The sequence below is a fragment of the Extensimonas soli genome (assembly GCF_029211265.1).
Classification (GTDB): Bacteria; Pseudomonadota; Gammaproteobacteria; order Burkholderiales; family Burkholderiaceae_C; genus Extensimonas; species Extensimonas soli.
This window is the reverse complement of sequence record NZ_JARGEL010000010.1, coordinates 57,290-108,175: the sequence shown is the minus strand read 5'-3', so window position 1 is coordinate 108,175 and position 50,886 is coordinate 57,290. Positions and strand designations below refer to the sequence as shown.

General features: G+C 68.0%; 46 protein-coding genes, 1 other RNA gene, 1 pseudogene and 1 riboswitch (1 of these 49 running past the window's edge). Of the genes and pseudogenes, 7 read left to right on the top strand and 41 right to left on the bottom strand.

Features of this window, described 5'->3' with window-relative positions; all coding sequences use genetic code 11:
- Nucleotides 1-197 (top strand): annotated as a pseudogene (locus tag PYV55_RS03085) (hypothetical protein); the annotation flags it as partial.
- Between the two features lie 83 nt (nt 198-280).
- Here PYV55_RS03085 and dinG read toward each other — a convergent pair.
- The 4 genes from dinG to PYV55_RS03065 form a co-directional block, all read right to left on the bottom strand.
- Nucleotides 281-2,629: an ATP-dependent DNA helicase DinG gene (gene dinG / locus PYV55_RS03080; protein ID WP_275849153.1), complete on the bottom strand. Its 2,349-nt coding sequence runs from the start codon at nt 2,627-2,629 to the stop codon at nt 281-283.
- A gap of 126 nt (nt 2,630-2,755) precedes the next feature.
- Nucleotides 2,756-3,040, bottom strand: a complete 285-nt coding sequence (locus tag PYV55_RS03075; protein WP_275849151.1) for a hypothetical protein — start codon at nt 3,038-3,040, stop codon at nt 2,756-2,758.
- Between the two features lie 3 nt (nt 3,041-3,043).
- Nucleotides 3,044-4,969 carry a ferrous iron transport protein B gene (gene feoB / locus PYV55_RS03070; protein WP_275849149.1) on the bottom strand — a complete coding sequence of 642 codons (1,926 nt, stop codon included), beginning with the start codon at nt 4,967-4,969 and terminating at the stop codon, nt 3,044-3,046.
- Nucleotides 4,966-5,292 (bottom strand): FeoA family protein, encoded by a 327-nt coding sequence (locus PYV55_RS03065; protein ID WP_275849147.1) that lies wholly within the window; start codon nt 5,290-5,292, stop codon nt 4,966-4,968. Before PYV55_RS03065 ends, feoB begins: the two co-directional genes overlap by 4 nt.
- A 164-nt stretch (nt 5,293-5,456) precedes the next feature.
- Here PYV55_RS03065 and PYV55_RS03060 point away from each other — a divergent pair, with 164 nt between their 5' ends.
- A complete protein-coding gene (locus tag PYV55_RS03060) occupies nt 5,457-5,765 on the top strand; it encodes a YkgJ family cysteine cluster protein (protein WP_275849145.1) in 309 nt (102 codons plus the stop codon).
- 136 nt (nt 5,766-5,901) lie between these two features.
- The gene (locus tag PYV55_RS03055; protein WP_275849144.1) at nt 5,902-7,548 is read left to right on the top strand and encodes a methyl-accepting chemotaxis protein; all 1,647 of its coding nucleotides are present in this window, start codon (nt 5,902-5,904) and stop codon (nt 7,546-7,548) included.
- 151 nt (nt 7,549-7,699) lie between these two features.
- On the opposite strand, the gene PYV55_RS03050 is transcribed toward PYV55_RS03055, so the two are convergent.
- From PYV55_RS03050 to dapF, 35 genes are all read right to left on the bottom strand, one after another.
- Nucleotides 7,700-7,906 carry a hypothetical protein gene (locus PYV55_RS03050; RefSeq protein WP_275849142.1) on the bottom strand — a complete coding sequence of 69 codons (207 nt, stop codon included), beginning with the start codon at nt 7,904-7,906 and terminating at the stop codon, nt 7,700-7,702.
- Nucleotides 7,907-7,920: 14 nt separating this feature from the next.
- Nucleotides 7,921-9,780, bottom strand: coding sequence for a phosphomethylpyrimidine synthase ThiC (thiC, locus tag PYV55_RS03045; protein WP_275849140.1), 1,860 nt, complete (start codon nt 9,778-9,780; stop codon nt 7,921-7,923).
- 78 nt (nt 9,781-9,858) lie between these two features.
- Nucleotides 9,859-9,979: riboswitch (TPP riboswitch) on the bottom strand.
- A gap of 64 nt (nt 9,980-10,043) precedes the next feature.
- The gene (locus PYV55_RS03040; protein WP_275849138.1) at nt 10,044-10,568 is read right to left on the bottom strand and encodes a phosphoribosyltransferase; all 525 of its coding nucleotides are present in this window, start codon (nt 10,566-10,568) and stop codon (nt 10,044-10,046) included.
- Nucleotides 10,569-10,607: 39 nt separating this feature from the next.
- Entirely contained in the window at nt 10,608-11,984 is a 1,377-nt protein-coding gene (locus tag PYV55_RS03035) for an adenylosuccinate synthase (protein ID WP_275849136.1), read from the bottom strand.
- A gap of 12 nt (nt 11,985-11,996) precedes the next feature.
- A complete protein-coding gene (locus PYV55_RS03030) occupies nt 11,997-13,184 on the bottom strand; it encodes an ATP phosphoribosyltransferase regulatory subunit (RefSeq protein WP_275849133.1) in 1,188 nt (395 codons plus the stop codon).
- A 117-nt stretch (nt 13,185-13,301) separates the two neighbouring features.
- Nucleotides 13,302-13,481 carry a DUF2065 domain-containing protein gene (locus PYV55_RS03025; protein ID WP_275849131.1) on the bottom strand — a complete coding sequence of 60 codons (180 nt, stop codon included), beginning with the start codon at nt 13,479-13,481 and terminating at the stop codon, nt 13,302-13,304.
- A 33-nt stretch (nt 13,482-13,514) separates the two neighbouring features.
- Nucleotides 13,515-14,420, bottom strand: a complete 906-nt coding sequence (gene hflC, locus PYV55_RS03020) for a protease modulator HflC (protein ID WP_275849129.1) — start codon at nt 14,418-14,420, stop codon at nt 13,515-13,517.
- Between the two features lie 11 nt (nt 14,421-14,431).
- Nucleotides 14,432-15,793: an FtsH protease activity modulator HflK gene (hflK, locus tag PYV55_RS03015; RefSeq protein ID WP_275849127.1), complete on the bottom strand. Its 1,362-nt coding sequence runs from the start codon at nt 15,791-15,793 to the stop codon at nt 14,432-14,434.
- A gap of 48 nt (nt 15,794-15,841) precedes the next feature.
- Entirely contained in the window at nt 15,842-17,023 is a 1,182-nt protein-coding gene (gene hflX, locus PYV55_RS03010; protein WP_407066758.1) for a GTPase HflX, read from the bottom strand.
- A 33-nt stretch (nt 17,024-17,056) separates the two neighbouring features.
- Nucleotides 17,057-17,311 carry an RNA chaperone Hfq gene (hfq, locus tag PYV55_RS03005; protein WP_275849125.1) on the bottom strand — a complete coding sequence of 85 codons (255 nt, stop codon included), beginning with the start codon at nt 17,309-17,311 and terminating at the stop codon, nt 17,057-17,059.
- A gap of 172 nt (nt 17,312-17,483) precedes the next feature.
- Nucleotides 17,484-18,407: a UDP-3-O-acyl-N-acetylglucosamine deacetylase gene (gene lpxC, locus PYV55_RS03000; RefSeq protein ID WP_275849122.1), complete on the bottom strand. Its 924-nt coding sequence runs from the start codon at nt 18,405-18,407 to the stop codon at nt 17,484-17,486.
- A 74-nt stretch (nt 18,408-18,481) separates the two neighbouring features.
- Complete coding sequence (gene ftsZ, locus PYV55_RS02995; protein WP_275849121.1) at nt 18,482-19,705, bottom strand: cell division protein FtsZ; 1,224 nt, start codon at nt 19,703-19,705, stop codon at nt 18,482-18,484.
- 184 nt (nt 19,706-19,889) lie between these two features.
- Nucleotides 19,890-21,119: a cell division protein FtsA gene (gene ftsA, locus PYV55_RS02990; protein ID WP_275849119.1), complete on the bottom strand. Its 1,230-nt coding sequence runs from the start codon at nt 21,117-21,119 to the stop codon at nt 19,890-19,892.
- 1 nt (nt 21,120) lies between these two features.
- Nucleotides 21,121-21,951, bottom strand: a complete 831-nt coding sequence (locus tag PYV55_RS02985; protein WP_275849117.1) for a cell division protein FtsQ/DivIB — start codon at nt 21,949-21,951, stop codon at nt 21,121-21,123.
- Complete coding sequence (locus PYV55_RS02980; protein WP_275849115.1) at nt 21,948-22,946, bottom strand: D-alanine--D-alanine ligase; 999 nt, start codon at nt 22,944-22,946, stop codon at nt 21,948-21,950. Before PYV55_RS02980 ends, PYV55_RS02985 begins: the two co-directional genes overlap by 4 nt.
- Complete coding sequence (gene murC / locus PYV55_RS02975; RefSeq protein ID WP_275849113.1) at nt 22,943-24,376, bottom strand: UDP-N-acetylmuramate--L-alanine ligase; 1,434 nt, start codon at nt 24,374-24,376, stop codon at nt 22,943-22,945. The genes PYV55_RS02980 and murC overlap by 4 nt, the downstream gene beginning before the upstream one ends.
- The gene (gene murG, locus PYV55_RS02970; RefSeq protein WP_275849111.1) at nt 24,373-25,437 is read right to left on the bottom strand and encodes an undecaprenyldiphospho-muramoylpentapeptide beta-N-acetylglucosaminyltransferase; all 1,065 of its coding nucleotides are present in this window, start codon (nt 25,435-25,437) and stop codon (nt 24,373-24,375) included. Before murG ends, murC begins: the two co-directional genes overlap by 4 nt.
- Nucleotides 25,434-26,720: a putative lipid II flippase FtsW gene (gene ftsW / locus PYV55_RS02965; RefSeq protein ID WP_275849110.1), complete on the bottom strand. Its 1,287-nt coding sequence runs from the start codon at nt 26,718-26,720 to the stop codon at nt 25,434-25,436. Before ftsW ends, murG begins: the two co-directional genes overlap by 4 nt.
- Nucleotides 26,717-28,351: a Mur ligase family protein gene (locus PYV55_RS02960; RefSeq protein ID WP_275849108.1), complete on the bottom strand. Its 1,635-nt coding sequence runs from the start codon at nt 28,349-28,351 to the stop codon at nt 26,717-26,719. Before PYV55_RS02960 ends, ftsW begins: the two co-directional genes overlap by 4 nt.
- A complete protein-coding gene (mraY, locus tag PYV55_RS02955) occupies nt 28,348-29,526 on the bottom strand; it encodes a phospho-N-acetylmuramoyl-pentapeptide-transferase (RefSeq protein ID WP_275849106.1) in 1,179 nt (392 codons plus the stop codon). Before mraY ends, PYV55_RS02960 begins: the two co-directional genes overlap by 4 nt.
- Entirely contained in the window at nt 29,520-31,046 is a 1,527-nt protein-coding gene (locus PYV55_RS02950) for a UDP-N-acetylmuramoyl-tripeptide--D-alanyl-D-alanine ligase (RefSeq protein ID WP_275849104.1), read from the bottom strand. The genes mraY and PYV55_RS02950 overlap by 7 nt, the downstream gene beginning before the upstream one ends.
- Entirely contained in the window at nt 31,043-32,587 is a 1,545-nt protein-coding gene (locus PYV55_RS02945) for a UDP-N-acetylmuramoyl-L-alanyl-D-glutamate--2,6-diaminopimelate ligase (protein WP_275849102.1), read from the bottom strand. Before PYV55_RS02945 ends, PYV55_RS02950 begins: the two co-directional genes overlap by 4 nt.
- Nucleotides 32,587-34,329 carry a peptidoglycan D,D-transpeptidase FtsI family protein gene (locus PYV55_RS02940; protein WP_275849100.1) on the bottom strand — a complete coding sequence of 581 codons (1,743 nt, stop codon included), beginning with the start codon at nt 34,327-34,329 and terminating at the stop codon, nt 32,587-32,589. The genes PYV55_RS02945 and PYV55_RS02940 overlap by 1 nt, the downstream gene beginning before the upstream one ends.
- Nucleotides 34,326-34,661 carry a cell division protein FtsL gene (gene ftsL, locus PYV55_RS02935; protein WP_275849098.1) on the bottom strand — a complete coding sequence of 112 codons (336 nt, stop codon included), beginning with the start codon at nt 34,659-34,661 and terminating at the stop codon, nt 34,326-34,328. The genes PYV55_RS02940 and ftsL overlap by 4 nt, the downstream gene beginning before the upstream one ends.
- Nucleotides 34,658-35,587 (bottom strand): 16S rRNA (cytosine(1402)-N(4))-methyltransferase RsmH, encoded by a 930-nt coding sequence (rsmH, locus tag PYV55_RS02930; protein ID WP_275849096.1) that lies wholly within the window; start codon nt 35,585-35,587, stop codon nt 34,658-34,660. The genes ftsL and rsmH overlap by 4 nt, the downstream gene beginning before the upstream one ends.
- An 8-nt stretch (nt 35,588-35,595) precedes the next feature.
- Complete coding sequence (gene mraZ, locus PYV55_RS02925) at nt 35,596-36,024, bottom strand: division/cell wall cluster transcriptional repressor MraZ (protein ID WP_114482362.1); 429 nt, start codon at nt 36,022-36,024, stop codon at nt 35,596-35,598.
- Nucleotides 36,025-36,544: 520 nt separating this feature from the next.
- Complete coding sequence (hslU, locus tag PYV55_RS02920) at nt 36,545-37,861, bottom strand: ATP-dependent protease ATPase subunit HslU (RefSeq protein WP_275849092.1); 1,317 nt, start codon at nt 37,859-37,861, stop codon at nt 36,545-36,547.
- Between the two features lie 85 nt (nt 37,862-37,946).
- Nucleotides 37,947-38,510: an ATP-dependent protease subunit HslV gene (hslV, locus tag PYV55_RS02915; RefSeq protein ID WP_275849090.1), complete on the bottom strand. Its 564-nt coding sequence runs from the start codon at nt 38,508-38,510 to the stop codon at nt 37,947-37,949.
- 78 nt (nt 38,511-38,588) lie between these two features.
- A complete protein-coding gene (locus tag PYV55_RS16305) occupies nt 38,589-38,954 on the bottom strand; it encodes an STAS domain-containing protein (protein ID WP_407066757.1) in 366 nt (121 codons plus the stop codon).
- Between the two features lie 1,442 nt (nt 38,955-40,396).
- Nucleotides 40,397-40,999: an RNA polymerase-binding protein DksA gene (dksA, locus tag PYV55_RS02905; protein WP_407066756.1), complete on the bottom strand. Its 603-nt coding sequence runs from the start codon at nt 40,997-40,999 to the stop codon at nt 40,397-40,399.
- 203 nt (nt 41,000-41,202) lie between these two features.
- Nucleotides 41,203-42,273 carry a CobW family GTP-binding protein gene (locus tag PYV55_RS02900; RefSeq protein ID WP_275849084.1) on the bottom strand — a complete coding sequence of 357 codons (1,071 nt, stop codon included), beginning with the start codon at nt 42,271-42,273 and terminating at the stop codon, nt 41,203-41,205.
- A gap of 93 nt (nt 42,274-42,366) precedes the next feature.
- Nucleotides 42,367-43,593, bottom strand: a complete 1,227-nt coding sequence (locus tag PYV55_RS02895) for a class I SAM-dependent rRNA methyltransferase (RefSeq protein ID WP_275849082.1) — start codon at nt 43,591-43,593, stop codon at nt 42,367-42,369.
- 33 nt (nt 43,594-43,626) lie between these two features.
- Nucleotides 43,627-44,571 (bottom strand): tyrosine recombinase XerC, encoded by a 945-nt coding sequence (locus tag PYV55_RS02890; protein ID WP_275849163.1) that lies wholly within the window; start codon nt 44,569-44,571, stop codon nt 43,627-43,629.
- 145 nt (nt 44,572-44,716) lie between these two features.
- Complete coding sequence (locus tag PYV55_RS02885) at nt 44,717-45,433, bottom strand: DUF484 family protein (RefSeq protein WP_275849080.1); 717 nt, start codon at nt 45,431-45,433, stop codon at nt 44,717-44,719.
- Complete coding sequence (gene dapF / locus PYV55_RS02880) at nt 45,430-46,473, bottom strand: diaminopimelate epimerase (RefSeq protein ID WP_275849077.1); 1,044 nt, start codon at nt 46,471-46,473, stop codon at nt 45,430-45,432. Before dapF ends, PYV55_RS02885 begins: the two co-directional genes overlap by 4 nt.
- Before the next feature lie 126 nt (nt 46,474-46,599).
- On the opposite strand from dapF, the gene PYV55_RS02875 reads away from it, so the two are divergent.
- The gene (locus tag PYV55_RS02875; protein WP_275849075.1) at nt 46,600-48,276 is read left to right on the top strand and encodes an MBL fold metallo-hydrolase; all 1,677 of its coding nucleotides are present in this window, start codon (nt 46,600-46,602) and stop codon (nt 48,274-48,276) included.
- A gap of 104 nt (nt 48,277-48,380) precedes the next feature.
- Here the strand turns inward: PYV55_RS02875 and rnpB are convergent.
- Nucleotides 48,381-48,727, bottom strand: an RNA gene (gene rnpB, locus PYV55_RS02870) — RNase P RNA component class A.
- Nucleotides 48,728-48,747: 20 nt separating this feature from the next.
- The gene (locus PYV55_RS02865; protein WP_275849074.1) at nt 48,748-48,918 is read right to left on the bottom strand and encodes a hypothetical protein; all 171 of its coding nucleotides are present in this window, start codon (nt 48,916-48,918) and stop codon (nt 48,748-48,750) included.
- Between the two features lie 191 nt (nt 48,919-49,109).
- Between PYV55_RS02865 and cysK the strand changes: the two genes are divergently transcribed.
- The 3 genes from cysK to PYV55_RS02850 form a co-directional block, all read left to right on the top strand.
- Entirely contained in the window at nt 49,110-50,027 is a 918-nt protein-coding gene (cysK, locus tag PYV55_RS02860; protein WP_275849072.1) for a cysteine synthase A, read from the top strand.
- Nucleotides 50,028-50,188: 161 nt separating this feature from the next.
- Nucleotides 50,189-50,464, top strand: a complete 276-nt coding sequence (locus PYV55_RS02855; RefSeq protein WP_275849069.1) for a type II toxin-antitoxin system TacA family antitoxin — start codon at nt 50,189-50,191, stop codon at nt 50,462-50,464.
- Nucleotides 50,465-50,886, top strand: the 5' portion of a protein-coding gene (locus tag PYV55_RS02850) for a GNAT family N-acetyltransferase (protein ID WP_275849068.1). Its footprint extends 79 nt past the window's final position; the window shows 422 of its 501 coding nt (coding positions 1-422); it begins with the start codon at nt 50,465-50,467; the stop codon falls past the right edge of the window.

Here is a 50,886-nt window from a genome sequence, read left to right as displayed (position 1 = left end):
GCCGTGTGCTGCCCAAGGGCTCGGATCTGAGCGTCTACACCCAGGAGCAGCTTGACGCCATCGCCTTTCACCACAACGCCAAACCTCGCAAGTCCCTGGGATGGATGTCCCCTGCGGAGTTGTTCCTGCCACAGGGAACTTTCGACTTCCAAGCCTACTGGACCAATATCATCAACCCTGTTGCACTTGGGGCTTGAATGCGCCTGGTGAAATACGCCTTTCAGGCAGATTTATCAAGCGCACGCAGCTATCAGAAAAAGAGCAATTACCCAACGCCCCCTCATCCCGCCGCGCGCTGCTGCAGCGCAAAGGGCGGGAGGCCCTGGAGCAGGCGTTGGCCATAGGCGGTGCGAGTGAGGCGGCGGTCGTAGCAATAGACGTGCGCCTGGTCCTGCTCGGTGCGGATCGCGCGCCCGACCCACTGAGCGAGGCGGATGGCCGTGGCGGGTACCACGAGTTCGCTGAACGGGTCGCGCCCCACGGCGCGCAGCCACTCGGCGCGCGCTTCGCCCACGGGGTCGTCGGGCGGGGCGAAGGGCAGCTTGGCGATGAACACCGACTCGCACAGCCGCCCGGGCAAGTCCAGCCCTTCACCGAAGGACTGCATGCCGAAGATGATGGACGGCTCGCCCGCGGCCACGCGCGTGCGGTGGCGCGCGAGCAGCTGCGCGCGCGGCAGCGTGTTTTGCACCAGCACCACGCCGCGCAAGGCGGTGGGCAGCGTCTCGACGGCCAGGCGCATCTGCTCGCGCGAGGTGAACAGCACGAGCGCGCCGGCCTGCACCTGCGCGAGGTCGTGCAGCAACGCATCGACCATCTCGGCGCCGTAGGCATGCGCGTCGCGTGGATCGGCGCGCGTTTCGGCGGCGATCAGCGTGCCCTGCGTGCTGTAGTCGAACGGGCTGGGCACTTCGAGCGTGAGCACCGCCGCGTCGCCGTACAGCCCCGCTTCGCGCAGAAAGAAGTCGAACTGCCCACAGCTCGTGAGCGTGGCCGAGGTCAGCACCGCGGCGCGCACCTCGCTCCACAGCCGCGCCTTGAGCGTGGGCCCCGGCAGGATGGGGCTGGCGTGCGCGCGCAGCACGGCAAAATCGCCCGCGCCTTCGAGCGTGAACCACTTGGCGTAGGGGGCCGCTGCGGATTCGCCGCCCGCTGCGACGTCGGGCCCGGCATTTCCTCGCGCGCCCTCCGCCCCGTCCTTGCCTTGCGTCCGCTGTGCCCGCTGCGCCGGCGCTTCGATCAGCAGCGCCTGCGCGCAGGCGTGCAGGCCTTCGAGCCGCGGCGCCAGCGTGCCGACTTGCGCGTACAGCAGCGAGAGCGTGCGCGCCTCTTGCGGGCGCTCGCGCATGGCTTCGCGCAGCGCCTGCGCGACGGCGCTCAGGCACGAAAGATACTCCGCAGCGCTCGCGGCCAGGCTGTTCAAGGGCTCGATGAGCGCCTCGGGCAGCACGCCGCGCGGCACGCGCACGCGCGCCGTGCTCCAGCCCTCGCCCCGGGCCCTGCCCGGCTTGGCGGATTCGCCCTGCGCGGTGGGGCGCAGCGCCGCACTGTAGTGGTCGAGCACGCAGCGCCCGAATTCCTGCGCCCCCTGGCGCAGCTGCGCCGCGTGGCGCGGCAGGTCGGCCAGCTGCGGCACCTCGACGAGCGTGGCCACGCGCAGCGCGCGGCTCGTGAGCCGGTCTATCCAGCCCAGCCGGCTCAAGTCCATGCTGCTCGCGAACTGGCTCAGCGCCGTGGCGGGCAGGTGGTGCGCCTCGTCGAGCACCAGCAGGCAGTTGTGCAGCTCGGGCAGCGTGCGCGAGCCCAGCGACGACAGCAGCAGGTCGTGGTTCACCACGATCACCTGCGCGCCCACGAGCTCCTTGCGCTTTTCGAAATAACTGCAGTGCGCGAACGCCGGGCAGTATTTGCCCATGCACGAGGCCGCCTCGGCCGCCACGGGCGCCCAGAGTTCGGCCTCGGGCGGCGGATCGAGCGCGTCGCGGTCGCCGTCCCAGCTGCCGCGTGCGAGCGACTGCGCCAGCGTGGCGTAGAACTGCTGGCGCGCCTCGGCTTCGTGGTGCGGCTGCGCGGCGCGTGCGGTGGCCTCCTCGTCGGGGAAGAAGTCATCCTCCGCCATGCCGGCCTCACCGCTTGGCGCCGCGAGCCGGTCGAGCTTGAGCTGGCACACGTAGCGCCCGCGCCCCTTGGCGAGCGCAAATTTGAAGGGCTGCGGCAGGCGCGCGGCCAGCGCGGGCAAGTCCTTGTGCACGAGCTGCTCCTGCAGCGCCACCGTGGCCGTGGAGATCAGCACGCGCGTGTTGCGCGCGAGCGCCAGTGCCACCGCGGGCGCGCCATACGCGAGCGACTTGCCCACGCCCGTGCCCGCCTGGATCACGGCGATCGCACGACCTGGGTTGGCACCGCTCTCGGCCGCAGATTCCGCGGCGGCAGAATCATTGGCTGCCACCTGATCGGGCGCAGCGGCGGATTCGGCGCCCGGGCCCTTGCCCAGCGTGGCCACACTGAACACGCGCGCCACCTCCTCGGCCATGCGCCGCTGCCCCGCGCGGCTGCCAAAACCCTCGGTGGCCTGCACCACCGCATCGAACGACTGCAGGGCCGCAGCGGCCCATTCACTGGAAGACATGGGCGAGAGTGTGGCACGGATGCCGGCGTGGCCCTGCGTCGCACCTTGCAACGCACCTTGCAACGCACCTTGCAACGCACCTTGCAACGCACCTTGCAACCAAGCGACGCGCGGGAGCGCCGCTGCTCATGCGTGCGTCGACGGCCCAGCCTGCGCCCGGCGCGAGCGCGGCATCTGCACCACGGCTTCCTGCGCTGCGCCAGCGGGCGGCTGGGCGGCCTCGTTGCGCGTGCTCGCGCAGCCCGGCGCGCAACTGCTGCACCCGCCGCAGCCGGACGGCGCCGGCAGCGCACGCGCCAGGCGCGGGTGCAGGCGCGCCAGACGCGCACGCCAGCCGGCAGGCAGCCAGCGCCACAGCACAAAGGCCAGCGCCAGCGCGACGAGCGCGACGCTCAAGACTTGTTGCCACATACCCTACCCTCCCAAGACCAGCGCCACGCGGTACGTGATGAAGCTCGCGACGTAGGCGAGCGCGAACAGGTAACCCGCCAGGATCAAGGGATAGCGCCAGCCATTCGTCTCACGCCGCACCGCCGCGAGCGTGGAGATGCACTGTGGCGCGAACACGTACCACACGAGCAGTGCGAGCGCCGTCGCCAGCGACCAATCCTGCGCAAGCACCGGGCCGAGCTGCGCGGCCACGTCATCGCCCGTGGCCGAAAGCGCATACACCGTGCCGAGCGCGCTCACGGCCACTTCGCGCGCAGCCATGCCCGGCACCAGCGCCACGGCGATCTGCCAGTGAAAGCCGATAGGCGCCACGAGCGGCTCAAGCAGCCGGCCCAGGCGCCCGGCAATGCTGTATTCGATCGCAGCGCCCGCAGCCCCCGCGGGCGGCGCCGGGTATGAGGAAAGGAACCACAGCAGGATGGACACGGCCAAAATGATGCCGCCCACGCGGCGCAGAAAGATCAGCGCGCGCTCGTACAGCCCGAACGCCAGGCTGCGCAGGCTGGGCCAGCGGTAGGCCGGCAGCTCCATGAGCAAAGGCGTGGGCCGCGGGTTGCGGCGCGCCCACTGCGCGAGCGCCGCCACGGCCATGGCGCTCACGATGCCGCCCACGTAGAGCGCAAACAGCACCAGCCCCTGCAGGTTGAAGACGCCGCCCACGCTGCGCGCGGGGATGAAGGCGCCGATCAGCAGCGCGTACACCGGCAGCCGGGCCGAGCAGGTCATGAGCGGCGCGATCATGATGGTCACGAGCCGGTCGCGCCAGTGCGTGATCGAGCGCGTCGCCATCACGCCGGGCACGGCGCAGGCAAAGCTCGACAGCAGCGGGATGAACGAGCGCCCCGACAGCCCCACCTTGCCCATCAGGCGGTCGAGCAAAAAGGCCGCGCGCGGCAGGTAGCCCGAATCCTCGAGCGCGAGGATGAACAGGAACAAGATCAATATCTGCGGCAAAAACACCAGCACGCTGCCCGCCCCGCTGAGCACGCCGTCGGCGAGCAGGCTGCGCAAAGGGCCGGGCGCCATGTGCGCGCGCACGGTGTCGGCAAGCCAGGCCACGCCGCCCTCGATCGCGTCCATGGGCCACTGCGCCCAGCTGAACACCGCCTGGAACATCAAAAACAGCGTCACCGCGAGCAGCAGCATGCCCCACAACGGGTGCAGCACCACGGCGTCGATGCGGTCGTCCAGCTGCAAGGTCTGCGCGGGCGCGCGCACCGCCAGCGCAAGGATGCGCCGCACCTCCTGGTGCATGGCGAGCACGCGCTGCGCCGGGTCTGCGGGCAAGGCCGCGAGCGCCGGCGGCACGGGCTGCGGCGCCATGGCCTGGGGCGCAGCGGCGACGGTGTCCAGCCACTGCAGCAGCTCGCGCGCCCCGTCCTGGCGCACGCCCACCGCCGCGAGCACGGGCATGCCGAGCTCGCGCGCGAGCGCGTCGCGGTCGATCGCTATGCCCTGGCGCTGCGCCACGTCGCTCATGTTGAGCACCAGCACCGCGGGCAAACCGAGCGCGCGCACTTCGAGCACCAAGTGCAGGTTCAAGCGCAGGTGCGTGGCGTCGGTCACGCACACGAGCACATCGGGGCGCGGCGCGTCGGCACGGCGCCCGAGGATGATGTCGCAGGTCACGGCCTCGTCGAGGCTGTGCGCGTCCAGGCTGTAGGTGCCCGGCAGGTCGAGCACCTGCACGCGCCGCCCGCCCGGCGTGCGCAGCAGCCCCTCCTTGCGCTCCACCGTCACGCCCGCGTAATTCGCCACCTTCTGGCGCGCGCCGGTCAGCAGATTGAAGAGCGCCGTCTTGCCGCAATTGGGGTTGCCCAGCAGCGCGATGCGCAAGTCGCGCGCCTCCTTGCTCAGATCGGTATGCGCAGCAGTGGCGGCACTGGTCATGGCGTTGGCTCCGGCCGCACGCGCACCAACGCGGCCTCGGGGCGGCGCAGCGCGAAGGTCGCCTGCCCCACGCGCACGGCCAGCGGATCGCCTGCCGGAAAGCCCCGCGCCAACACCCGCACGGGCTCGCCGGGCAGAAAGCCGAGTTCCATCAGGCGCAGCAGCACATCGCGCTCCTCGTCGTCGCGCGCCGGCTGCAGCGCCACGACTTCGGCACACATCCCTTTGGCGAGCACGTCCAGGCCCACCGCTTCGGTCAAGGCGACACCGTCACGCGCAGCAACGCAGAGGGGGGCAGCAAGGCTTTGTTTCGTCGAGGTCATGACACGGTCATCCGACAAATGATATTTATTCTCATTCTAGCACCGCAGACACGGGTCTGTGCCGGTCTACTTCGTCCTGCTTCGTCCTGCTTCGTCCTGCTTCGCCCTGTTTCGCCCAGGCCATCACTCGTTGCACAATCTCGCCCCCCATCCATCGCTGCCCCATGAACCCCTGCCTGCACTGTGGCGCCTGCTGCGCCTGCTTCCGCGTAGATTTTGCCGTGCACGAACTGCTATCCAAAGGCGGCACGGTACCCGATGGCCTGGCGGTGGAAGTCAACGCCAGCACCTACCGCATGCGCGGCACCGACCACGTCCCCACACGCTGCGCTGCGCTTTGCGGCAGCGTCGGCGTGCAAACGACCTGCGGCATCTACGAATGGCGCCCTGCCCCTTGTCAGGAGTTCACAGCCGGCAGCGCCGCCTGCGCCCGCGCACGCCTACGTCATGGGCTCGCACCGCTCGATGACTGAAAAACCAATCCGCCACAAACATTTCGTCACAAACAACCAGTAAGATGCGCCCCCCAAGCCAGGATCGACAATCCTGACCGACAGCGCCCTGCGCGCCCATTCCCGCCGCGGCGGCATCCTTTTTTCGTTCCCTACCATGCAAAATGATTCTTCCCGCATCCCCGCAAAACCACAGGGCGGCCTGGGTCGACGACTGCTGTGGGCCTTTGCGGCAGTGCTGTTGCTGGCGCTGATGGGCACTGCCATAGGCATCTGGTCGCTGCTGCAGATCCGCAGCGCCACCGAGCACATGGTGCGCTACCACATAGGCAACGAGCGCCTGGTGGCCGATGCCTTCCGCTTGCAAGCCATCAACGCCGAGCGCTACAAAGCCATTTCCCTGAGCTCCGAGCCCGAGGTCAGCGACGTGCTGGGCGCGGACATCGCCGGCACGCAGCAGCAGTACGAAACGCTCCTGAAGCAGTTGGGCCAGCGCCTGCAAAGCACCGACGAGCGCGCCCTGCTCGCGCGCATCGAAGCCGCGGGCAAAGACTTTGCCCAGGCACGCGCCGAACTCGTGGCCGCGCGCGACTCGAACTTCACCGAGCGCATACGCAAGGTGTATGGCGAGCGCTTTCTGCCCACGTCCCAAGCCCTGCTGAGCGCGCTCGAAACGCTGAGCAAGGCGCAGCGCAAGGCCATCGACATCGCCGCCGCACAGGTCGATCGCCTGAGCGCGCTGGCGCGTGGGGCATTGTTCGCCTTCAGTGCGCTTGCGCTGCTACTCGGCGGCCTGCTCGCGCTGTGGCTGGTGCGCCGCATCACCCACCCCATTGCGCTCGCGGGCGCCACGGCCGAGCGCGTGGCGCGGCTCGATTTGGGCCAAGAAATCAGCGGCCACGAGCACGACGAGGCCGGGCGCATGCTGGGCGCGCTCGCCGTGATGCAGGACGCGCTGCGCGCGCTGGTCACGCAGGTGCGCCAGTCAGCGCAGAACATACGCACGGCGTCCTCGGAAATCGCGAGCGGCAACGCGGATCTCTCCAGCCGCACCGAAGCCACCGCAGCGAACCTGCAGCAGACGGCGGCAGCGCTCGAACAACTGACGGCACGCGTCACGCAGGCGGCTGCCGCCGCCGAACGCGCGCAGGAAATGGCAAGCCACGCCGCGCACCAGGCACAGCAAGGCGGCAGCGTGGTCACGCAAATGGTGACCACGATGCAAGGCATCCACCAGGCCTCCAGCAAGATCGCAGACATCACCGGCGTGATCGACGGCATTGCCTTCCAGACCAACATCCTCGCACTCAACGCGGCCGTGGAAGCCGCGCGCGCCGGCGAACATGGCCGCGGTTTTGCCGTCGTGGCGACCGAAGTGCGCCAACTGGCCACGCGCTCGGCCGAGGCCGCGCGTGAGATCAAGGCCCTGATCGGCAGCTCGACCGAGCGCGTACAAGCGGGCTCAGAGCTCGCCGCCGCCGCGGGCAGCGCCATGCAGCGCATCGTCGGCGCGATCGAGCAGGCCGCGACGATGATGGCCGAAATCAACGCCGGCACGCAGGCCCAGCACCACGACATCGGCCAGATCCACAGCGCCGTGGCGCAGCTCGACCGCATGACGCAGCAGAACTCGGCCCTGGTCGAAGAATCCGCCGCCGCCGCGGCCAGCCTGCACGGCCAGGCGCAGGAACTAGCGGGCCTGATCAGCCGCTTCGTGCTGCCAGGGGTCTCTGAGCTGCCGGGCGACGACGTACCCTCTGCCCGGCTCGCCCAGCGCCAGCCGCTGCGGCTCGCCGGGGTCTGAGGCCGAGAGCCCGCTACGCAAGTGCAGTGTTTGACGCTTGATGCGACAAATAAAACCGATGAATTTTTGGTCTGGGAAAGGCGCAAACCGCAGCGATACCGGGTGGTATCGCGAGGATTTGCAACGCGGCCCGGGCCGAAAAGACGCGGTTTTATGTCGCAGATAGCGTCGAACACTGCACTAGCCGCGCGGCGCAAAGGCTCAGCTCTAGGAGCCTGTCGGACTCTGGAATCGTCGGCTGCGAATGCGCCGCAGCGGCCCATTTTTTACCGTCTTCTTGCCCCATAGCACCACTATGGGGCGGCGAATCCGGCAAAAACTGGCCTCGCTGGGGCACCTTCTCGCTTTCTACGCCCAAAGTCCGACAGGCCCCTAGGCCGGCGTGCGCGGCACGTAAAGCTCGCCGCCGGCGCTGCGAAATTCCACGGCTTTTTCCTGCAGGCCCTTGGCGGCAAAGTCGCGCACTTCCTGCGTGATCTTCATCGAGCAGAACTTGGGGCCGCACATGGAGCAAAAGTGCGCGACCTTGGACGCGTCCTTGGGCAGGGTTTCGTCGTGGAATTCGCGTGCGGTTTCGGGGTCCAGCCCTAAATTGAACTGGTCTTCCCAGCGGAATTCGAAGCGCGCCTGGCTCAGAGCGTCGTCGCGCGCGCGTGCGCCCGGGTGGCCCTTGGCGACGTCGGCCGCGTGCGCGGCGATCTTGTAGGCGATGATGCCCTGCTTGACGTCGTCGCGGTCGGGCAGGCCCAGGTGCTCCTTGGGCGTGACGTAGCACAGCATGGCCGTGCCCATCCAGCCGATCATGGCCGCACCGATGGCACTGGCGATATGGTCGTAGCCGGGCGCGATGTCTATGGTCAACGGGCCCAGGGTATAAAACGGCGCCTCGTGGCAGTGCTTGAGCTGCTCGGCCATGTTCGCCTGGATCATGTGCATGGGCACGTGGCCCGGGCCTTCGATCATGGTCTGCACGTCATGCTTCCAGGCGATTTGCGTAAGCTCGCCCAGCGTGTGCAGCTCGGCAAACTGGGCCTCGTCGTTCGCATCCGAGGCGCAACCGGGGCGCAGCCCATCGCCCAGGCTGAAGGCCACGTCGTACTGCTTCATGATGTCGCAGATGTCCTCGAAATGCTCGTACAGAAAGCTCTCGCGGTGGTGCGTGAGGCACCATTTGGCCATGATGGAGCCGCCGCGCGAGACGATGCCGGTGCGCCGCCCCGCTGTGAGCGGGATGTAGGCCAGGCGCACGCCCGCGTGGATGGTGAAGTAATCGACCCCTTGCTCGGCCTGCTCGATGAGCGTGTCGCGGAAGATCTCCCAGGTCAGGTCTTCGGCCACGCCACCGACTTTTTCGAGCGCCTGGTAAATCGGCACGGTGCCGATCGGCACGGGGCTGTTGCGGATGATCCAGTCGCGCGTGGTGTGGATGTTTTTGCCCGTGGACAGGTCCATCACCGTATCGGCGCCCCAGCGGATGGACCAGACAAGCTTTTCGACCTCTTCCTCTATGCCCGAGGTCACGGCCGAATTGCCGATGTTGGCATTGATCTTGACGAGAAAGTTGCGCCCTATCGCCATGGGCTCGATTTCGGGGTGGTTGATGTTGGCCGGGATGATGGCGCGGCCGCGCGCCACCTCGTCGCGCACGAATTCGGGCGTGATGCGCTCGGGGATGCTCGCGCCCAGCGGGTTGCCGCGCAGGCGCTGCTCGCGCGCAGCGTCCTGCAGGTACTGCTGCATCCAGGCGCGGCGGCCGTTTTCGCGGATGGCCACGTATTCCATTTCGGGCGTGACGATGCCGCGGCGCGCGTAGTGCATCTGCGTGACGTTGTGCCCGCTGCGTGCGCGCAGCGGCTGGCGCTGCAGACCGGCCGATTCGGCGCGCAGCTGCGCGAGGCGCTCGGCGTCTTCGCTCTTTTGCCCGTCGTCGAGCGCTACGGGCGGGCGGCCTGCGTAGGGCTCGGTGTCGCCGCGCGCGGCGATCCAGCCGCTGCGCACGCCGGGCAGGCCCCGGCGCACGTCAATCACGGCGTCGGGGTCGGTGTAGGGGCCGGAGGTGTCATAGACGCTGACCTGCTCGCCATTGGTGAGCGTGATGTCGCGCACGGGCACGCGCAGGTCGGGGTGCATCTGGCCGGGTACATAGGCTTTGCACGAGGCCGGGAAAGGGGCGCGCGTGAGGGCGAGCAGCTCGGTGAATTTTTCGCGCGCGAGGGCGTCGGGGGCGTTCATGGGCAGGTCTCCTGGTTCCGGTGGGACGGGCTGCTCCGAAATGAACCTGCTGCCATCCAGCACGCGCAGACGCGGTGGGGCGGCACATCGGGCTCTTCTTCCGCCGGTATGAACCGGATCAAGTTCGTCGGGTTCGCAGGCTGGTTTGCCATGCAAACCACCCGCATCTCAGCGCCTTGGCACACCCCGGAGCAAAGGTGAGTATAGGCGGCTGCAGGTTTTTGCGTGCAAACGCGCGCAGGATAGGCTCATACCTGCTGGGCTCAAACCTGCCATTTTTCGAGCAGTTTTTCGGGCCCCATGCTGTCGTAGGCCTCGAACGGCTGGTGAATCCAGGGGTTGGTGGGCAGGAATTCGACCGAATAATCGGGCGTGAATTTGGACACGCCCTTGGTCCAGATCACGGCGCTGCGCAGTTCGGTGATGGGCTGGTAGTTCACTTTGAGCCGCGCCATCACGGCCGCGAGCGTCTGGCCGGAATCGGCCAGATCATCGACGAGCAACACGCGCCCGGCGATTTCGCCCTGCGGCGTGGTGATGTAGCGCGCAATGTCGAGATGCCCCTGCACCGTGCCTGCCTCGGCGCGGTAGGAGCTCGTGGACATGATGGCCAGCGGTCTGTCGAAGATGCGGCTCAGGATGTCGCCGGGGCGCAGCCCGCCGCGTGCAAGGCACAGGATGGTGTCGAACTCCCAGCCCGACTGGTAAATCTTGAGCGCGAGCTTTTCGATGAGGCCGTGGTACTCGTCGTAGCTCACATACAGGTGCTTGCCGTCTTCGGTCAGCATGTCAAAACTCCTGGGCCGAAAGTTTTCATCCGATGGGGCTCAGGGCGCCGCGAACGGGTGTTTCATGAGGATGGTGTGGTCGCGGTCGGGACTGGTGGAGATCATCGCGATCGGCACGCCCGTGACTTCGACGATGCGCTCCAGGTAGCGCTGCGCCGCTGCGGGCAGCTGGGCGTATTCGGTCACGCCCACGGTGGATTCGCTCCAGCCTGGCATGCGCTCGTAGCGCGGAATGCAGCGCGCAATCTCGTCTGCGCCCAGCGGCAGCATGTCGATCTGGCGGCCGTCGAGCTCGTAGCCGGTGCACAGCATGAGCTCGGGCAGGCCGTCGAGCACGTCGAGCTTGGTGATGCACAGGCCCGAGAGGCCGTTGACCTGCGCGCTGCGCTTGAGCAGCGCCGCGTCGAACCAGCCGCAGCGCCGGCTGCGCCCCGTGGTGACGCCTTTTTCGGCGCCCACGGTGCTCATGTGGTAGCCCGGCGTGCCGGGGGTCTGCCAGTCGAGCTCGGTCGGGAAGGGGCCGCCGCCCACGCGCGTGCAGTACGCCTTGGTGATGCCCAGCACGTAGTGCAGCAGCCCCGGCCCCACGCCCGAGCCCGCCGCGGCGTTGCCCGCGACGCAGTTGCTCGAAGTGACATAAGGGTAGGTGCCGTGATCGACGTCGAGCAGCGTGCCCTGCGCACCCTCAAACAGCAAATTGGCGCCGGCCGCGTGCGCCTCGTTGAGCTCGCGCGAAACGTCGGCCACCATGGGTGCGAGCTGCTCGGCGTGCCGCATGCCTTCCTCATAGACGGCGTCGAACTGCACCACGCCGTCCCGCAGGTACGGCTGCAGGCCGGGGCCAAAATCGAAGTTGCGGGAGCCAAGAAAGCTCGTCAGCACATGGTTGTGCAGCGCGAGCAATTCGCGCAGCCTGGCGGCAAAGCGCTCGGGGTGGCGCAGGTCTTGCACGCGCAGCGCGCGGCGCGCGATCTTGTCTTCGTATGCGGGGCCTATGCCGCGGCCCGTAGTGCCGATTTTTTCGCTGCCGCCCTGCTCGCGCGCGGCTTCGCGGGCCATGTCGAGCGCGACGTGGAAAGGCAGAATCAGGGGGCAGGCCTCGCTCACACGCAGGCGCGAGCGCACTTCGACGCCGGCGCGCTCCAGCCCCGCGATCTCTTCGAGCAGCTTGCCCACCGAAAGCACCACACCGTTGCCGATGTAGCACTTGACCCCTGGGCGCATGATGCCGCTGGGGATCAGGTGCAGCGCCGTCTTCACGCCGCCTATCACCAGCGTGTGCCCGGCGTTGTGCCCGCCCTGAAAGCGCACCACGCCGTGCGCGCTCTCGGTGAGCCAATCGACCAGCTTGCCCTTGCCCTCGTCACCCCACTGGGTGCCGACCACGACCACGTTGCGGCCTTTGCTTGCTTTCATTTCCAACCCGATTCAGTTCTTGAGGGAGCCCCCGTCAGCCGACGCTGCCGGACCCAGGGTTTGCACGCGCCATGCGCCGGCCACGTGCACCAGTTCGCGGTCGCAGTGGAATTCATCGACCTCGCTCTCGTGTCCGGGCAGCACGCAGACCACGGTTTCCCCCGCCTGGCGCAGCGCGGCGATGGCGGCGTGCACGTCGTGCGACTCGTCCCAGGGCGCGCGGATGGCCGCCTTGGGCGCGTGCGGCGGCACGACGGCGACGAGCTGCTTCAAGTCCAGGCTGAAGCCCACGGCGGGCCGGTTGCGCCCGAACACCGCGCCCACTTCGTCATAGCGCCCGCCGCGCACGAGCGCATCGCTCGCGCCGGGGGTATAGATGCCGAAGCGCATGCCGCTGTAGTAGGCATAACCGCGCAGGTCGGCCAAGTCGTAGCTCACGCGCACGCCGTGCAGGCGCTCGCCCAGCCAGCGCAATCCTGATAGCAGCCCATGCAGTCCTGGTGCGCCTTGCAGGGCTTTTTCTGCTTCAAGCAAAACGGCGGCATCGCCGTACAACTGGGGCAGCGCGCGCAGCCCCTCGCGCGCGCAGGGCGGAAAGTCGCGCGTGAGCGCGGCCAGTTCAGCCGCATCCTTGGCGGCGAGCGCGGCGTGGATTCTTTGCAGCAGCGCGGCATCATGCGGCACGTCCGCAAGCAGGCTGTGCACGATGCGCACGTCGGCGAGGTCGATCTGCAACTGCTGCACCTGCGCCACGCGCAGGCACGCGAGCGCCAGCTGCAGCACCTCGAGGTCGGCCTCCTGGCCCGCGTGGCCGTAGATTTCGGCGCCGAACTGCAGCGGCTCGCGCGTGGCGTGCGGCTTGTCGGGGCGCGTGTGCAGCACCGAACCGCAGTAGCACAGGCGCGTGACGCCAAGGCGGTTGAGCAAGTGCGCATCGATGCGCGCGACCTGCGGCGTGGTGTCGGCACGCACGCCGAGGCTGCGGCCCGAGAGCTGATCGACGAGCTTGAAGGTCTGCAGGCCGAGCGCCTCGCCCGTGCCCGTGAGCAGGGAGTCGAGGTGCTCCACCAGCGGCGGGATGACGAGCTCGTAGCCGTAGCTGCGCGCGGTGTCGAGCAGGTCGCGGCGCAGCTCCTCGATATGCCGGGCTTCGGACGGCAGGACGTCGGCAATGTGATCCGGCAACAGCCAGGCGGACATGGGAAGGGGTACTTGGTTAAAAAAAGGATTCTACCGGCAGGCCGTGCGTGGAGCGCTCATGTGAACGCCATGTGACTGCCATGTAACTGCTGTATGGACCGCTGGTTTTCACCTGTCTCAGAGTGCCAGCAAGGCCAGGCCCAGCAAAATGCTGAGCAGCCCGAAAAAGCGCAGCTGCCCATCACGCAGGGCCAGCACCTGCTGGAATACACGCCGCCAGGCCGCTGGCGCGGCAAAGGGCAGCAACCCTTCGATCACCAGCACCAGCGCGAACGCCGTCCACAGCGAATCCGACATGCTGCACCCGTCAGGCGAACGCTACGCCCACACTCACTTACGCGCGGGCGCGGCGACCGCACCTGCACCGCCACGCATGACCTTGAAGAAGTCAGACGCGGCCGGGTCGAGCACGAGCACGTCGCTCTTGTTGTGGAAGCTCGCCTTGTACGCCTCGAGGCTGCGGTAGAACTGCGCGAACTGCGGGTCGCGGCCGAACGCCTCGGCGTAGATGCGCGCGGCCTCGGCGTCGCCCTCGCCCTTGATTTTCTGCGCGTCGCGGTAGGCGCCGGCAATGGTGATTTCGCGCTGGCGGTCGGCGTCGGCGCGAATTTTTTCGCCCTCGGCCGCGCCCGTGGAGCGCAATTCATTCGCTACGCGCTTGCGCTCCGCTTCCATGCGCCGGTACACCGATTCGGTGATGGCTTCGACGTAATCGACCCGCGTGATGCGCACATCGACCACGTCTATGCCCCAGGGCTTGGCGCCGCGCACGGCTTCGATCACCTCTTTTTTCACGTCGGCCATCAGCGCCTCGCGCTGCAAGGAGAGCAACTCCTTGACGGTGCGCTTGTTGATCTCTTCCTGGAAGGCGTTGCGCACCACGCGGTTGAGCTGCAGGGCGCCGGCGTTTTCGTCGAGACCCACGTTGCGGATGTAGTCGGTGGGTTCCGAGACGCGCCAGCGCACGTACCAGTCGATCACCACGCGCTGCTTTTCCGCCGTGAGCATGGGCTCGGTGTCCATGCTGTCGAGCGTGAGCAGGCGCTTGTCGAGGTAGGACACATTCTGGAAGGGCGGCGGCAGCTTGACATGGAGGCCGGGCTCGGTGATCACCTCCTTGATCTGGCCGAACGCATACACCATGCCGAACTGGCGCTGGTCCACGACGAAAAACATGGAGCTCAACAAAACGAGCACGATCAGGGCGCTCGCGGCGATAAATCCGACTCTGTTCACGGGGACGGCTCCTAGCGGGATTCGCGCTCGCGCGTGCGGCCGAGGTCACGCGCGCGGCTGTTGTCGTTCGGGAAATTGGCGGTCGGCGCCGACCCCGTGGCGGGCGCACCCGCAGCGGAACTGCCTCCCGACGCCGCGCTTGCGGGCGCCTCGGCGGGCGGGCTTGCCGGCACGGTGTTTTGCAGCAGTTTGTCGAGCGGCAGGTACAACAGGTTCGAGCCCTGGCGCGCATCGACCAGCACCTTGGTCACGTTGCCGTAGATCTGCTGCATGGTCTCGAGATAAAGGCGGTCGCGCGTGACCTGGGGCGCGCGCTGGTACTCGGTGAGCACGGACGCAAAACGCTGCGCGTCGCCCTGTGCCTGAGCGACGATGCGCGCCTTGTATCCCTGCGCCTCTTCCTTGAGGCGCGAGGCCGTGCCGACGGCACGCGGCACCACGTCATTGGCATAGGCCTGGGCCTCGTTCTTGGTGCGCTCGCGCTCCTGGCCGGCCTTGAGCACGTCGTCGAATGCCGCCTGCACCTGCTCGGGCGGGCGCACACCGCCTTGCTGCAGGTTCACCGCCACGACTTCCACACCGATCTTGTAGCGGTCAATAATGGTCTGCATCAGGCTGCGCACGCGCGGCGCGATCTGGTCGCGCTCTTCGGAGAGCGCCGCGTCCATGCGCATCTTGCCCACGACTTCGCGCACGGCCGTCTCGGCGGCCTGCACCACGGCGTCGGCCGGGTTGCGGCTCTCGAACAGCCAGGCGCGCGCATCGTTCAGGCGGTACTGCACGGCGAACTTGATCTCGACGATGTTCTCATCTTCGGTCAGCATGGCCGAGTCGCGCAGGCCCGTGCTCTTGATGACCGAGTCGCGCCCCACGTCGACAGAGCGCATCTGCGTCACAAACACGGATTCGTGGCGCTCGATCGGGTAGGGCAGGCGCCAGTTGAAACCCGCGCCGGCCGTGCTCTGGTATTTGCCGAAGCGCGTGATGACGGCCTGCTGGCCCTCCTGCACGATGAAAAAGCCCGAGCCCAGCCAGATCACGAACACGACGCCCGCGAGCAGCCCCAGGCCCGCACTCTTGCCGTCGGGCGTGAAGCCGCCGCCCGTGCGCCCCGGCCCCTTGCCATTGCCGCCGGCGCCACCGCGCCCGCCGAACAGATTGCCGAGCTTGCGGTTGAGGTCGCGCCAGAGCTCGTCGAGGTCGGGCGGCTGGCCCGGCCCCTGGCCACGCCCCGGCGGCGTCGGTGGGCGCTCGGCGTCGGGGCGGTTGCCGTCGTGCGGCTTGTCATCGCCGCGGCCCCAGCGGGGATCATTCAAATTGAACATACCCCGCAGCCGGAACCACAAAGCCGGGGCTGAGTCTCGGAAGTTCATGCGCACTATTTCTGCTTGTTGGAGGACATCGCCCGGCATTGTGCCCAATCAGGCGCATTCACCTGCGGCATCTGGGGGTTCTGGGCCTTCGCTGCCCGCTGCGCCAGCAGCCAGCACCGTGCGCGCCAGCTGTGCGCGCAGCAGTTCCAGCCCCTCACCCGTGCGTGCACTCACGAAGATGCGCTCAACCGGCTGACCTGCGCGTTCATAGACGTCCTGCAGCGCGGCGGGCCGCTGCTCTGGTGCCAAGGCATCGAGCTTGTTGAAGACCAGCAGCTGCGGCACCTGCGCGGCGCCGATGTCGGCGAGCACGCGCTCGACCTGCGCGATCTGCTCGGGGAAATGCGGGTTCGCGGCATCGACCACGTGCAGCAGCAGGTCGGCATCGACGGCCTCCTGTAGCGTGGCCTCGAAGGCATCGACCAGGCCGTGCGGCAGATCGCGGATGAAGCCCACCGTGTCCGACAGCGATACCGAGCGCCCTGCGTCCGCCAGATAGAGCTGCCGCGTGGTGGTGTCCAGCGTTGCGAACAGCTGGTTGGCCGCGTAGGCCTGCGCCTTCACGAGCGCATTGAACAGCGTGGACTTGCCCGCGTTGGTGTAGCCCACGAGCGAGATGTTGAAGGTGTCGCGCCGCGCGCGCTGGCGCCGCTGCGTGGCGCGCTGGCGCTTGACCTTGGCCAGGCGTTCCTTGGTGCGCAAAATGGCCTGACCGATCATGCGCCGGTCGAGCTCGATCTGCGTCTCGCCCGGGCCGCCGCGCGCGCCTATGCCGCCGCGCTGACGCTCCAGGTGCGACCAGCGTCGCACGAGCCGCGTGCTCAGGTACTGCAGACGTGCCAGTTCGACCTGCAGCTTGCCCTCGTGGCTGCGCGCGCGCTGCGCGAAGATTTCGAGGATCAGCAGCGTGCGGTCGTTCACGGGCAGCCCGAGGTGCTGCTCCAGGTTGCGCTGCTGCGCCGGGCTCAGCGACTGGTCGAACAGCACCTCGCCGGCGCCGTACATGTGCGCGAGCGTGCGGATTTCTTCGGCCTTGCCGCTGCCTACGAAGAGCGCGGCATCGGGCGCCTTGCGTTTGCAGACCAGGCGCGCCACGGGCTGCATGCCCGCGGTTTCGGCGAGCAGGCCCAGTTCTTCGAGCTTGTGATCGAAATGGGGCAGACCGAAGTCCACGCCCACCAGCAGTACCGGCGCAGCGTCTGCTGGCGCCGCCGCAGCAGCGCCGCGCACGGCCGGTTTTTCAGCGAAAGATGCTTCGGTCAATCAGTGACCGCCCCCTTCGGCGTCGGCGGCCTCGGTGAGCGAAAAATTCACCGGGCGGCTGGGAACGATGGTGGAGATGGCGTGCTTGTAGACCATCTGGGTCAGGGTGTTGCGCAGCAGCACCACGTATTGATCGAAGGATTCAATCTGCCCCTGCAGCTTGATGCCGTTGACCAGGTAGATCGATACGGGCACATGCTCGCGGCGCAAGGCGTTGAGGAAGGGGTCTTGAAGAAGCTGACCTTTATTGCTCACGATATTCTCCGTGTTCAATTGTTGTAAAACGGCACCATACCACAGCGCCTAAACCCTTGGAGGCCATGCAACACCTTGGCCGCATGACACAGAAGGTCGCACATGGAGGCGGCCGGCAGTCTTTCAAGACTGCACGCAGCGCGATATTCTCTGCACGCTGTTCGGGCACCACTCACCACGCCGGCGCCGGCTGCGCAAAGCCGCGCGGCGCCTCGCGCTCGTCCTCGAAGCTCGCGGGCTCCCAGGCGCTGCGCTCGGCCAGCAGCGCGCGCAGCAGCTGGTTGTTGAGCGCATGGCCCGAGCGGAATGCGCTGTAGGCCGCGAGCAGCGGCTTGCCCAGCAGGTAAAGGTCGCCCATGGCGTCGAGGATCTTGTGCTTGACGAATTCGTCGTCGTAGCGCAGGCCCTCGCTGTTGAGCACCTTGTAGTCGTCCATGACGATGGCGTTGTCCAGGCCTCCGCCCAGCGCGAGGCCATGGGCGCGCATCATTTCGACGTCGCGCGTGAAGCCGAAGGTACGCGCGCGTGCGATGTCGCGGCTGTAGCGGCCCGAGCCCAGGTCGAACTCTACGCGTTGGCCCGTGGCATCGACGGCGGGGTGGTCGAAGTCGATCTCGAAACTGAGCTTGAAGCCATGATACGGGTCGAGGCGCGCCCATTTGGCCTGCGCGCCCTCGCCTGCGCGCACCTCGACGGGGCGCAGGATGCGAATGAAGCGCCGCGGCGCGTTTTGCAGCACGATGCCGGCGCTTTGCAGCAAAAAGACGAACGATGCGGCCGAGCCGTCGAGAATGGGCACCTCTTCGGCGGTGATGTCCACGTACAGATTGTCCAGTCCCAGGCCCGCGCAGGCCGACATCAGGTGCTCCACGGTGTGCACCTTGGCGTGGCCGCTGCCTATGGTCGAGGCCATGCGCGTGTCGGTGACCGCCTCGGCACTGACCGGAATGTCCACGGGCTCGGGCAGATCGACGCGGCGGAACACGATGCCCGTGTCGGGCGGTGCGGGGCGCAGCGTGAGCTCCACGCGCTGCCCGCTGTGCAGGCCGACGCCCACGGCGCGGGTCAGGGTCTTGAGGGTGCGTTGCTGCAGCATGGCGCGATTTTACGCCGCCATGACAGCACGCACGGACGCTCCGCCACTATCGCCGTGATAGCTTGTCAGGTAGTTCAATCGGCCTGTTTGCGCAGATAGGCGGGGATCTCGACCTCGTCCATGCCGCCCATGGAAAGCGCATCCACGCGCGCTGCCGCCGTGGCGGCGGAGCGGTTGTTGCGCCACACGCTGGGCGTCTTCATGTTGCCGTAGTCGGTGGGCATGCCGGGCATGATCGCTGCGGGGGCAACACCGTTGCCGGCCATGGCGAAGGGCAGGTTGTCCGTGCCGGTGCGCAGGCCGCCCTGCACCACCGAAATCGGCTGGCGGCGCGCGTTCGGGCGCGCCAGGCCCGTGGCCACCACGGTCACGCGGATCGCGTCGCCCAGGCTGTCGTCGTAGGCCGCGCCGAAGATCACGTGCGCGTCGGGCGAGGCGTAGGCGTTGATGGTGTTCATGGCCAGGCGCGATTCGGACAGCTTGAGGCTGCCCTTGCTGGCCGTGACCAGCACCAGCACGCCCTTGGCGCCCGAAAGGTCGATGCCTTCGAGCAGCGGGCAGGCGATGGCCTGTTCGGCGGCGATGCGCGCGCGGTCGGGGCCGGTGGCCGTAGCCGTGCCCATCATGGCCTTGCCGGGCTCGCCCATGACGGTGCGCACATCCTCGAAGTCCACGTTCACCTGGCCGTACTCGTTGATGATCTCGGCAATGCCGCCCACGGCGTTCTTGAGCACGTCGTTGGCATGCGCGAAGGCTTCGTCCTGCGTGATGTCGTCGCCCAGCACGTCGAGCAGTTTTTCGTTGAGCACGACGATGAGCGAATCGACGTTGGCCTCGAGTTCGGCCAGGCCGCTGTCGGCATTGCTCATGCGGCGCCCGCCCTCCCATTCGAAGGGTTTGGTGACCACGCCCACGGTGAGGATGCCCATTTCCTTGGCCACGCGCGCGATCACCGGCGCCGCACCCGTGCCCGTGCCGCCGCCCATGCCCGCGGTGATGAACAGCATGTGCGCGCCGCCGATGGCGCTGCGGATGTCCTCCACGGCGGCTTCGGCGGCATCGCGCCCCTTGTCGGGCTTGCTGCCCGCGCCCAGGCCGCTTTGGCCGAGCTGGATGACGCGGTGCGCCGAGCTGCGCGTGAGCGCCTGCGAATCGGTGTTCGCGGCGATGAATTCCACCCCCTGCACCTGGCGGCCGATCATGTGCTCGACGGCATTGCTGCCGCCGCCGCCCACGCCGATCACCTTGATCTGGGTGCCCTGGTTGAACTCTTCGGCTTCAATCATTTCGATGCTCATGGCCTTGCTCCTTGGGATGTGACGCGCTGGTTTCGCGTATGTGCGGATAAAAGAAAAAAGAAAGGAAAAACAAAAACGGTGGCAACGCGGGGCGGTGCCGTGCACGGCGGGCCGGTGCTGCGCCAGCGGCCGCGCGGGATGCGCCGGCGTGGGCCGCGCGGGTGCCAGGTGGTGGGCTGCATGCTCAGAAGTTCCCCACGATGAAGTCCTTGACACGGCCCAGCATGGTTTTCATGGAGCCGCTTTTTTGCGCCACCTTGAAGCCGCGCAGGCGTGCCAGGCGCGCTTCTTCGAGCAGGCCCATCACGGTGGCGGCGCGCGGCTGCGCGACCATGTCGGCAAGCGCGCTCGCATACTTGGGCACGCCGCGGCGCACGGGTTTGAGGAAGATGTCCTCGCCGAGCTCGACCATGCCGGGCATGACGCTGCTGCCGCCCGTGAGCACGATGCCCGAGGAGAGCACCTCTTCGTAGCCCGACTCGCGCACCACCTGCTGCACGAGGGCAAAAATTTCTTCCACACGCGGCTCGATCACGCCGGCCAGCGCCTGTTTGCCGAGCATGCGCGGGCCGCGGTCGCCCAGGCCCGGCACCTCGACCTGCGCATCGGGGTCGGCGAGCAGCTGTTTGGCGCAGCCGCTTTCGACCTTGATGTCTTCGGCGTCCTTGGTGGGCGTGCGCAGCGCCATCGCGATGTCGCTCGTGATCAGGTCGCCCGCGATCGGGATCACCGCGGTGTGGCGGATCGCGCCGCCCGTGAAGATGGCCACGTCGGTGGTGCCGGCGCCGATGTCCACCACGACCACGCCGAGTTCGCGCTCGTCGTCGGTGAGCACGGCCTGGCTCGAAGCCAGCGGATTGAGCAGCAGCTGCTCGACCTCGAGGCCGCAGCGGCGCACGCACTTGATGATGTTTTCGGCCGCGCTCTGCGCGCCGGTGACGATGTGCACCTTGGCTTCGAGGCGGATGCCGCTCATGCCGATCGGCTCTTTCACGTCCTGGCCGTCGATCACGAACTCCTGCGGCTCAACGAGCAGCAGGCGCTGGTCGGAGGAGATGTTCACGGCCTTGGCCGTCTCGACCACGCGCGCCACGTCAGCGGCCGTGACCTCTTTGTCCTTCACGGCGACCATGCCGCTCGAATTCATGCCACGGATGTGGCTGCCCGTGATGCCGGTATAGACGCGCTGGATCTTGCAGTCGGCCATGAACTCGGCTTCTTTGAGCGCCTGCTGGATGCTTTGCACCGTGGCCTCGATGTTCACCACCACGCCGCGCTTGAGGCCGTTGCTGGGCGCCACGCCCAGGCCCGCGAGCTTGAGCTCGCCCGTGGGCAGCACCTCGGCCACCACGGCCATGATCTTGGCCGTGCCAATGTCCAGCCCCACCACCACGTCTTTGTATTCTCTTGCCATCTCAGTGCCTGCCTTTGTCGCTTTTTTCGCTTTTTCCAGTCTTGGGCTTCGCGCCCGCCGGCGCGCCCTCCGCCACCGTGCTCACGCCGCGCAGGCGCAGCGCGTAGCCGCTCGGGTAGCGCAGGTCGGCCGATTCGAGCGCATCGACGCGCCGGCCGTAGTGCGCGGCCACGGGCGTAACGGTGCGCACGAAGCGCTGCGCGCGCTGCACCAGCTCCTGCGGCGTGCCGCTGCCGAGTTCGACCACGGCGCCGCTGTCGAGCGTGGCGCGCCAGCCGCCGCGCCCGCTTTGCGCCAGCGTCTGCACCTGCAGCCCGAGCGGCGCAAACACCGGCTGCAGCAGCGCATGTGCCTGCAGCATTTCGAGCGCGTGGCCCTCGGGCGCGATGAGGCGCGGCAGGTCTTCGTCGACCGCATCGGTGTTCACCTCGAACACCTCGCCCTCGCGGTTCACCATGGCGGTACCGCCTTCGGGGCCCCAGTAGGCCGCGGGGCGGTATTCCTGCAGGCGCACGCGCAGGCTGGCCGGGAATTCGCGCCGCACCGTGGCCGTGCGCACCCAGGGCACCTGCTCGAAGGCCGCGCGCACGGCGTGCAAGTCCATGGTGAAAAAATTGCCCGCAAGCTGCGGCGCGACGTTGGCGCGCAGCGTGACGGGGTTGTTGTGCTCGAGCTCGCCCTCGACCACGATGCGCGTGAGCGCAAATGCCGGCGCGTGCAGCACGCGCCAGGCCAGCGCCGCCAGCAGCAGCGCGGCGCAGCCCACGAACACGACCGAAGCGGTCAGGTTCATGAGCTTGACGTCGGGCGGCACGGGCAGCGGGGCGTTCATTGCGGTGCGCCTCCCCAGGTGGCGCCGGGCGGCGTGTCCAGCGTGGCCGTGGCGAGCAAGGCCAGGCACAGGTCTTCGTAGCTGAGGCCCGCGGCGCGTGCCGCCATGGGCACGAGCGAGTGGCCCGTCATGCCCGGCGAGGTGTTGATTTCGAGCAGGAAGGGCGCGCGGTCGCCCTGGCGCACCATGATGTCGGCACGTGCCCAGCCGCGGCAGCCCAGGCTGCGGTAGGCCGCGAGCGCAAGCTGCTGCAGCGTGCGCTCCTCGGCCTCTGGCAGGCCGCTGGGGCAGTGGTACTGCGTGTCGTCGGTGAAGTATTTGTGCTGGTAGTCGTAGTTGCCGCCGGGCGCGACGATGCGGATCAGCGGCAGCGCGCGCGCCTGCGCGCCCGTGCCGAGCACGGCGCAGGTGGTTTCGTCGCCTGCGATGAACTGCTCGCACAGCACCTCGGGGTCGTATCGCGCGGCGAGCGCGTAGGCGGCGGCGCACTCGTGCGGCAGGTGCACCTTGGTCAGGCCAATGGTCGATCCCTCGCGCGCGGGCTTGACGATCATGGGCGCGCCCAGCGCCTGCAGCGCCTGCACGGTTTCGTCGGCGCTGGCCACCTCGCGCCAGTCGGGCGTGGGCAAGCCGTCGGCGCGCCACAGGCGCTTGGTCATGGTCTTGTCCATGGCCAGGCTCGAAGCGAGCACGCCCGAGCCGGTGTAGGGAATGCCCAGCAGTTCGAGCGCGCCCTGCACCGTGCCGTCCTCGCCATGGCGGCCGTGCAGCGCGATGAAGCAACGCGCAAAGCCTTGCTGCCGCAGCGCACCGAGCTCCTGCGTGGCCGGGTCGAACGCCTGCGCATCGACGCCGCGCGCGCGCAGCGCCTGCAGCACGCCCTGGCCCGACATCAGCGAGATGTCGCGCTCGGCCGAGGTGCCGCCCAGGAGCACGGCAACCTTGCCCAAGGCGGCAACGTCAATGCTCGGGAGTTTGAGGTCAAAATGGCTCATAGCGCTTGCTCTACCTGCGCAGGCAGCTCCTTGGTTTGTAGCAATTCGACGACTTTCGCGGGCACCGCGCCGATCGAGCCCGCGCCCATGCACAGCAGCACGTCGCCGGCGCGTGCGTTGGCAGCGATGGCCTGCGGCAGTTCGGCCACGTCGGCGATGAACACGGGCTCGACCTTGCCGGCCACGCGCAGCGCGCGCGCCAGCGTGCGCCCGTCGGCCGCGACCACGGGCGCCTCGCCCGCGGCATAGACCTCGGTGAGCAGCACGGCGTCGGCGTTGCCTATGACCTGCACGAAATCCTCGAAGCAGTCGCGCGTGCGGCTGTAGCGGTGCGGCTGAAAGGCCAGCACCAGGCGCCGGCCCGGAAAGGCGCCGCGCGCCGCGGCGAGCGTGGCCGCCATCTCGGCCGGGTGGTGGCCGTAGTCGTCGATCAGCGTGAACGTGCCGCCGCCCTGCGCGGGCAGCTCGCCATAGCGCTGAAAGCGCCGCCCCACGCCCTTGAAGCCCGCGAGCGCGCGCAGCACGGCCTCGTCGGGAATGTTGAGCTCGACCGCGACGGCGATGGCAGCGAGCGCGTTGAGCACGTTGTGCGCGCCCGCGAGGTTGAGCACCACGTCGAGGTCGGGCAGTTGCACGCCGTTGCGCCGCTGCACCGTGAAGTGCATCTGCCCACCTTCGGCGCGCACGTCGACGGCGCGCACCTGCGCGTCCTCGGCAAAGCCGTAGCTCGTGACCGGGCAGGTCACGTCGGGCAGGATCTCGCGCACGGCGGGACTTTCGAGGCACAGAATGGCCGCGCCGTAAAACGGCATGCGGTGCAGAAAATCGACGAAGGCGTTTTTCAGTCGGCCGAAGTCGTGCCCGTAGGTTTCCATGTGGTCGGCGTCGATGTTGGTGACCACGGCCATCACGGGCAGCAGGTTGAGAAAGGACGCGTCCGACTCGTCGGCCTCGACCACGATGTAGTCGCCCTGGCCCAGGCGTGCGTTCGCGCCCGCGCTGTTCAGGCGCCCGCCGATCACGAAGGTCGGGTCCAGCCCGGCCTCGGCGAGCACGCTGGTCACGAGGCTGGTTGTGGTGGTCTTGCCGTGCGTGCCCGCGATCGCGATGCCACGCTTGAGGCGCATGAGCTCGGCCAGCATGAGCGCGCGCGGCACCACGGGAATCTTGCGCGCGCGCGCCGCGACCACCTCGGGGTTGTCAGGCTTGACCGCGGTGGAGGTGACCACGGCGTCGGCGTCGGCGATGTGCGCGGCGTCGTGCCCCACCGCCGTGCGTATGCCCAGGGCTGCGAGGCGACGCAGCGTGGCGCTGTCGGCCAGGTCCGAGCCCGAAATGGCGTAGCCCAGGTTGTGCAGCACTTCGGCAATGCCGCTCATGCCGGCGCCGCCGATGCCGACGAAGTGGATGTGGCGGATGGCGTGCTTCATGCGGCGAACTCCTCGCACGCGGCGACGATGGCCTGTGTGGCTTCTGTTTTTTGCATCATTTTGGCCTTTTGCGCAGTGTTCATCAGCGTGAGGCGATCTAGATTCGATAGCATTGTGGCGAGTTTTTCAGGGGTCAAGTCCTGTTGCGGCACGAGCCAGCCGCCGCCCGCGTCGGTGAGAAAGCGCGCGTTGCGCGTCTGGTGGTCATCGACCGCGAACGGAAAGGGCACGAAGATCGCGGCCGCGCCCACGGCGGCGATCTCGGTCACGGTGCTCGCTCCGGCGCGGCAGACGATCACGTCGGCGGCGGCAAACGCGCTTGCCGTGTCATCGATGAAGGGCGTGAGTTCGGCCTGCACGCCTGCGGCTGCGTAGTGCGCGCGCAGCGCTTCGAGCTGCGCCGCGCCGCTTTGGTGCGTGACCTGCGGGCGCGCGGCGGGCGGAATCAGCGCGAGCGCCTGCGGCACGATCTCGTTGAGCGCACGCGCGCCCAGGCTGCCGCCCACCACGAGCAGCCGCAGCGGGCCGCTGCGACCGGCAAAGCGCGCGGCAGGCAGGGGCTGCTGCAAAAACGCCTCGCGCAGCGGATTGCCCACCCACTGCGCGCCGGGCAGCGCATCGGGGAAGGCCGTGAACACGCGCTGCGCAAGGCGCGCAAGCAGCTTGTTTGCCATGCCGGCAATGGAGTTTTGCTCGTGCAGCACCAGCGGCGTGCGTGCAAGCGCGGCCATGAGCCCGCCCGGAAAGCTGATGTAGCCGCCCAACCCCACGACCACATCAGGCTGCACGCGACGCAGCACCGCGCGCGCTTGCGCGAGCGCGCGCAGCAGACGCCCCGGCAGGCGCGCCAGCGTGCCCAGGCCCTTGCCGCGCACGCCGGAAAAATCCACTGCCTCGAAGGCAAAGCCCTGCGGCACGACGAGGCGCTCTTCCATGCTGCCGGGCGCGCCCAGCCAGTGCACGGCGAAACCGCGCGCACGCAGCGCCTGCGCCACGGCCAAGCCCGGGAAGATATGCCCGCCCGTGCCGCCGGCCATGATGAGGGCGGTTTTGCGCGTCATACGCGGCCCCCTCTCATCAGGAGCTTATTCTCGTAGTCGACGCGCAGCACCACCGCGAGCGCCACGAGGTTCATGAGGATGGCCGAGCCGCCGAAGCTCATGAGCGGCAGCGTCAGGCCCTTGGTGGGCAGGGCGCCGAGGTTCACGCCCATGTTGATGAAGCTCTGAAAGCCAACCCAGATCGCCACGCCCTGCGCGACCAGGCCCGCGAACACGCGGTCCAGCGCGATCGCCTGGCGGCCTATGTGCATGATGCGGCGCGTCAGCCAGAAAAAGAGCACGATCAGCGTCAGCACGCCGACGAGGCCAAACTCCTCGCCGATCACCGAGAGCAGGAAGTCGGTGTGCGCCTCGGGCAGCCAGTTGAGCTTTTCCACGCTGTTGCCCAGGCCCACGCCAAAGATGCGCCCGCGGCCGATGGCGATCAGCGCGTGCGAGAGCTGGTAGCCCTTGCCCAGCGCGTGCTCCATGCTCCACGGGTCGAGGTAGGCAAAAATGCGTTCGCGTCGCCAGGGCGACAGGCCGATCATGAGCCCGAAGGCCACCACGAGGATCAGCGCGATCACGAAGAACATGCGCGCATTCACCCCGCCAAGGAACAAAATGCCCATGGCGATCACGGCGATCACCAAAAACGCGCCCATGTCGGGCTCGGCCAGCAGCAGCATGCCCACCACGGCCACGGCCACGCCCATGGGCAGCACGGCGCGGAAAAAGCGCTCCTTGACCTCCATCTTGCGCACCATGTAGTCGCTCGCGTAGATCACCACGGCGAGCTTGGCGAGCTCGGACGGCTGAAAATTCATGATGCCCAGCGGCAGCCAGCGGCGCGCGCCGTTGACCACCGTGCCCACGTGCGGAATCAGCACGAGGATGAGCAGCATCAGCGAGGCAACGAACATCCAGGGCGCGATGCGCTCCCAGGCGTCCATGGACACCTGAAACGCCAGCAGCGCCGCAAGAAAGCCCAGGCCCAGCGCAATCGCGTGGCGCATGACGAAATGCGTGTGCGCGATCTTGCCGAAGCGCGGGTTGTCGGGCAGCGCGATCGAGGCCGAATACACCATCACCAGCCCCCAGGCGAGCAGCGCAACCACCACCCACAGCAAGGTCTGATCGAAGCCCAGCACGCGCGCGGGCGTGGCGCTGGTCTGGCGGTACTCGGTGCCGCCCACGCGCACGGGCAGACGGTCCGCGGCCTGCGCCGACAGGCCGCCGAAGCGCGTGCCGGCCCAGGCGGCAAAACGCTGCCAGAGGCTCACGGATGCGAGCACGCGGCTCATGCCATGCCCTCCACGTCTTGCCCCATGTTCAAGGCCAGCGCGCGCACGGCCTCGCGGAACACTTCGGCGCGGTGCGCGTAGTCGCGGAACATGTCCAGGCTCGCGCAGGCCGGCGAGAGCAGCACGGCGTCGCCCGCTTGCGCGCACTGCGCGGCCTGCTGCACGGCCTCGGGCAGCGTGGCGGCGTCGAGCAGCGGCACGCCCGTGCCCTGCAGCGCGGCGCGGATGCGCGGCGCATCACGCCCAATCAGCAGCACGGCGCGCGCGTGCCGCGCCACGGGCGGCGCGAGCGGCGTGAAGTCCTGCCCCTTGCCCTCGCCGCCCAGGATCAGCACGATGCGGCGCTCGGCCCCCAGGCCGCTGAGCGCGGCCACGGTCGCGCCCACGTTGGTGCCCTTGCTGTCGTCGAAATACTCGACCCCGGCGACGATGGCCACGGGCTCCACGCGGTGCGGCTCGCCGCGGTATTCGCGCAAGCCGTAGAGCATGGGCGCGAGCGCGCAGCCCGCGGCGCTGGCGAGCGCCAGCGCGGCGAGCGCGTTCACGGCGTTGTGGCGCCCGCGGATGCGCAGCGCTTCGGCGGGCATGAGGCGCTGCAGCTGCAGCGGCACCTGTGCGTCGGCCCCTGATTCAGTACGCGCACGGCGGCGCGGCGCGGCGTTTTCGGCGTTTTCGTGCGGCTGCGCACGCACGAGCCAGGCCATGCCATGCACCACTTCGATGCCGAAGTCGCCAGGGCGGCGCGGCAGGTCGCCGCCGAAGGTCAGGTAGGCGCGCTGCGGCGCTGTTTGCGGCCGCGTTTTGCGCGCGGTAGCGTTCGATGCGACAGTGCTGGATGCAGCCGGCGCCGCGGCGGGCAGCATCTGCATCACGAGCGGGTCTTCGCGGTTGAGCACCATGAGCGCGTGCTGGCCAAAGATGCGCGCCTTGGCCGCCGCGTAGTCCTGCAGGCTGCCGTGCCAGTCGAGGTGGTCTTGCGTGACGTTGAGCACCGCGGCCGCCGTGGGCTCGAAACCCTGCACGCCGTCGAGCTGGAAACTGGAAAGTTCGAGCACCCAGACCTCGGGCAGGCTGCCCGCGACCATGCGCTCGCTCAAGGTGTCGAGCAACGTAGGCCCGATGTTGCCCGCGACGGCCACGCTCTTGCCGGCACGCTCCACGAGCTGGCCGGTCAGCGAAGTCACCGTGGTCTTGCCGTTGGTGCCCGTGATGGCCAGCACGGCGGGCGCGTAGCCAGTCTGCGCACGCAGTGCCTGCAAGCCTTCAGAAAACAAGTCCAATTCGCCCCAAACGCTGATAGATTCTGCACTTGCAGCTTCCATAATGGGAGCATTCGACGCCGGGCTCAGCCCCGGCGAGCGCAGCACCGCGGCATAGCCCTGGCCGCGCAGCAGCGCCGCGTCCAGCGCGCCGCTCACGAATGCGGCCTGCGGCAGCTCGGCGCGCAGCGTGGCGAGCTGCGGCGGTGCAGCGCGCGTGTCGGCCACCGTGACCTGCGCGCCGCAGCGCGCGCACCAGCGCGCCATCGCCAGTCCTGAGGCGCCCAGGCCCAGCACGAGCACGCGCGCGCCCTGCCAACGCGCGAGCGCCGGGGCAAGCTGGGCAATGGAAGTGGTGGCGGGGCTGTTCATCGCAATTTCAGGGTCGAAAGCCCCACCAGACACAGCAGCATGGTGATGATCCAAAAGCGCACCACGACCTGCGTTTCCTTCCAGCCTTTTTTCTCGAAGTGGTGGTGCAGCGGCGCCATCTGGAACAGGCGCCGGCCCGCGCCGTAGCGCTTTTTGGTGAACTTGAACCAGCCCACCTGCAGCATCACCGAGAGCGCCTCGACGACGAAGATGCCGCCCATCACGGCGAGCACGATCTCCTGGCGCACGATCACGGCCACCGTGCCCAGCGCCGCGCCGAGCGAGAGCGCGCCCACGTCGCCCATGAACACCTTGGCCGGATAGGCGTTGAACCACAAGAAGGCCAGCCCCGCGCCCGCGATCGCGGCGCAGAACACCAGCAGCTCGCCCGCGCCCGGAATGTGCGGAAAGAACAGATATTTGGAATACACCGCATTGCCCACGACGTAGGCAAACACCCCGAGCGCCGAGCCGACCAGCACCACCGGCATGATGGCCAGGCCGTCGAGCCCGTCGGTGAGGTTGACGGCGTTGCTCGCGCCGACGATGACCAGGTAGGTCAGCACGACGAAGCCCCACACGCCCAGCGGGTAGCTGACTTCCTTGAAAAACGGCAGCAGCAGCCCGGCCTTGGGCGGCAGGTCGAGCGCAAAGCCCGACTGCACCCAGGTAATGAACAGCTCGAGCACGCGCGCATTGGAATTGCCGGAAATGGCGAACACCAGGTACAGCGCGGCGAGCAGGCCGATCAGCGACTGCCAGAAATACTTCTCGCGCGAGCGCATGCCCTCGGGGTCTTTGCGCACCACTTTGCGCCAGTCGTCCACCCAGCCGATCGCGCCAAAGCCCAGCGTGACCACGAGCACGATCCAGACGAAGCGGTTCGACAGGTCGGCCCACAGCAGCGTGGACGCCGTGAGCGCGAGCAAAATCAGCACCCCGCCCATGGTGGGCGTGCCGCTTTTGACGAGGTGCGACTGCATCGCGTATTCACGCACGGGCTGGCCGATCTTGAGCGCGGTGAGGATGCGGATCACCTTGGGCCCCGCCGCCAGCCCGATGAGCAGCGCCGTGAGCGCGGCCATCACGGCGCGAAAGCTCAGGTACTGGAACACGCGCAGGTGCCCGAAATCGGCCGACCAGCCCTGCAGCCATTGCGCGAGCCAGATCAGCATGCGGCACCTGCAGCCCCGACTGGCGAGGAAGTGGATGAAGTCGAAGCTGCCGCAGCGGCCGCTGCAGTCAGCATGGGCGCGGCGGCCCCAGGGCGGGCCGCAAGGGCCTGCACCACCTGTTCCATTTTCATGAAACGCGATCCTTTCACGAGCACGCTGCCCAGCGCGGGCAAAGCGGCGCACGCGGCCTCCTGCAAGGCGGCCATGTTGTCGAAATGCCGGCCCGCGCCGCGCCCTTCGGGGTCGAAGGCGCGCACCGCGTGTGCGGCCAGTGCGCCCAGTGCATAAAGCTTGGTAATGCCCGCGGCGCGCGCCTGGGCGCCGGCCTCGGCGTGGAACTGCGGGCCTTGCGTGCCCACCTCGCCCATGTCGCCGAGCACGAGCAACTGCGGCGCGGGCAGCTCGGCGAGCACGGCGATGGCCGCGCGCACCGAGTCCGGGTTGGCGTTGTAGCTGTCGTCAACCACCGTGATCTCGCGCCCACCCAGCTGCAGGCCAAACGCGCGCGAGCGTCCCGCCACGGGCCGAAAGGCCGCGAGCCCCTGCGCGATGGCGTCCGGCGGCACCCCCGCGGCGAACGCGCAGGCTGCAGCGGCGAGCGCATTCGTCATGTTGTGGCGCCCGGCGATGTGCAGCCGGCAGGCGAGCGGCCCGGTGGGCGTGCGCATTTGCACGCTCCAGGCGGCTTGCTGCGCGCCCGGCTGCTCCGGCGCCTCTGCCAGCTCCCAAGTGGCGCGCAGGCACTCGAAATCGGCCCCGGCGCCGCCAAACGTAAGACAGCGCCGCCCCGCGGCCAGGCTGCGCCACAGCGGCGTGTAGTCGTCCTGCGCCGGGAACACGGCCACGCCGCTCTGGGGCAGCGCGGCCAGCACGGCGCCGTTTTCGCGCGCCACGGCCTCCACGGTGTGCATGAATTCGAGGTGCTCGCGCTGCGCGTTGTTGACCAGCGCCACCGTGGGGCGCACCAGCTCGGCCAGGTAGGCGATTTCGCCCGGGTGGTTCATGCCCAGCTCGACCACGCCCACGCGGTGCGCGGCCGTGAGGCGTAGCAGGGTCTGCGGCACGCCGATGGCGTTGTTGAGGTTGCCGCGCGTGGCAAAGGCCGCCTCGCCCGCGTTGGCGGCGAGGATGCACGCGATCATCTGCGTCACCGTGGTCTTGCCGTTGCTGCCGGTGACGGCGATCAGCGGCAGCGTGAACTGTGCGCGCCAGCCCGCGGCGAGCGCGCCCAGCGCCGCCGTGCTGTCGGGCACTTCGATGCCGGGCAGGCCCGCGGCCTCGAGCCCGCGCTCGGCCACCACGGCCAGCGCTCCTTGCGCGCGCGCCTGGGGCAGAAAGTCGTGCGCGTCGAAACGCGCGCCGCGCAGCGCCACGAACAGGTCGCCCAGCTGCAGCGTGCGCGTGTCGGTATGCGCGCGCTGCAGTTCGATGGCCGCCGCGCCCGCCGCATCCACGCCCACGAGCCGTGCCGCGGGAAGGCGCGCACGGATGAAGTCGAAAGCCTGCTGCAGCCGCATCATGCCGAACCCCCACGCGCCGCGAGCGCGGCCTGCGCCTGCGCCAGATCGGAAAACGGCACACGCCGGCCTGCGATTTCTTGATAGTCCTCGTGGCCCTTGCCGGCGATCAGCACCACGTCGGCAGCGTCGGCCTCGGCCAGCGCGAGCGCGATCGCGGCAGCGCGGTCGGGCTCGGCGCGCACGGTCTCGCCCGCGATCGTGCCGAGCAGAATCTGGTGGATGATGGCCGCCGGGTCTTCGCCGCGCGGGTTGTCGCTCGTTACCACCACCCAATCGGCGCGGTGCTGCGCCACGGCGCCCATCTGCGGGCGCTTGCCCGCGTCGCGCTCGCCGCCGCAGCCGAACACGCACCACAGCTGCCCGCCGCGCGCCTGCGCCACGGGGCGCAGCGCGAGCAAGACCTGTTCGAGCGCGTCCGGCGTGTGCGCGTAATCGACCACCACGAGCGGCTGCCCGTGCTCGGCCGGCACCTGCTGCATGCGCCCCGGCACGGGCGGCAGCGCCTCGCACGCGCGCAGCGCCTCGGGCAGCGCCACGCCCAGGCTGCGCAGCACCGCGAGCACGCCAAGCAGGTTCTGCAGGTTGTAGCGCCCCACCACGCGTGGCTGCCAGGGGTGGCGCTCGGTGCCTTCGCACACCGTGCAGGCGATGCCTTGCGCGCCGAAGTGCAGGTCTTGGGTCCACAGGCGTGCGCCCGGCACCGGCGGCTGCTGCGCCAAGGGCACGGACACGCCCCAGAGGTCGAGTGCGCAGCCACGCACTTCGCCTTCGAGCTCGGCGTGCAGGCGCGCACCCTGGGCGTCGTCGAGGTGGATCACCGCGGCCTGCAGCCCCGGCCAGTCGAACAGCGCGCGCTTGGCGCACCAGTAGGCGTCCATGTCGCCGTGGTAGTCGAGGTGGTCTTGCGTGAAGTTGGTGAACACCGCGACGCGAATGCGCGTGCCCGCGAGGCGTTGCTCTGCCAGACCGATCGAGGACGCCTCGATGGCACAGGCCGCGAGCCCCTGGTCGGCCATCTGGCGCAGCGCGCGCTGCAGCCGCACGGGGTCGGGCGTGGTCAGGCCCGAGCCTTCGAGCTGGCCCGGCGTTCCCATGCCCAAAGTGCCTATGAGCCCGCATCCAGTGCGCCCATGCAGCTCTTTTTTCGAGAGTGCATGCGCGAGCCACCAGGCGGTGCTGGTCTTGCCGTTGGTGCCCGTGATGGCGATCACGTCGAGTTCTGCCGAGGGGTGGCCGAACCACTGCGCGGCGATCTCGCCGGTCGCGGCCTTGAGCCCGCGCAGCGCCGCGATGGCGGCGTCGGGGTGGCGCGCATCGAGCGCAAACGCCTCCACGCCGTCTTGCTCGACCAGGCAGGCCGCAGCGCCGCGCGCCAGGGCGTCGGCCACGTGCGCACGCCCGTCGGTCGCGGCGCCGGGCCAGGCGATGAAGGCGTCGCCGGGCGCAATCTGCCGGCTGTCGGTCTGCAGCGTGCCGCGGCCGGGCGCAAGCAGCGTGCGCAACCATTGCACGGCCTCGGGGGCGCTTTGGAGTATGCGCATCACAGCGGCTCCTCCACGTCGGCGACGATCTGCGGCTTCACGTCCATGTCGGGCGGCACGCCCATGAGGCGCAGCGTCTGCTGCACCACCACGCTGAACACCGGCGCGGCGACCAGGCCGCCATAGACCTGGCCGTTGCTCGGCTCGTCGATCATCACCGCGACGATGATGCGCGGCTTGTCGATCGGCGCCATGCCGGTGAACCACGAACGGTACTTGCCCGAGGCGTAACCCTTGCCCTGCTGCTTGCGCGCCGTGCCCGACTTGCCGCCCACCGAGTAGCCCACGGTCTGCGCCTTCTGCCCCGTGCCGCCCGGACCGGCGGCCATTTGCAGCATTTTGCGAATCTCGTCGGCCGTGCGCTCGGAAAACACCGGCACGCCGACCGCGGGCGTGCTGCTCTTGAGCATGGTGGCCGGGATCACGCGCCCGCCGTTGGCAAACACGGTGTACGAGCGCGCCATCTGGAACAGGCTGGCCGAGAGCCCGTAGCCATAGGCCATGGTGGCCTGCTCGATCGGGCGCCAGGTCTTGTAGGGGCGCAGGCGCCCGCTGACCACGCCCGGGAACGCGAGCTGCGGCTTTTGCCCGAAACCCGCGGCCGAGAAGGTTTCCCACATCTCGCGCGGCGACATCTGCATCGCGATCTTGGTCGTGCCCACGTTGCTCGACTTCTGGATCACCCCTTGCACCGTGAGCACGCCGTAGTTGTGCGTATCGGAAATCGTCGAGCCCGTGATGGTGATGCGCCCGGGGTTGGTGTCTATGATGGTGTCGGGCCGCACGCGCCCGGTTTCGAGCGCCAGGCCTATGGTGAAGGGCTTCATGGTCGAGCCGGGCTCGAACACGTCGGTGAGCGCGCGGTTGCGCAGCTGCTCGCCCGTGAGGTTGCGGCGCTCGTCGGGCACGTAGCTCGGGTAATTGGCCAGCGCCAGCACCTCGCCCGTGTGCGCGTCCAGCACCACCACGCTGCCGGCCTTGGCCTTGTGCTCCTGCACCTGGTCGCGCAGCTTCTGGTAGGCGAAAAACTGCACCTTGCTGTCTATGGACAGCTGGATGTCGCGCCCATCCACGGGCGGCACGTCCTCGCCCACGCCTTCGACGATGCGCCCCATGCGGTCCTTGATCACGCGGCGCGAGCCGGGCTTGCCCGCGAGGTCTTTGTTGAAGATCAGCTCCATGCCCTCCTGGCCCTGGTCTTCGACGTTGGTGAAGCCCACGATGTGCGCGGCCGCCTCGCCCTCGGGGTACTGGCGCTTGTATTCCTTGCGCAAATAGATGCCCTTGAGGTCGAGCGCGACGATCTGCTGGCCCACGTCCCAGTCGAGCTGGCGCTTGATCCAGACGAAGGTCTTGTCCTCGTCGGCCAGCTTGCGCTGCACATCGACAAGCGACATGCCCAGCAGCTGCGCCAGCCTGGGCAGCTTGGCGCGCACCTCGGGGTCGTCCTGCTCTACGTCCTCGGGAATGGCCCAGATGCTCGCCGCGGGCACGCTCGAAGCCAGCAGCAGGCCGTTGCGGTCCAGGATGCGGCCGCGGTGCGCGGGCAATTCGAGCGTGCGCGCAAAACGCACCTCGCCCTGGCGCAGGAAAAAATCGTTCGCAAGCACCTGCACGTAGGCCGCGCGCGCCGCCAGGCCGACGAAGCCCAGCGCGAGCAGCGCAACGATGAACTTGCTGCGCCACAGCGGCGTGCGGCTGGTCAGCAAGGGGCTGGAGGCGTAGCGCACGCTGCGGCTCATGGCGGGCCTCCCGCAGAGGCCGCAGGCAGCGCAGCAGCGTCGGAACCATGGGCTGCCGATGCGTCTTTCGCCCCGTCGCCCACGTACTGCGTGATCGCCGGCGTCGCGGTGCGCATCTGCAGCTGCGTGCGCGCGATTTTTTCCACGCGCAGCGGCGTGGCCTGCGCGCGCTTTTCGACCTGCAGGCGCTGGCGCTCGGTCTCGAGGCGCCGCGCCTCGGCCTTGGCGCGGTCGAGCTCGGTGAACAGGCGCCGCGATTCGTACTGCAGGTTGACCACGTAAAACGCGCTGGCCAACACCGCGAGCAGCAGCACGAGGTTCAGGCGCGTCATGCGGGCACCTCCGTGCGCTCGGCCACGCGCAGGATGGCGCTGCGCGCGCGCGGGTTCACGGCCAGCTCGGCCGCGCCGGGGCGAATGCGCCCCAATGCCTTGAGGCGCAGCGGCGCAGGCGCGGCAAACGGCGTGCGCCGGTCGAACACCTCCTTGGAGTGGTGCGCGATGAACTGCTTGACGATGCGGTCTTCGAGCGAATGGAAGCTGATCACCACGAGCCGCCCGCCCGGCGCAAGCACCCTGAGGCTTGCTTCTAGCGCCTGCTGCAGTTCCTGCAGTTCGGCGTTGATGAAAATCCGAAAAGCCTGAAAGGTGCGCGTGGCTGGGTGCTGCCCAGGTTCGCGGGTCTTGACCGCGCCAGCCACGAGTTCGGCGAGCTCGCCGGTGCGCGTGAGCGCTCCCTGCTGCGCGCGCCGAGCAACAATCGCCTTTGCAATGGCGCCAGCAAACCGTTCTTCGCCGTAATCACGTACCACCTCCGCAATCTGGCCCTCATCGGCCTCGGCCAGCCACTGCGCCACGCTCTGGCCGCGCGTGGGGTCCATGCGCATGTCCAGCGGCCCATCGAAACGAAAACTGAAGCCGCGCTCGGCCGCGTCGAGCTGCGGCGAGCTCACGCCCAGGTCCATCAGCACGCCGCAGGCGCTGCCCGCGGGCAAGTCGGCCAAGTGCGCAAACCCCTCGTGGCGAATGGCAAAGCGCGCGTCGTCGATCTGCGCCGCGGCGGCGACGGCCTCGGGGTCTTTGTCGAACGCCAAGAGGCGCGCCTGCGGCCCCAGGCGCTGCAAGATGCGCCGCGCGTGCCCGCCGCGGCCGAAGGTCGCATCGACCCACAGGCCCGCAGGCGCGGGGCCCGCGCCGCCCAACAGGGCTTGCACGGCCTCTTCGAGAAGGACCGTGGTGTGCTGCAACTCCCGATTCACCGCGTTCCTCAGAAAGAAAAATCTTTGAAGACGTCGGGCATTTCGCCCTGCATGGCCTGCGCTTCCTGCGCGTCGTAGCTGGCCTTGTCCCAGAGCTCGAAGTAGCTGCCCATGCCCAGCAGGATGGACTCCTTGCTGATGCCGGCCGCCGCACGCAGTTCGGGCGAAATCAGCACGCGGCCCGTGGCGTCCATTTCCACATCCATCGCGTTGCCCAGGAAGATGCGCTTCCACCACTGCGCCGACATGGGCAGCTGGGCGATGCGCTCGCGGAACTTTTCCCATTCGGGCCGCGGGAACACCATCAGGCAGCCATGCGGGTGCTTGGTGATCGTGAGCTGGCCTGCCGCCGTCGCGAGCAGGACGTCGCGGTGCCGGGTCGGCACGGACAGCCGCCCCTTGGCATCGAGGCTCAGCGACGAGGCACCCTGGAACACGACGAAGATTCCCCAGCTTGGTTGAAGCCACCGCACCCCGGAAATCGGAGTTTTATGGCACTTTTCACCACTTCATTGCACTTTTTTGCACTGTAGCAGGAAAAGCCAACCGCGCAAGGGCTCTTGCGGGATTTTTTTGTAATGAAATCAAGGACTTATCCGCCAAACGCAAACGACGGAAAAAGGAAAACCATTGCCGTATAAGCACTTAGCGCAGGCTTTGAACGTGGCACATGCAGAGAAGGGAGCGGCCTCGAGGCCGACCCAGCTAGAAGCCTGTCGGGCTTTGGGCGTCGAAAGCGAGAATGCGCCCCAGCGAGGCCAGTTTTTGTCGGATTCGCCGCCCCATAGTGGTGCTATGGGGCAAGAAGCCGGCAAAAAATGGGCCGCTGCGGCGCATTCGCAGCCGACGATTCCAAAATCCGGCAGGCTCCTAGCAGGCATGGTGGGCAGCGCACCGCGGCGCCGTGCTCGGCGCGCAAGCCCAGGGACATCTGGCCCGCGCACGCGGTTGGCTTGCTCAGAGGATGTAGCGCGACAGGTCTTCGTTCTGGCTCAGGCTTTGCAGCCGGGCATCGACGTAGGCGGCGTCTATGGTGATGGTCTGGCCTGCGAGGCGCGTGGCCTCGAAGCTGACCTCGTCGAGCAGCCGCTCCAGCACCGTGGCCAGGCGGCGCGCACCTATGTTCTCGGTGCGCTCGTTGACCTCGAAGGCGATATGCGCGAGGCGCGTGATGCCTTCGGGCAGAAACTCCAGCCGCACGCCCTCGGTGGCGAGCAGCGCCTGGTATTGCTTGACCAGGCTGGCGTGCGTCTGCGTGAGGATGGCCTCGAAGTCCTGCACCGAGAGCGATTCGAGCTCGACGCGGATCGGAAAGCGCCCCTGCAGCTCGGGGATCAGGTCGCTCGGCTTGGCGAGGTGGAACGCGCCCGAAGCAATGAACAGGATGTGGTCGGTCTTGACCATGCCGTACTTGGTGGACACCGCGGTGCCCTCCACGAGCGGCAGCAGGTCGCGCTGCACGCCCTGGCGCGAGACGTCGGCGCCGCTCGTTTCCTGGCGCGCGGCGACCTTGTCGATCTCGTCGATGAAGACGATGCCGTTTTGCTCGGCATTGGCGAGCGCGCGCGTGCGGATTTCTTCCTCGTTGACGCGCTTGGCCGCCTCCTCCTCGGTCAGCAGCTTGCGCGCCTCGGCGATCTTGAGGCGGCGCGTGCGGCGCTTGTCCTGGCCGATCTGGCTGAACATGCCGCGCAACTGCTCGGCCATTTCCTCCATGCCCGCCGGACCCATGATCTCGAGCGTGGGGCGGCTTTCGGCAAGCTCGATGTCGATGTCCTTGTCGTCGAGCAGGCCCTCGCGCAGCTTCTTGCGAAACACCTGGCGCGCGGTGCTGTCGGCGGGCTCGGCGCCGGTGCGCGCGGGCGGCACCAGCACGTCGAGGATGCGTTCCTCGGCGGCGTCTTCGGCCAGCGTGCGCACCTTGCGCATTTCCGCCTCGCGCATCTGCTTGACGGCGACTTCGGCGAGGTCGCGGACGATGCTGTCCACGTCCTTGCCCACGTAGCCGACCTCGGTGAACTTGGTGGCCTCGACCTTGATGAAAGGCGCGTCGGCCAGGCGCGCAAGGCGCCGCGCGATCTCGGTCTTGCCCACGCCCGTGGGGCCGATCATGAGGATGTTTTTGGGCGTGATCTCCTGGCGCAGGCCCGCGTCGACCTGTTGGCGGCGCCAGCGGTTGCGCAGCGCGATCGCCACGGCACGCTTGGCCGCCGCCTGGCCGACGATGTGGCGGTCGAGCTCGGAGACGATTTCCTGGGGGGTCATGGACGACATGGTATTTGCATCAAAAGTGCCGAATACGCTGATGTATCAAGCGCAAGCAGCTATCAAAACAGAGGCATTCCGCAGACTGCCAGATTCACAGCGTCTCTATGGTGTGGTGCATGTTGGTGTAGATGCACAGCTCGCCGGCGATCTCCAGCGATTTTTTCACGACCTCGTGCGCGGGCAGGTCGGTGTGGTCTAGCAGCGCCTTGGCCGCAGACTGCGCGTAGGCGCCGCCCGAGCCTATGGCGACGATGCCATGCTCGGGCTCGAGCACGTCGCCATTGCCCGTGATGATCAGCGAGGCCTCGCGGTCGGCCACGGCCAGCATGGCTTCGAGGCGGCGCAGCACGCGGTCGGTGCGCCAGTCCTTGGTGAGCTCGATCGCGGCGCGCACCAGGTGGCCCTGGTGCTTGTCGAGCTTGGCCTCAAAGCGCTCGAACAGCGTGAAGGCATCGGCCGTGGCCCCGGCAAAGCCCGCCAGCACCTTGCCGTGGTGGAGCTTGCGCACCTTGCGCGCCGTGCCCTTGACGACGATGTTGCCCAGCGTGACCTGGCCGTCGCCGCCCAGGGCAACCTGCACGCCATCGGCGGTTTGGCGGCGCACGCACAAGATGGTGGTGCCGTGGAAGGTGGGGAATTCGGTCGAGGCTTGCATAAGTGATTCAGATGGGGGCAACGCGCTCCTGTGCAAGCCACGGGGAGGCTATCTCGGCAGGAGAAAGCCCTCAGAGCCTCACTTCTTGCGCACCACCACCCAGGCGTGTTCGTTGATGCCGAGCACGTTGAACAGGATGGCCACCAGCCGGTGCAGCTTGTCGAACTGCAGCTGCTGGCCCTTGGCCTGCTGCTCGGCGGCCCAGTTGAGCAGCGTGCCGGCGGCCGCAAAGTCCGTGCGGATCAGGTGCTCGCAATCGATCACCAGGGGCTCGCCAGGGCGCAGGTGCGCCTCCAGCGACGGCAGCAGCGCACTGCAGTCGCCCTCGATCTGGCCGCTCAAACTGGCCACCGGGCCAGCATCCAGGGGCACCGAAAGCGATGGAGCGCCAAGCCCGTCGGCAAGCGCGCTGGGCGCAAACAGGGAGGCAGGTTGCTGGGCCATCTCATGCGCTGCAGCTGGCTCCTCACCATCGACACAACTGCAACGCGGCGGCTCCCATGCGGGCGGCGAGACTTCATAGGTGACGCAATAGTCGAGCGCCACGAGCTCGAATTCGTCCACGCGCCCCATGAGCCGCAAGCAGGCCATGCGCAGCAGCCACCAGTCCGCCGGCGTGCTGCGCTCACCCGAAGGCGTTTTTTCGACCAGCAATGCCTGCAGCGCCTGCGCGTGCGCAAACACCAGCTGCACCGAGCGGTCTTCGGCCCAGTGGTTGAACAGCGCCGTAAGCTGCGGCACCGCCTCGGGCTCGATCGAAGCCAGGCGCGCCCAATTCAGCGTCCAGGGTGGTTGCGCGCGTTCGAGCGCCGCACGCAGCGCCACCAGCGACGCGGCACTGAGCGAGTGCGGGGCACTCCAGCCAAAGCTGCGGCGCGCAGCGGCACTGGCGGCACCTGCCATATCTGACTGGCCCAGTTGCTCGGGCAAGGAGACCCACAGCGGTGCGGAGCGCCCGAAGCGGGCCGCGAAGTCGATCGCCAGCGCGTCGAAGAGGTCCGCCTGCCCGGTCGCGCGGTACAGGTCGAACAAGGCCAACCAGAACTCCTCCTGTACCGCGGGCTCGGCCTGCTGGCTTTGCGCCAGCGCTTCCTGCAGCGCTTTTTCTGCGCCGGCAAAGTCCGCTTGGGCGAAGCGGATCGCCGCCTCTTCCAATTCAGGGGCATGCACGAATTTCTCCGGTTCCACCACGACAGGCCGTGGCGCTGGCACTGTGGGTGGGTGGGTGATGGTGCCATCCAACGCGGTTTGTGCCGCCGGCAGCGCAGCTGCTGCCTGCGGCAGCGTCGCGCCAGTTTCATCGGGGGACAGTGGCACTACGGCGGGCGGGCCAGCAACCGCGGCTGATTCCACAGGCACCGGGGGCAGACTGATTGCCTCGGTGGGCGCAAAGGCACGCACCGTCGTGTCGCCCGGCGGCTGCGAGGCCCGCCAGCCGGTGGCCTCCATCGCCTGGCTGGATCGCAGCGGACGGGGCGCGCCTTTCCACCACTGCTGCGACATCTGCGCTTCGATCTCATCGATCTTTTGCAGTGTGGCGGCGCGCTCACCAGGCGAGTTCAGCTCGCTCAAATAGGAGGGATCCGCTGCGGGCTCGTCACTGCGCTGTGCCTGCTGCACGCCGCGCTGGCGCAACTGGCGCAGCTGCGCGAACTCGCGGCGCCGCACGAAGTCATTGCGCCGCTTGCGCTCCATCAACTCCTTGAGCGCCTCCTTGCTGAACTGGCTCTCGCGCTCGGTTTCCAGCGTGTCGAGCGCAGACCACTCCACGGTCGGGTTGCGCACGAAGCGCACCACCTTGGAGAGCAGGCCCCCGCGAGAGGATTCTCCCTTGCTCATGATTCTGGCTGCACCGGGGTTGCGCGCTGCATTGTCAGAAGGCGTGCTCAGTCGCCGAACAGCTTTTGCTTGAGCTCGCGGCGCTGCTGCGCCTCGAGCGACAAGGTGGCCGTGGGGCGCGCGAGCAAGCGGGCCACGCCTATGGGTTCGCCGGTTTCATCGCAGTAACCGTAGTCGCCCGAATCGATGCGGGCGAGCGACTGGTCGATCTTCTTGAGCAGCTTGCGCTCGCGGTCGCGCGTGCGCAGCTCGAGCGCGTGCTCTTCCTCGATGGTGGCGCGGTCTGCAGGGTCGGGCACCACCACCGTGTCTTCACGCAGGTGCTCGGTGGTCTGGCCCGCGCTCTGCAGGATTTCCTGCTGCAGCTGCAAAAGCTTGTGGCGGAAGAATGCCCGCTGCTTCTCGTTCATGTATTCGCTGTCGGGCATGGCGAGCACTTCAGCGTCGGTGAGTTCCTCGGCCGGCTTGGTTTTCCAATGGTCGGCAAGCTTGGGGTTTTTCTTCACGGGAACGGGTTTGGGCTGCACGGATGCGGTACTGGGCATGGTCGTAAAACTGGCAAAGACAGCGGTGGATGCGGTTTGGGAGCTCATTGTGACGGGTGGCGCAGGGGCAAAAGGCCGCGGCCAAGAACCCCCCGGACACTGCAGGACTTTTGGAAAGTCAGCGCTGGGAAAATGGACTCCTGTCTCCTTGCTGTCGGTGGGTGGAGCGAGCCGGGCCGACCCATGGGGCTGCCAGACAGTCAGATTGCATGCGGGCTTGCATTCAACGGGGCGCGATTGTATAGAGGCGCGCGCATTGTGGGCATGCCCATGGCAAGAATGAAACACCCCCACGCAACACACGCATTTCACGCCAGGCTTTGCTCCAGCCCCTGGCGCAAGATGTCTTGCGGCAAGTCTATGCCTATGAACACCATCTTGCTGGTGCGCGGCTCGCCCGGCGCCCACTGCGGCCCCAGGTCGCTGCCCATGAGCTGGTGCACGCCCTGAAAGATCACCTTGCGGTCCGTGCCCAGCATGTGCAGCACCCCTTTGTAGCGCAGCATGCGCGGGCCGTAGATGTTGACGACGGCGCCGAGAAAATCCTCCAGCTTGGCCGGGTCGAACGGCCGCTCGGCACGATAGACGAAGCTCTTGACGTCGTCGTCATGGTGGTGGTGGCGCCCGCCATGCCGGTGCGAGGGGTGATCGCAATGCGCGCCGTGCTCGTGCTCGTGCTCGTGCTCGTGGCCATGGTCGTGGTGCCCGTGTGCGTCAGCCTCTTCCTTGAGGAAGTCGGGGTCTATGTCGAGCTTGGCGCTCAGGTTGAAGCCGCGCAGGTCCAGCACCTCGTTGATCGGCACCTGCCCGAAGTGCACTGCCTTGATCGGCGCGCGCGGGTTCATGTGCTTGATCCGGTGGATCAGCGCCTCGGTGTCTTCGGCGCTCACGAGGTCGGTCTTGGAAAGAAAGATTTGATCGGCAAAGCCCACCTGGCGCCGCGCCTCCTGGCGATCGTCGAGCTGCTGCTGCGCGTGCTTGGCATCGACGAGCGTGATGATCGAGTCGAGCAGGTAGCTCTGGGCGATCTCGTCGTCCATGAAAAAGGTTTGCGCCACGGGGCCGGGGTCGGCCAGGCCCGTGGTCTCGATCACGATGCGGTCGAAGTCGAGCAGGCCCTTGCGCTTCTTGGCGGCCAGCAGCTGCAGCGAGGCGCGCAGGTCTTCCCGGATGGTGCAGCAGATGCAGCCGTTGCTCATCTGCACGATCTGCTCTTCGGACTGGGTCACGAGGATGTCGTTGTCGATGTTTTCCTCGCCGAACTCGTTTTCGATCACGGCGATTTTCTGGCCATGGGCCTCGGTGAGCAGGCGCTTGAGCAAGGTGGTTTTGCCCGACCCCAGAAAGCCGGTCAGGATGGTCGCGGGAATGAGGGACATGGGCTTGCTTTCTCCAAAAAACCAGGGGCGCGACACGCGCCACCGTGCCTGCGTCCGAAAGCGGCAAGTGTAGTGGCGGAATCCGGCACGTGCTCAAGCCTTGCGCATCACCACCAGCCCCTTGAGGTACTCGCCCTCGGGGAAGGCCAGCGTCATCGGGTGGTCGGGCGCACCACCCAGGCGTTCGAGGATGTAGGCATCGACACCCGCGTCGGCACCGGCCGAGGCGACGATCTTGTGGAACAGGTCGGCGCTGATGCCGCCCGAGCACGAAAAGGTGAACAGCACCCCGCCCGGCGCAAGCAATTGCAGTGCAAGGCGGTTGATGTCCTTGTAGGCGCGGGCGGCACGCTCGGCGTGGGCGATGGTGGGCGCGAGCTTGGGCGGGTCGAGCACGATGGCGTCGAAGCGCTCGCCCTGCTGCAAGAACTGGCGCAGCGCGGCGTTCACGTCGGCGTCGAGGAAGTGCCCCTGGCTCGCGTCCAAGCCGTTGAGCTCTACGTGCGCGCGTGCCCGCGCCAGCGCCGGGGCCGACGAATCGATGGACCAGACCTGCGCGCCCTGCACGCCCGCAGCGCGCAGGCCCGCGAGCGCGGCCACGGTGAAGCCGCCGGTGTAGCAATAGCAGTTGAGCACGCGCGCAAAACGCAGGCGCTCGGCGTAGTCGGCAAAGCGCCGGCGGTTGTCGCGCTGGTCGAGGTAAAACCCCGTCTTGTGCCCTTCGGCGATGTGCACCGCGAACTGCCAGGCGTGCTCGTGGATGCGCAGCTCAAGCGGCGGCGCAGGCGCCTCGGCGCTGGCCGGGCCGCCGCGCAGCCAGCCCGTTGCGGGCAGCAGACCTTCGAGCTTGCGCGCGCTCGCGTCGGAGCGCTCGTAGAGCTTGTGCAGACCCGTGGCGCACAGCAGCGCGTCGGCCAGCGTCTGCTTGTGGCGCTCGGCGCCGGCGCTCGTGAACTGCGCGACCAGCGTGTCCGCGTAACGATCCACGACCAGGCCGGGCAGCCCGTCGGACTCGCCATGCACCAGGCGCAGTCCGTCACTTTCAATGCCAAATCGGGCTCTTGCCCTGACGGAACGATCACATGCAGCTTCGAAAAACGAAGCATCTATGCGCTGCGCCTCGTCGAAGCTCCACACGCGGGCGCGGATGCGCGAGTGCGGGCTGAACGCCGCCCAGGCGAGAAACTGCCCCTCGTGCGAGACCACGCGCACCGTCTCGTCGCTGTCGCCACCGCCGCGCGCGATGGCCGACTCGAAGATCCAGGGGTGGCGGCGCAGCAGCGAGCGCTCTTTGCCGGGGTGCAGGCGGATGGTTTTCATGGTGAGGATGGCGCGTGGGGCGCCGAAGCGGAACTATGGCTTGCGCCGCGCGCGCGGGTGCGCGGCGTCGTAGACCTTGGCGAGGTGCTGAAAGTCGAGCCGCGTATAGACCTGCGTGCTCGCGATGCTCGCGTGGCCCAGCAGCTCCTGCACGGCGCGCAGGTCGCCGCTGGACTGCAGCACGTGACTGGCAAACGAGTGGCGCAGCATGTGCGGGTGCACGGGACTGCGCAGGCCCGCCTGCTGGCTGCGCTGGCGCACGCGCGCCCAGATCGATTGCGTCGTGAGGCGTTTGCCGCGCCGCCCGAGGAACAGTGCGGCATCCACTGCGCCACGCGCAAATGGCAAGGCGCGCAGCGCAAGCCAGGCTTGCAGCGCCTGCTGCGCCGCAGCGCCCATGGGCACGCTGCGGCGCTTGCCGCCCTTGCCCAGCACGTGCACTTCGCCGGCTTGCAGGTCGATCCAGCCGCGGCCCTGCCGCTCGGCCGCGGGGCTGGGCGCCACGTCGAGCCCCGCGAGCTCGCCCACGCGCAGGCCGCTGCCGTAGAGCAGCTCGACCATCGCGGCGTCGCGCGCTTCGAGCCAGGGGTCGGCCGCGGGCGGTGCGAAATCGGCCAGCAGCACGGCCTCATCGACGCCCAGCGCCTTGGGCAAGGGCCGCGGCACGCGCGGCGCACGCACGCCCTGCACGGGGTTGTGCGGCACCAGGCCCTGGCGCGCGGCCCAGCGGAAAAAGCTGCGCCAGCCCGACAGGATCAGCGCGATGCCGCGCCCGCTGCGCCCCGCGGCGTGCATCTGCGCGACGCTGCGGCGGATGTGCGCGCTTTGCAGTTCCAGCAGCGGCACACCCGCGTCGGCCGCACAGCGCGCGAGCTTGTCGAGGTCCAGCGCATACAGCGTGCAGGTGCGCGCGGCCAGGCGTTTTTCGTAGCGCACATAGTCGAGGTAGCGCTGCACTGCGGGCTCCGCAGGCTCTATGCACGCGCCGGGTGCGCCAGATTCCGTCGGCGATGGGGCTGCAGGCGTGGTCGCAATTGCGACAGGCGCGGTCGAAGCGGGTGCGGACACGATGGTGGCGAAAGAAAGGAAAGCGGTTACGGCCCGGCGCGGCGTTCCGCGGTGCTCAACGCAGGCGCAAGAGCGCCGCGCTCGCGAGTTCGGCGATGCGCGTGAGGAATTCCGTGCCCATGGTGGCCTGAAAGCGCTGCGCATCGGGCGAGCCCAGCACCAACAGGCCCAGCGCCGGCGTGGCGCTTTCCAGGGCGCCGGCGCGCAGCGGCAGCAGCGCGACCGACGCCACCTGCGCCGCGTCGGGCAGCCAGGCCGTGGCCTCGAAGCCCAGGTTGGGGCCGCAAAACGGCATGGTCAGCGAGCTTGCAAAGGCCTGCACGTCGGCGCTTGCGCCCTGCGCGAACGGCGCTTGCGCGTAAGGCGCGGCCACGTCCCACACGCGCAGCGCCACCTGCGGCACGTCGAACAAGGTGCGCAGGCCATCGACCACGGCCTGGGGCAGGTCGTGCGCGTCGACCGTCTGCAGCAGCGCCAAGCCCCATTGGTGCACCTTGTGCGCGATGGCGGCGTTTTCGCTGCTGTGGCGCACCATGTCCATGGTGCGCAGCTCCAGGCCCTTGATTTTTTCGCGCAGCAGCTCGGCCTGGCGCTCCTGCAGGCTCACGGCGCGCCCACCGTGCGGGCTGGTGAGCTGCACGCTCGCGAGCACCTCGGCGTGGCGCTCGAAAAAGCCCGGCGTCTGGATGAGAAATTCGGCGATGTCGTCCTCGGTGATCGGGGCAATCGGCTGGGCGATAGGCGGGGTGGTCGGTGGCGTAGGAGTGGTCATAGGACGTCGGGGAGTTGTATCTGGCCCTCGTACACGGTGGTCGCCGGGCCGGTCATGAAAACGGGGTCGGCGTCGCGCCCGCCCCAGGCGATGCGCAGGCGCCCGCCGCGCATGTCCACCTGCACCGCGTGGTCTGGCAGCCTGTCGGACTTTGGAACCGTCGGCTGCGCATGCGCCGCAGCGGCCCATTTTTTACCGTCTTCTGGCCCCATAGTCCCGCTATGGGGCGGCGAATCCGGCAAAAACTGGCCTCGCTGGGGCCCATTCTCGCTTTCGACGCCTAAAGTCCGACAGGCTGCTAGCAAACCCAGGCGCACGCCCACGGCCACGGCGGCGCACGCGCCCGTGCCGCACGCGAGCGTCTCGCCCACACCGCGCTCGTACACGCGCAGGCGCACATGGTCGCGCGCCACGACCTGCAGAAAGCCCACATTCACGCGCTCGGGAAAACGCGGGTGGCTTTCGATCCGAGCCCCGAGCTGCGCGACCGGGGCCGCGTCCACGTCTTCGACGAGCAGCACCGCATGCGGGTTGCCCATGGACACGACGCTAACGAAAACAGGAGCATCCTGCGCTTGTCCATCAATGGTTAGCGGCCATTTTTGCCCTGACCCCTGGGGCACGGGCTGCAGGCCGCGCGTGTCGAAGGGCACGCGCGCTGGCTCGAACACCGGGCAGCCCATGTTGACCGTCACCTCGCCATCGGGCGTGAGCTGCAGCGTGATCACGCCGGCGCGGGTTTGCACGCGGATGCGGTCTTTGTGCGTCAAGCCGCGCTCGCGCACGTAGCGCGCGAAGCAGCGCGCGCCGTTGCCGCATTGCTGCACCTCGCCGCCGTCGGCGTTGTGGATCACGTATTCGAAATCGACCTCGGGCGTGGTGGCGGGCCGCACGCTCAGGATCTGGTCGGCGCCCACGCCGAAGTGGCGATCGGCCAGCAAACGGTAGTGCGCGGGCGAGAGGTTCAGGCGCCCCTGCGTCTCGTCGAGCACGACGAAGTCGTTACCCGCGCCTTGCATCTTGGTAAAGCGGATCAGCATGGCGCGGATTATCGCGGCTCACCGGCCGCCGGGCCGTCGGGCCGTTTTGCCAAAGCCAATCTTCGCGCCCGGGGCAAACCGAACGGTCGTTAGACAAGCTCCGCGCGAGTCTCCATAATGCAGCGCATGCCACGCCCCAGCCAATACCTGCACCCCCAGCGCGAGCTCGTCACGCCGCGCCCTGCCGCCACCGTCCTGCTGCTGCGCGACGCGCCCAGCCCTGACGGCAAAAACCAGTTCGAAGTGCTGATGACGCGCCGCTCGGCCAAGGCCAGCTTCGTGCCCGGTGCCTACGTTTTCCCCGGCGGCAGCATAGACGCCGAAGACGCGCAGGCGCATGCGCTCGCCGACCGCCGCGCGACGCAAGGCGACGCGCAGCTCACGCAGGCCATCGCCGCGATCCGCGAGAGCTACGAAGAGCTGGGCGTGCTGCTCGCGCGCCACGCCGACGGTCGCATGGCGGGCGAGGCCGACCTTGCAGCGCTGGACCGGCATGCGCCGTTCTTCGCGCAGTGCCAGGCGCGTGGCCTGCGTCTCGCGGCCGAGGGCGTCTATACGCTCGCGCGCTGGATCACCGACCGCGACATGCCCAAGCGCTTCGACGTGGCTTTTCTGGTCGCGCGCATGCCGCCCGGGCAAACACCCGTGGCCGACGAGGCCGAGCAGTTCGAGCCCGTCTGGGTGCGCCCCGCCGATGCGCTCGCGCGCCACGAGGCCGGGCAGTTCTTCATGATCTACCCGACCATTCGCACGCTGCAGCGCCTTGCGCGTTTCGACAGCATCGATGCCGTGCTGCGCGCCTGCGCGAGCGAGCAGCCGCTGTGGACCAGCTGCCCGCGCGGCGGCATGCTCGCCGGCAAGCCCGCGCACTACATGGAAGACGAGATGCCCTACGGCGAGCTGGCCCTGGTCTGCCCCGACGGGCAGATGCACCACACGCTCGACTGGCAGAGCGAGCAGCCCGTGCCGCTATTGAAGAACCTGCAACGCCTCACGGCCCCCAACCCCGGCGTGATGACCGGCCCCGGCACCAACAGCTACCTCGTGGGCGACCCGGCCACGGGCTACTTCGCCATCGACCCCGGCCCGGCCGACCACGAGCACCTCGAAAAACTCTGGCGCGCCGCGGGCGGCGACATCCGCATGATCGTGTGCACGCACTCGCACCCCGACCATTCGCCGGGCGCCGCGCCGCTGGCAACGCTGGTCGCGCAGTACGGCCGCCCCCGGCCACCCGTGCTGGGTCTGCCATCGGCCCCCACGGCACTCGCTGCCTGGGCCTTCACACCCGACAGAGCGCTACAGGACAATGAGCTGCTCACGCTGGAGGGACAAGGGCCAGAGGGCAAAATCACTCATACCCTGCAGGTGATACACACGCCCGGCCACGCGGCCAACCACCTGTGCCTGCTGCTGCGCGAAGACGCCTTGCTGTTCAGCGGCGACCACATCCTCAACGGCAGCACCACCATCATCAACCCGCCTGACGGGAACATGACGGACTACCTCGACGCGCTCGACAAGCTCGACGCGCTGTGCGCACAGCAAGGCGCGGAATTCATCCTGCCCGCGCACGGCCACGTGCTCGGCTTTGCGCGCCAGGCGATCGCGCACCTCAAGGCGCACCGCCTCGCGCGCGAGGCCAAAGTGCTCGTCGCGATGCAGGCCCACCCCGACGGCAGCCTCGAAGACTGGGTGCGCATCGCCTACGACGACGTGCCCGAGCAGCTCTGGCCCATGGCGCAGCGCTCGCTGCTCGCGCACGTGGAGCGCATCGAGGCCATGCAGCCGGGGAATGACTGATATGGGGAAAAGAAACACGACTTACGCAAATCGGGGTCAGGCAAGGCGCACGCCCCAATGGCAAAGCACTTTGCTGCATCCTTGTTTGCGTAAGTCCAGAGAAAAAGTGAAGCACGCCGATAGGCCGGATTCTGTGGCTTCGGTCGCCCGAAGCTGACCGCCATTAATCTGGGCCGGGTGTCGCCACCACGGCTCGGTGCTACCTACCCGCCAGCGCTCCCTGCGGAACCACAGGGCGAAGCCGCGAGGGCTTCAGACTGGCCTACTTGGTATTGCTGCGCGTAGAGATTGCCCGTTTCACCCTGGGTGCTGCGCACCCAGACTCGTCTCTGTTGCTCTGATCCTCACCTCACGGTGGACAGCCGTTAGCTGCTACGCCGTCCTGTGCAGTCCGGACCTTCCTCCAGTGCCTGGTTTCCCAGCTTGCACCAGCGGCGGTCTAGCATGCTTCACGGGGTGGATTATCCCCCATCAGGGCCGATAAAGCAGCCCATAAATGTTGTAGGCGATCATGAACAGCAGGCCAACGATACCCACCAGCATCACCGCCGGCCCCCAGCGGTATTTGCGGCCGGAAAAGCCGGTCAAAAGCAGCCCGCAGCTGATGGTCAGCAAAATGATGTTGTGGTGCAGCAAGTTCATGGTTCTGGCCTGTAGCGCGTTGGGCCTCCATTGTCACCGCGATCGCCGTGCGCGGGCATCAGCGCAGATTGATTCATATCAAGTGCCGCTTATCCCCTGCGCGCATATCCATATCGCGCCAACGACGCATCGGCTGCTTCACAATGGCTTTTCCCCTTTTTCCACCATTTCCCGCTTTTCCCGGAGGCGCCATGAAAGTCGACAACATCCTGCAAACCATAGGCCACACGCCCCACGTGCGCATCCAGCGGCTGTTCGGCCCGGGCGCCCAGGTGTGGATCAAGTCTGAGCGCAGCAACCCCGGCGGCTCGATCAAGGACCGCATTGCGCTCGCCATGGTCGAAGAGGCCGAGCGCACGGGCCTGCTGCGCCCCGGCGGCACCATCATCGAGCCGACCTCGGGCAACACCGGCATAGGCCTCGCGCTCGTGGCCGCGGTCAAGGGCTACCAGCTCATCCTCGTGATGCCCGAGAGCATGAGCATAGAGCGGCGCCGCCTGATGCTGGCCTATGGCGCACGCTTCGACCTCACGCCGCGCGAAAAAGGCATGAAGGGCGCCATCGAGCGCGCCCAGGAACTCGTGGCCAGCACCCCCGGCGCCTGGATGCCGCAGCAGTTCGAGAACCCGGCCAACGTGGCCGTCCACATGCAAACCACGGCGCAGGAGATTCTGGCCGACTTTCCCGACGGGCTGGACGCGCTCATCACCGGCGTAGGCACGGGCGGGCACCTCACGGGCGTGGCGCGCGTGCTCAAGGCCCAGTTCCCAAACCTCAAGGTGTTCGCCGTCGAGCCCTCGGCTTCGCCTGTGATCTCGGGCGGCGCACCGGCGCCGCATCCCATCCAGGGCATAGGCGCTGGCTTCGTGCCCAGGAACCTCGACACATCCTTGCTCGACGGCGTGATCCAGATCGACGCCGAGCCCGCACGCGAATACGCCCGCCGCGCCGCGCGCGAAGAGGGCATGCTCGTGGGCATCTCCTCGGGCGCCACGCTCGCAGCCATCGCGCAAAAACTGCCCGAGTTGCCCGCAGGCGCCAAGGTGCTGGGCTTTTGCTACGACACGGGCGAGCGCTATCTGTCGGTCGAAGGATTTTTGCCCGGATGATGCCCCGGATGGCGCAGCGTGTCGCATCTGCGACGATTGCACAAAATCGCACCGTCATCACCCGCCCATAGCCGGGGCGGTGCTTTTTGTTGGCCGAGCTCGACTTGACTATGTGCGCACAATTGGCGCACAATCAAACCCGTATCGATCAGGAGCTCGCCATGACAACCCTTGCCAAAGACACCCGGCTGCACATCCGCTGCGATCAGGAGACACGCCGCTTGCTCGACAAAGCCGCTGCCTATGCCCATATGAGCGTGTCCGAGTTCGTGCTGAGGAATGCCGTGGAGCATGCTCAGTCGGTCGTTCAGACGCACGAAGCCATCACCCTGTCTCAGGATGATTTTGCGGCATTCCTGGATGCGTTGGATACGCCACCCCAAGTCAACCCCGCATTGCAGCGCGCGTTCGCACGTCACGCCAAGCACGTGCAATAAGTGGCCTATCTCATTCGCGCACTCGACCGGGACGCGCAAACAGCTGGCTTTGATTGTGGTGAGAAAGCGCTCGATGAATACCTGCAGCGCTATGCCAGCCAGGATATCAAGCGGGGCGTTGCGCGGGTTTTTGTGGTCAGTCCGGCCGAACAGCCCCAGGTGCTTGCCGGTTTTTACACGCTCAGCGCCGCCAGCATCGCAGCGGACACATTGCCCGAGAAATGGCGCAAAAAACTGCCTCGCTACCCGGTGCCGGTGGCCTTGCTCGGTCGCTTGGCCGTGTCCCGGCAGTCTCAAGGACAGGGACTCGGCTCAATCCTTCTTGTAGATGCTTGCAAGCGAGTTGCTGCCGCCAGTGAAGCACTCGCGATGGCTGCCATCGTCGTCGATGCCAAATCACCCAAGGCTGGTGCGTTCTACCA

Bases quoted from the DNA above. Each gene is read 5' to 3' on its own strand.
- dinG (WP_275849153.1), bottom strand. From the start codon at position 2,629: ATGTCTTCCAGTGAATGGGCCGCTGCGGCCCTGCAGTCGTTCGATGCG.
- PYV55_RS03075 (WP_275849151.1), bottom strand. From the start codon at position 3,040: ATGTGGCAACAAGTCTTGAGCGTCGCGCTCGTCGCGCTGGCGCTGGCC.
- feoB (WP_275849149.1), bottom strand. From the start codon at position 4,969: ATGACCAGTGCCGCCACTGCTGCGCATACCGATCTGAGCAAGGAGGCG.
- PYV55_RS03065 (WP_275849147.1), bottom strand. From the start codon at position 5,292: ATGACCTCGACGAAACAAAGCCTTGCTGCCCCCCTCTGCGTTGCTGCG.
- PYV55_RS03060 (WP_275849145.1), top strand. From the start codon at position 5,457: ATGAACCCCTGCCTGCACTGTGGCGCCTGCTGCGCCTGCTTCCGCGTA.
- PYV55_RS03055 (WP_275849144.1), top strand. From the start codon at position 5,902: ATGCAAAATGATTCTTCCCGCATCCCCGCAAAACCACAGGGCGGCCTG.
- thiC (WP_275849140.1), bottom strand. From the start codon at position 9,780: ATGAACGCCCCCGACGCCCTCGCGCGCGAAAAATTCACCGAGCTGCTC.
- PYV55_RS03040 (WP_275849138.1), bottom strand. From the start codon at position 10,568: ATGCTGACCGAAGACGGCAAGCACCTGTATGTGAGCTACGACGAGTAC.
- PYV55_RS03035 (WP_275849136.1), bottom strand. From the start codon at position 11,984: ATGAAAGCAAGCAAAGGCCGCAACGTGGTCGTGGTCGGCACCCAGTGG.
- PYV55_RS03030 (WP_275849133.1), bottom strand. From the start codon at position 13,184: ATGTCCGCCTGGCTGTTGCCGGATCACATTGCCGACGTCCTGCCGTCC.
- PYV55_RS03025 (WP_275849131.1), bottom strand. From the start codon at position 13,481: ATGTCGGATTCGCTGTGGACGGCGTTCGCGCTGGTGCTGGTGATCGAA.
- hflK (WP_275849127.1), bottom strand. From the start codon at position 15,793: ATGAACTTCCGAGACTCAGCCCCGGCTTTGTGGTTCCGGCTGCGGGGT.
- lpxC (WP_275849122.1), bottom strand. From the start codon at position 18,407: ATGCTGCAGCAACGCACCCTCAAGACCCTGACCCGCGCCGTGGGCGTC.
- ftsZ (WP_275849121.1), bottom strand. From the start codon at position 19,705: ATGAGCATCGAAATGATTGAAGCCGAAGAGTTCAACCAGGGCACCCAG.
- ftsA (WP_275849119.1), bottom strand. From the start codon at position 21,119: ATGGCAAGAGAATACAAAGACGTGGTGGTGGGGCTGGACATTGGCACG.
- PYV55_RS02985 (WP_275849117.1), bottom strand. From the start codon at position 21,951: ATGAACGCCCCGCTGCCCGTGCCGCCCGACGTCAAGCTCATGAACCTG.
- PYV55_RS02980 (WP_275849115.1), bottom strand. From the start codon at position 22,946: ATGAGCCATTTTGACCTCAAACTCCCGAGCATTGACGTTGCCGCCTTG.
- murC (WP_275849113.1), bottom strand. From the start codon at position 24,376: ATGAAGCACGCCATCCGCCACATCCACTTCGTCGGCATCGGCGGCGCC.
- murG (WP_275849111.1), bottom strand. From the start codon at position 25,437: ATGACGCGCAAAACCGCCCTCATCATGGCCGGCGGCACGGGCGGGCAT.
- ftsW (WP_275849110.1), bottom strand. From the start codon at position 26,720: ATGAGCCGCGTGCTCGCATCCGTGAGCCTCTGGCAGCGTTTTGCCGCC.
- PYV55_RS02960 (WP_275849108.1), bottom strand. From the start codon at position 28,351: ATGAACAGCCCCGCCACCACTTCCATTGCCCAGCTTGCCCCGGCGCTC.
- mraY (WP_275849106.1), bottom strand. From the start codon at position 29,526: ATGCTGATCTGGCTCGCGCAATGGCTGCAGGGCTGGTCGGCCGATTTC.
- PYV55_RS02950 (WP_275849104.1), bottom strand. From the start codon at position 31,046: ATGATGCGGCTGCAGCAGGCTTTCGACTTCATCCGTGCGCGCCTTCCC.
- PYV55_RS02945 (WP_275849102.1), bottom strand. From the start codon at position 32,587: ATGCGCATACTCCAAAGCGCCCCCGAGGCCGTGCAATGGTTGCGCACG.
- PYV55_RS02940 (WP_275849100.1), bottom strand. From the start codon at position 34,329: ATGAGCCGCAGCGTGCGCTACGCCTCCAGCCCCTTGCTGACCAGCCGC.
- ftsL (WP_275849098.1), bottom strand. From the start codon at position 34,661: ATGACGCGCCTGAACCTCGTGCTGCTGCTCGCGGTGTTGGCCAGCGCG.
- hslU (WP_275849092.1), bottom strand. From the start codon at position 37,861: ATGTCGTCCATGACCCCCCAGGAAATCGTCTCCGAGCTCGACCGCCAC.
- hslV (WP_275849090.1), bottom strand. From the start codon at position 38,510: ATGCAAGCCTCGACCGAATTCCCCACCTTCCACGGCACCACCATCTTG.
- PYV55_RS16305 (WP_407066757.1), bottom strand. From the start codon at position 38,954: ATGGCCCAGCAACCTGCCTCCCTGTTTGCGCCCAGCGCGCTTGCCGAC.
- PYV55_RS02900 (WP_275849084.1), bottom strand. From the start codon at position 42,273: ATGTCCCTCATTCCCGCGACCATCCTGACCGGCTTTCTGGGGTCGGGC.
- PYV55_RS02895 (WP_275849082.1), bottom strand. From the start codon at position 43,593: ATGAAAACCATCCGCCTGCACCCCGGCAAAGAGCGCTCGCTGCTGCGC.
- PYV55_RS02885 (WP_275849080.1), bottom strand. From the start codon at position 45,433: ATGACCACTCCTACGCCACCGACCACCCCGCCTATCGCCCAGCCGATT.
- dapF (WP_275849077.1), bottom strand. From the start codon at position 46,473: ATGCTGATCCGCTTTACCAAGATGCAAGGCGCGGGTAACGACTTCGTC.
- PYV55_RS02875 (WP_275849075.1), top strand. From the start codon at position 46,600: ATGCCACGCCCCAGCCAATACCTGCACCCCCAGCGCGAGCTCGTCACG.
- PYV55_RS02865 (WP_275849074.1), bottom strand. From the start codon at position 48,918: ATGAACTTGCTGCACCACAACATCATTTTGCTGACCATCAGCTGCGGG.
- cysK (WP_275849072.1), top strand. From the start codon at position 49,110: ATGAAAGTCGACAACATCCTGCAAACCATAGGCCACACGCCCCACGTG.
- PYV55_RS02855 (WP_275849069.1), top strand. From the start codon at position 50,189: ATGACAACCCTTGCCAAAGACACCCGGCTGCACATCCGCTGCGATCAG.